The sequence below is a fragment of the Stenotrophomonas sp. AN71 genome (assembly GCF_050435725.1).
Classification (GTDB): domain Bacteria; phylum Pseudomonadota; class Gammaproteobacteria; order Xanthomonadales; family Xanthomonadaceae; genus Stenotrophomonas.
Genome location: NZ_JBNDKU010000002.1, coordinates 168,814 through 225,949, shown reverse-complemented (window position 1 = coordinate 225,949; position 57,136 = coordinate 168,814). Strand labels below are relative to the sequence as shown.

Sequence of the window (57,136 nt, the reverse complement as noted above, 5' to 3'; positions counted from 1 at the left end):
ACCCCGGCACTGGCCATGCGCTGGCAGAACTGCTGCAGCGGCACGGTGTGGATCAGCGCGTCGGGCAGGCGCACGTCAATCACCAGCGCACTGCCGGCAAGGTCACGCTGCTGCAGCGATTCCAGCAGCCAATCGGCGAAGACATCACGCTGCAGCGTGCGCAGCGACTGCGAGACGAACAGGTTCAACGGCTGTGTCGCGTGCCGGTACAGGTCCAGCAGGCCCAACGCGTGGTCCATCACCTGCTGGTCGAGGTCGGCGATGCGCCCGGCCGCTTCTGCCGCCGGAATCACCTGCCCGGCGGCCAGTACTGTGCCGTCGGCCTGGCGCAGACGCAGCAGCAGCTGGTACTGCGCGGTGTTGCCGCCGGCGACGGCGACGATCGGCTGGTAGGCCAGTTCCAGTTGGCCTTCCAGCAGCGCCAGGTGTTCCTGTTCGGTGATCGCCTGGCGGTGCACGTGGCCGGCCACCCCGGCGCTGAGCAGGCGGGCCTGCAGGGTGGTGCGCTCGACTGCCTCCAGCGCGCTGTTGGCATCGTCGAAACCCGGGGACAGCGGCGCATAACCGACCACGCCACGCAGGTGCACGGATTCATCGTCGCGGATCACAAAGGCACGTGCCGACAGCTGCTCGCGCAGGGTCGCGGCGATGCCTTCCAGGGTGTCCTCGTCGGCGTTGCGGGCCAGCAGCAGGAAACTGTTGTCGTTCAGGCGCGCCAGCAGGTGCGGATGACCGGCCTCGGCCAGGCGCTGCCCGGCCTGCACCATCAGACGTTCGAACGCGGCATAGCCATAGCGCTCGCGCAGGCCCAGCGCGCTGGCCACTTCGATGAAGAACACGCCGCCGCAGTCGCGATGGGCGAGTGCGGTGTTGAGCTGCTGCAATACGTGGTGGCGCGTCGGCAGGCCGGTTTCCGGATTGCTGGTGGCCGGTGCGCCGGCTGCACCGGGCAGGGTGGCGGCCTGGGCACGCGCACGCCGGATGCGGTTGGCTACTGCGGCGATCAGGTGGCGCGGGCGGATGGGTTTGCTCAGGTAATCGTCGGCGCCGCTGTCGAGCACCTCGAACTGGCGCTCCGGATCCGGATCACCGCTGAGGAACACGATCGGCAGCAGCTGCAGGCCGGGCTGCTGGCGGATCAGTGCGGTCAGGCGCATGCCGTCCAGGCCTGGCAGAGGCAGGTGCAGATCCATCAGGATCAGGTCAGGACGATGTTCCTTGATCGCCTGCAGCGCGGCATCGGCATCGCTGTGGACGATCGCCTGCATGCCGGCGCCGTGCAGCACGCTCTGCGCGAACAGGGCCTGGGCACGATCGTCTTCGACGATCAGCACGCGGTAGGGCGAGTCGGACGCGGGTGGCGCAAGGTCGCTGTTGCCGGCTTCGGCCAGCATGGTGGGGGCGGGCAATGGCGGTGGTGCACTGTTGACCGCCGCCGGCGCGTCAGCGGCGATCGGCGGTGGAACGGCGCCGGCCGTGGCCGATGCCATTGCAGCGGGGCCTGCCACGCCAGCGGTCCATCGTTGCCAATGATCGGCCGGAGGGGTTTCAGCGCGTCCCGGGCGGGCGCCCGCGGGGGATTCGTTTGCGGCCATCGGTGCTCCTGGTAATCGCGTCCATTATGCGACAAGCCCGGCGATCAACCGGTGCCAGCCTGTCCCGGAGGAGGGGCCGATACGCCGCGCGCCAGCCAGCGCACGCCCTTCCACAATGCACGCCAGACCAGCCACACCAGCAGTGCGCCGGCCAGGCTGCAGGCCAGCACCACCACCAGTGCAACCCATGGGTGCGCCAGTGCCAGTGCCAGTCCACCGATCACCACCGTATCTTCGGCGGCGGAGGCGACCCAGTTGCTGGCCGGTTCCGGTGATGTGTTGAGCAGGGCACGTGTGCCGGCCTTCAGGCCATGGCTGGCCAACGCAACACCGGCCCCCGCGGCCAGTGCGCCGGTACCGAGCTGGCCATCCGGTGACAGCGTGGCGGCGGCAAGGAAGGCGCCGGCGGGCACGCGGGCGAGCGTCTGCACCAGGTCCCAGGCCGAGTCCACGCCGGGAATCTTGTCGGTGAAGAACTCGGCTACGGCCAATGCTGCCGAGGTTCCCAGCACCCACCACGATTCGGTGGCCTGCAGGGCAGGGGGCAGGTCGACCCAGCCGAGCAGGCCGGCCAGGCCGACGCCGAACACGGTGAGATAGACGCGGATGCCGGCCAGCCAGGCCAGCAGGATGCCGATCACGAACAGGTGGGCTTCGGTCATGGCGGGGCTCCGGCGACGGAACTGTGCAGGGGGCCACACTATCGGCGATGGCGTGCCTGAACGCCACAGACCACGGTGGGTCACTGCGCAGGAAACCCACCCGTCCTGTCATACACTAGCCCGTCGTTTGCCACAGGGGCCGTACCGGTGTCGCCCTCGCGATGCCCCGGAAACCACCCATGAACAACCGCCCTCCCATGCGCGTGCAGGTACGCCTGCCCGGTGCACCGCAACCGCCGGTGGACCGTCGTCGCCTGCTGGTGATCGGTGGCATCTGGCTGCTCAGCCTGGTGCTGGCCGTGCTCGGCGGCTGCTGGATGGCCACGCCGCGTGATGCACAGGGACAACGCCTGCAGGCGGCCGAGGCGCGTGCAGGGACGTTGCAGGCGCAGCTGACCGAACTGCGCCAGAAGCAGGCCACGCTGGAAGCGTCCGATCGCATCAGCCGCGCCGCCAACACCGAGGTGCAGTCCTCGCTGGCCGAGCGTGATGAGGAGATCGCCGGCCTGCGCGCCGACGTCGCCTTCTACGAGCGCCTGGTGGGGTCGACGAGCCAGCGCAAAGGCCTGAACACCCACTCGATAGAGTTCAGCCCGGAAGCGGCCGGCACCTGGCAGTACACCGCCGTGCTGACCCAGAACCTCAACCGTGGTGCCATCAGCCAGGGGCAGATGCGTTTCACCGTGGAAGGCGTGAAGAACGGCAAGCTGGCCACGATCAGCTGGGATGATCTGCACCAGCGCAGCAAGGTGCCGGGGCAGGATTACTCGTTCCGGTACTTCCAGCAGATCACCGGCAGCGTGATGTTGCCGGCTGACTTCACCCCGCAACGCGTGCGGGTGACATTGGGGAGTGGTACGGGGGGTACCACCCAGGTATTCGACTGGAAACAGGCCGGTGCGCCGGCCAGCAAAGGGGAGTAGGCAGATGTTCGGAAGCAGCAAATCCAACCGTGATGGCCAGCTGGTGGTGGATGCCCTGATCGGCAACCAGGTGGTGATCCGCGGTGATGTGGAATTCAGTGGTGGGCTGTATGTGGAAGGCCGCATCCACGGCAAGGTGATCGCGGCCGAAGGTGCCAGTGGCGCGACCCTGACGGTTGCCGAGCACGGCGTGATCGAAGGTGAGATCCGGGCCCAGGTGGTGGTCATCAGCGGCCGTCTGGACGGCGATGTACACGCCACCGAGAAGGTCGAGCTGACCCCCAGCGCGCGGGTCAATGGCAACGTCCATTACCAGGTGGTGGAGATGAATGCGGGCGCCCAGCTGAACGGCCGCCTGATCCATGCCAGCGCCCCGATGGCGGCCCTGCCGGCGCCGGAAGGCGACGACGCCAATGATGGCAAGGGCGACACCGCCGCGCGCCGCAAGCTGGCGGAGGCGATGGCTTGAAAGCCATCGTCGGCGCCCCCATGCTGACACCATGAGCACGCTAGTCTCCCTGCCCGGCGCCACCCCGGTTGCCGCGCCCGATTACCAATCGCTGGAGCGCCCGCTGAACTTCACCGAGTCGGCGGCCGCCAAGGTCAAATCCCTGATCCAGGAAGAGGGCAACCCCGACCTGTCCCTGCGTGTGTACATCGAGGGAGGCGGCTGTTCGGGCTTCCAGTACGGGTTCGAGTTCGACGAGAACCGTGCCGATGATGACCTGGCAGTACAGACCAGCGGGGTGACCCTGCTGGTCGACCCGCTGAGCCTGCAGTACCTGATGGGTGCCGAGGTGGACTACACCGAGAGCCTGACCGGTGCGCAGTTCGTGATCCGCAACCCGAACGCTAAGACCACCTGCGGCTGCGGCAGCAGCTTCAGCATGTAAGAGGCCTGTGGCCGGCATGTGCCAACCAGGGTTGGCACCCACCAGAGCGGATCAGTAGATCCACGCCATGCGTGGATGCTCTGTGCCTCCACGCCCACAACGGCAGATTGCGCACAGCGCCGACCTTGCCACCCGCATCGATTGGCGGCACGCTTGTCGGATGCCCAATACTCCTTCGCCGCTTTCCGGTTTCGCCTTCGTGGGCGAACCGCTGGAGCGCGCCGATGCCCTGCGCGACGATGCCGATGCACTGGCGCGCCTGTGGCCGGATGCGCGCATTCTCGTGCTCGACCACGATGGCAGCGCGTTCACCGATGATGACGATCAGCCACTGGTGCTGACCGGCGCGGACGTCGGCGGTGGCCCCGGTGCCGCGATCTTCCTCGGCCAGCGTGGCGAACAGGCGTGGTTCTCGGTGGAAGCCAGCCGCGTCACCACCAGCGCGCCGCGTCGTCTCGATCTGCGCCAGGCTGCATTGCTGTGGTCGGTGGCCGATGCGACCGTTTTCAGCTATGCCCGGGGCATGTCCTATTGGCACTCGCGCACGCGCTTCTGCGGCGTCTGCGGTGGCGCCGTGGCGTTTGCCCGGGGCGGCTTCGTCGGCCGCTGCCCACAGTGTTCCACCGAGCACTACCCGCGGGTCGACCCGGCGGTGATCGTGGCAGTGGAGAACCAGGGTCGGCTGCTGCTTGGTCGCCAGTCGAACTGGGCGCCGCGTCGTTACTCGGTGCTGGCCGGCTTCGTTGAACCGGGCGAGACCTTCGAGCAGACCGTAGTGCGCGAAGTGCATGAGGAGAGCAAGGTGCGGGTGACCGCTTGCCAGTACCTCGGCTCGCAGCCGTGGCCTTTCCCGGGTGCGCTGATGGTCGGCTTCCGTGCCCAGGCGCAGGACGACCTGCCGACCGTGGATGGCGAGCTGGAAGATGCACGCTGGTTCAGTGCCGACGAGGTGGGGGCTGCGCTGGCGCGTGACCTGGAGGATGACGGACAGGGCATCCGCCTGTCCCCGCCGATCTCGATTTCGCGTGGCCTGATCGAACACTGGTATCGCCAACAGCAGGGCTGAGGGCCGGTGGCTGTGAAGCCGGTGCAGCGGCGTGTATTGCCGCCACCTGAACACGGCCCGGGTTACAGTCGGGGTCACCCGTGAGGGCGTCGCTGTGACAGGTAAGGTAGCGACGCCGAGCGTTCTGTTTCGTAGGGAGACCTGCCATGTTCACCACTCTGGCCGCCGTGCTGGTCGCACTGGCCCTGGGCCACGTCGCCCCGGCCGCTGCGGCCTCGCTGCGCCGTTTCGACGGTTTCCGGCGCTGGCTGGGTTGGCTGGATGTGCACGGTGGCAAGGCCTGGCAGGGACCGGCCGGTGTCGCGCTGGCCCTGTTGCCGCCGCTGCTGCTGATGGGCGGACTGGCATGGCTGTTGCGCGGCGTGCTGTTCGGGTTGCCTTCGCTGCTGCTGGGCGTGGCGGTGCTGGCCTGGTGTTGGGGGCCGCGTGATCTCGATCGCGATATCGAAGCGATCATCGATGCCGATGATGCGGCCACGCGGCAGGCGGCCGTGCGCAACCTGCAGGCCGCCGGTGGCAGCCTGCGCGAGGATCTTCCGTCGCTGGTCGAGGCCACCGTGCTCAATGCACTGCGGCGCTGGTTCGCGGTGCTGTTCTGGTTCCTGTTGCTGGGTCCGGTCGGCGCGCTGGGCTACCGGCTGCTGGCGTTGATGGCGGAAAGCCCGATGCGCGCGCGCGTGCCGGTGGAGCCACTGGCGCTGGCGCAGCGGCTGCTGGGCTGGATCGAATGGCCGGTGGCGCAGTTGATGGCGTTTTCGATGGCGCTGGTCGGCAACTTCGACACGGCGTGGAAGGCCTGGCGCCAGGCCCATGGCGAGCGTCTGGCTGGTGGCATCGGCTTCCTCGGTGCGGTGGCACGGGCCAGTGTCAATGCCGAGCTGCGCGAGGATGCGCACGATTACACCGAGGCGGGCCTGTTGCCGGTGTGGCAGCGGTTGCCGGACCTGCGCGATGCGATGAGCCTGGTGTGGCGGATGCTGCTGCTGTGGCTGGCCGTACTGGCCCTGCTGGTGATCGCAGGCTGGGTGACGTAGGTGCCTTGCAGGGCTTGCAGCCCTGCACCTGCAGAGGCAAAGGCCGGAGCAACGGCAACAGCAGCTCTGGGTTGCCGAGGGTCTGGCGGGGCGGTGTGGGGCTGCAGGACACGCCGTAAACCCATCCCTGGGGGCTCGATGGCGCCATCCATGGCGCCAACGGTCCTGCAGCCACACACCGCCCCACCCCCAACAGTTTCCTGCCGACGGCCGGTAGATCCACGCCATGCGTGGATGCAGAGCGAAGCGATCCGCTTTCGCTCTTGATCTTCTCTTTCTTTTCCGTGGTGGACGCGCACGGAAACTGTCCGTGGCCGGGCGGGATGGGTTTGCGGGGGTGTCCGCGGCATGGATGCCGCGGCCAAGCCTCCAGGGACGGATTCACGGCGTCCCCCGCAAACCCATCCCACCCGGCCAACCCAGGGCTTCGGCCTTCAAACGCCGCCCATCACGAGGGGCTGCGCCGTTGGCGGGAAACCTAGACCGGTGCCAGCGCGGTGAACGGTGGCCACGGCAGGTTGCGCAGCAGCGCATAGCCGGGCAGCACCCAGAGCCAGAACGTGGGATTGGCCAGCACCCGCATCAACGGGTCGAGCACGCGCGGCCGGACGCCGACGGTGTTCAGCAGCATCAGCAACAGGAAGGGCAGGCTGATGACCAGCAGCGGATTCATCGCCATCGCGCCGGGCAGGTCGAAATGGACCAGCGAATACAGGCAGCGGGTACTGCCGCAGCCCGGGCAGTACAGGCCGGTCAGCGCGTACAGCGGGCAGCTCGGCAGCGGGTTGCCGGTGACATACGGATTGACGTTGCGCAGCACCACGGCGGCACCCGCGGCCAGGCCGGTGGCAGCCAGCAGCGGTGCCCAGCGGGCGAGTCGGAAGCGTGCGGGACGTGCAGACATTGCAGCAACGGATCCGGCGCGGTCGCCGGATCCGTCCAGGCCGATCAGTAGCCGCTGTTGCTCATCGCACCCATGCCGCCGACGGCGACGATGAGGATGCCGTACAGCACGCCGACCACGACGGCGGCGATGGCCGACCAGATGGCCCACTTCTTGGCCTTGGCCGAGGATTCCTGTGCACCGGCGATATCGCCAGCCGCCAGTTTGCCGTTGACCTGTGCGGCGTAGACGATCGACACGATGCCGGCCGGCAGGCAGCAGAACAGGGTGCTCAGGATGGCCCAGACCAGATTGTTCGGGACCTGCGGAGTGGCGGTGTTCATGGGTTCAAGCTCCTTGATGGGTGGTGGTGGTGAATCATTGGTCGGAAAGAGCGCCCAGTACGGCCAAGCCGCCGAACAGCCCGAACCACAACAGCAACAGGACCGGCAGGGACACGGCCGAAGCCACCGCCCACCAGCCCGCCTTGCGCGACGCGCTGTAGGCCCCCGGCAGATCGCCGGCCGCGCGGCGGCCATCGACCTGGGAGGCATAGACGATCGACACCACGCCCAACGGCAGGCAGCAGAACAGCGTCGTCAGGATCGCCCAGACCAGGTGGTTGGGGATGTAGACCGGACGGCTGAGCGGTGGTGGTTGATTCAAAGCGAGACTCCATTCCTTGGTGGCCGGCCTTGATGAATCAGCCGGACCTCCCCCCTGTGGGTGCGTAATCTACCGCAACCGGCGTTGCATGTATGCGTTTACAGCCAAGGTTTGACGGGTCTGCCACTGGACGGTGGCGTATGCGGAGAGGTCGTCCGGCCTGCCTGGCAGGCCGATTACGTCAGGCGTGGTCGCCGCGCAGAGCTCGCACCCGGGCCTCCAGTGCCGGGGCATCGGTGGCATGGCCGTCCACGGCCGGCGCCGCCACCACCTCGATCGTGGCGCGGAAGCGGCGCGGCACCCGCATGCGGCCCAGGCGGCTGTCGCGCCGGCTCCACATGCTCGACCACATGCCGCGCAGGGCCATCGGCACTACCGGCACCGGCCGCCGCTCGAGGATCTTCTCGACGCCGGACTTGAACGGCGCCATCGCGCCATCCTTGGTCAATGCGCCTTCCGGGAAGATGCAGACCAGCTCCCCTTCGGCCAGCGCCGCATCGATCTCGTCGAACGCGCGCTGCATCAGCGCCGGATCTTCACGCGCGCCGGCGATCGGGATCGCCTTGGCGGTGCGGAAGATCCAGCGCATCACCGGGATGTTGAAGATCCTGTAGTACATGACGAAACGCACCGGGCGCGGGATCGTGGCCGACAGGATCAGTGCGTCCATGTAGCTGACGTGGTTGCAGACCAGCAGCGCGGCACCTTCGTCAGGGACGTTGGCCTCGATGCCGTGCGGGCGCAGCCGGTACAGGGTGCGCACCATCAGCCAGCTGAGGAAGCGCATCAGGAATTCGGGAACGATGGTGAAGATGTAGATCGCCACCAGCGCATTGGCGATGGCCAGCGCCAGGAACTGCTGCGGAATGGTCCAGTGCAGCAGCTTGTGCGCGGCCAGCGACAGCAGTGCCGCACCGACGATGAAGCCGGAGTTCTGGATGTTCAGCGCAGCGAATACGCGCGACATCTGCGCCTTCGGCGTGCGGCTCTGGATCAGCGCGAACAGCGGCACCACGAAGATGCCGGTGAACAGGCCGATGCCGATCAGGTCGATGACGATGCGCAGGCTGCCCGGCTGCTGCAGGAACGGGCCGATGGTGAGACCGTGTACCGTTGCCTCGCCGCTGCGGGCGAAGTACAGGTCGAGCAGGAACGCGGTCATGCCGAACGCGCCCAGTGGCACCAGGCCGATCTCCACCGTGCGTGCCGACAGCTTTTCGCACAGCAGCGAGCCGATGCCGGTGCCGACCGAGAACAGCGCCAGGGCGAAGATGTACAGGGTCGGCTCACCACCGAGGTTGGTGACTGCGTAGGCCGGCAGCTGCGAGGTGAGCACCGTGCCGACGAACCAGAACCAGGATACGCCCAGGATCGAATTGCGCACCGCTTTCTGCTGCCGCGCCATGCGCAGCACCGCTAGCGATTCCGGTAACGGGTTCCAGTTGATCTTCAGGTTCGGGTCGCCGGCGTCGACCTTGGGAATCAGGCGGGCGGCGATGTTTCCGCAGATGGCCAGCGCGATGATCGCGCACGCGGCCACGACCGTGCCGTGGCTGCCGGCCACGGTGAATACCAGGCCACCGACGATCATGCCGGTCAGGATCGACATCGAGGTGCCCATCTCGACCAGGCCGTTGCCGCCGGTCAGTTCCTCGGGCTTGAGCACCGAGGGCAGCACCGAGTACTTCACCGGACCGAACAATGTCGATTGCATGCCGGTGCAGAACAGCGCGACCAGCAGCACCGGCAGGCTCTGTGTGAGGAAGCCGGTGGCGGCCAGCGACATGATCACGATCTCCATGGTGGTGGTGATCACGATCAGTCGCGATTTTTCCAGTTTGTCGGCGATCTGCCCGGCCAATGCCGAGAACAGGAAGTACGGCAGGATGAAGATGGCCGGCGCCAGCGTGGCGTACAGCCCCAGTTCTTCTTCCGGTACGGCCATGAACAGCAGCATGCTGATGATCGCCTGCCGGTACACGTTGTCGTTGAACGCGCCGAGCGCCTGCACGACGAAGAACGGCAGGAAACGGCGTTGGCGCAGCAGGGCGAACTGGTTGTGACCGGACATGGAACCTCCTTGACCGGCGCAGCCTAGCATTCCTGCCCATGTGTCGGGACTGCGGTGGGATGCATCCACGCATGGCGTGGATCTACTCAGACCCCATAGCGGTGGGTGCGGGCCGTTGGCCGCACACCTGCGGAAGCCTCAGACGATATCGTCGACCACGCCTCCATCCACGCGCAGTGCAGCGCCGGAGGTGGCCGAGGCCTGCATCGAGGCAAGGTACACCACCATGTTGGCCACTTCTTCGACCGTGGCGGCGCGCTGGATCACCGAAGACGGCCGGTGTTCCATCACGAACTCACGGCCGATCTGCTCCAGCGGTTTGCCGCTGCGCTGGCGTTCATCCTCGAACATCGCGGCGAAGCCATCGGACAGCGTCGGGCCCGGTAGCACCGTGTTGACGGTGACGCCACTGCCGGCCACGCGCTTGGCCAGCCCGCGCGACAGTGCCAGCTGCGCGGTCTTGCTGACGCCGTAGTGGATCATGTCGGCGGGAATGTTGCGCGCCGATTCTGAGGAAATGAACAGCACGCGGCCCCAGCCGGCATCGACCATCGCCGGCAGCAGCGCACGCGACAGGCGTACGCCGGACATCACGTTGGTCTGCCAGTAGCGTTCCCAGGTGGCGTCGTCGGTCTCGAAGAAGTCCTCTGGACCGAAGATGCCGGCATTGTTGACGAGGATGTCGACCCTGGGCAGGGCGGCCAGCAGCGCATCGACGCCGGCCGCATCGGAGAGGTCGGCGGCGATTCCCGACACGTTCGCGCCCGGAGCGGTGGCGAGCAGGCGCTGGCGGGCGCGTTCGATGCTTTGGGTGCTGCGGCCATTGAGGATGACCTGCGCGCCCGCGCCGGCCAGTCCCTGCGCGATGGCCAGGCCGATGCCAGCGGTGGAGGCGGTGACCAGCGCGGAGCGGCCGCTGAGTTCGATCTTCATGGGAGGAATCCGGAGCGGGGGAATGCCCAGTATCCGCGTGGCCGCGTGATCGGGCTGCTTCACCCGGATGCAACAGGCTGCTGCACACGGCACAGTAGATCCACGCCATGCGTGGATGCGATGCGGGTATCACCGCGCCATGCCGGGCGGCGCGCTGTCAGGTGAGCGTGCGCACCGCCTCATTGGCCGCCGCCCGCACCTTCGGCAGCAGGCGCAGCACCAGCGCCATCTGCGTGCGGATCAACTGCAGCTTCGGTGGCATCGCATCCTCGATCTGCTCCAGTTCGGCGGCGACCGCGCGGTCGGCGTCGTTGTCGTCTTCGCTGACCGCCTGTCGTGCGGTCAGTGCGGCAGCCAGCTGCTGCAGCGCCTTGCGTACGCGATCACCGGCGGCGAGCGCCAGCGGATCGCCGGCGTAGCTGTCCACCTGGTCGCGGTGTGCCCCCAATGCAGACAGATGGCCGAGCAGGGTGTTGGACAGCGCCAGGAAATGGAAGCCGGCATCGAGGTTGCGGCGGACGTGGCCAGGCTCGCGCAGCATGTTCGACAATGCCGTGGACAGCGCGGCGTCGGCGTTGTGCATGTCGCGCCGGGCAATACGATAGGCCAGGTCGTCGCGCATGCCGCTGCGGTACTGGCCCAGCACCGAATCCAGGTAGCGCGCGGCGGTATCCAGCACGCGGGCCAGCACAAGGTGCAGCTGGCGGCCCTGCCAGTCCGGCAGGATCAGGAAGGCGGCCGCAGCGGCGATCGCACAGCCCAGCAGCGTATCGACCATGCGCGGCACGATCAGCACGAAGCCGTCGCCGATCAGGTTGAAGCAGGTCAGTGCCATCACCGTGATCGCCGCCGAGGCCACCAGGTAGCGGTCGGTGCGGGTGAAGAAGAACAGCAGCGCAGACAACAGCGCGATCAGCAGCTGCACATGCAGCTGCGGGAACAGCTGCAGCAGAGCCCAGGTGAATACCAGACCGGCCACGGTACCGACGATGCGCTGGGCCAGACGCTGGCGGGTGGCGCCGAAGTTCGGCCGGCATACGAACACGATGGTCAGCAGTACCCACGAGCCGTTCTGCGCATTGAACAGGCGAATCGCCGCGAAGCCGGCGATCAGGGCCAGCGCCATGCGCAGGCCGTGGCGGAACAGCACCGAGCCGGGGGTGAACTGCTGGACCACGCGCACGCCCATTTCGCGCAGCGTGTGTGGATTGCTGTCGCGCAGACGGGTGTCGACGTTGTCCAGGCTGGCCTCGGAACGCTCGGCATCCAGCAGGCGGCGTTCGATGCTGCGCAGATTGTGCACCAGCAGGTCCAGCGAACCGAGCAGGCGCTGCCACTGCGGGCGCTGCTGGTCGCGCAGGTAGGCCAGCGCATCGGCCAGGTCGCGCCCAGCCTGCTGGTTGCTCTCGCCATACACGAATGGACGGCGCAACCGGATCGCCTCACCCAGCCGCGCGCACGCCTGGCCCTGCAGGTCGAGCAGGCGCTGGCAGCGGTACAGCACGTCGCTGTGGAAGAACGCATCGACCAGCGCGCCGTACGGATAGTGCGAAGAGCTGGCGCGTTCGTGGAAGTCCTGCGCCATGTAGTACAGCCGCAGGTACAGGCCGGAATTTACGCCGGGCCGGCCCGAGCGGCCGAAGCGAGCCAGGATCGCGGTCTTGGCCTCGTTCAACGCGCCGACCACGCGCCGATTCTGCTCGGCCAGGTCCAGCTGGCGGCGCTGCAGGTCGGCTTCGCGCACCGGTTCGAACAGGGCGGCCTTCAACTGCAGGTAGCGGCCCAGTTCCTGGTACAGCCGCGCCACCCGTTCGCGCACCGGGCGGTTGGCGAACAGCGCGGTCCACAGGATCGACAGCAGGCCGTACCAGATCGCACCGGCCAGCAGATGGCTGACCGCGTCCAGCGCGCTGTGCAGGTCGCTGGCACCGTGCTGTTCCAGGCCGATCATGGTGTAGATCGCCAGCGTCACCGTGGCCTGGGCGATGGATGCATAGCGCTCGCCGAGCGCACCGAGCAGGGTCAGGCCGAAGGTGGACAGCGCCAATGCGCCGATGAAGATCCAGGGCCACGGGAACAGCCAGATCACCGACGCCGCCGCGATGCAGAAGCACAGCAGCGACAGCGCGACGGCCTTGGTCCGGCCCCACCAGTTGTCATCGGTCTCGGCGATGGCGCTGGCGATGATGCCCAGGAACACACCGGGCAGTGCGGTCAGCGCCTCCAGCTGCCAGCACACGGCCATCGCCATGCTCAGTGCGATGAACACGCGCAGGCCATAGCTGGCCTTTTCGTGGGCCCACAGGCGGCTGAGGCGGGATTGGCGGGCGGACATGCAGGCTCGGTGGAAGGATCGAGCTCCATTATTGCGGGGTGCGCGTGAAATGGGGTGTTCGGAGTGCTGCGGTGTGCGGACCAACGGTCCGCACCCACAGATCGCGGCCACCGGGCATGGCCCGGCGCTACCGATTCAGTAGATCCACGCCATGCGTGGATGGGTGGTCCTACGCCCGCTGCGCCCGCTGCGCCCGCTTGAGCAGCTTGGCTTCGCGCCTGCGTGCTCGGCGTGCCCGCCAGCGTTCGGCCAGGCAGGAGAAGATCACGTATAGCGCCGGCGTGCTGAGCAGGGTCAGGCTCTGCGAGAACAGCAGGCCGCCGATCATGGCTATGCCCAGCGGACGGCGCAGTTCGGAGCCTTCGCCGAGGCCGATCGCCAGCGGCACCGCGGCCAGGATCGCCACCATGGTGGTCATCATGATCGGGCGGAAGCGCACGATGCTGGCCTCACGCGCGGCCTCACGTGGCGCCAGCCCGTGCTCGCGCTGCGCCACCAGTGCGAAGTCGATCATCATGATCGCGTTCTTCTTGACGATGCCGATCAGCAGCACCAGCGCGATCATCGAGATCACCGACAGCTCGGTATTGGTGCCGAACAGTGCCAGCAACGCACCCACGCCCGCTGCTGGCAGCGTGGACAGGATGGTGACGGGATGGATCAGGCTCTCGTAGAGCATGCCCAGTACGAGGTACACGGTCAGGATCGCCGCCAGCACCAGGATCAGCATGTCGCTGGGGTCGGAGTTGAACCCGAAGCCTGCGTCGTCGGCCAAGCGGATGTCACCCGGCATACGCATGCCGGCGACGGTCGCATCGATGATCGCCTTGGCTTCGCCCATGCTCACGTCCGGCGCCAGGTTGTAGCTCAGGTCCATCGTCGTGTACTGGTTCTCGTGGGTGATCTGCGACGGTGCCAGGCCCGGAACCTGCGTCGCCACCGCAGTGATCGGCACCATGTCGCCGTTGCGTGCCCGCACGTACACCTCGTCCAGCGCCGCCGGGGTCGCGGTCTGCGAGGGCAGGGCGTTGACCACCACGCTGTACTGGTTGATGTCCGAGTAGATCGTCGAGATCTGGCGCTGGCCGAACGCCCCGTACAGCGCGCCATCGATGGCGCCGACCGTGATGCCCAGGCGCGCGGCCTTGGCACGGTCGATCTGGATGTTCTGGCGCAGGCCGGCGTTGTCCACGTCGGTACCGACGTCGCGCAGTTTCGGATTCTTCTTCAGTTCCGCCTGCAGCTTCGGCAGCCATTCCTGCAGCGCGGCAAGGTCGTTGCCCTGCAACGAAATGCGGTACTGCGCACCCTGGCTGGAACCGCCACCATCGTTGCTGGGAAGGTCCTGGATCGCGCGCAGGCGCAGCTGCAGGTCGGGGTAGCGGTCGGCTTTGGCGCTCAACCGCGCCAGTGCATGGGCGGTGGTTTCGCGGCGGCCGTCGCTGCGTGACTTCAGCTCGATGTTGAACTGCGCGCTGGACCCCTGGCGGCCGCTGCCCAGGCGCACACCCACGGTCTTCACCGCCGGGTCGGCCATCAGCATGTCGGTGATGCGGCGCTGGCGGGCCACCATGTCCTCGAAGGAGACCGTCGCGCTGGAGTTGGCGCGGCCCCAGATCAGGCCGGTATCCTGCGGCGGGAACGCGCCCTTCTTCACTGCTCCGAACAGGAAGACGGTGGCGCCGATCAGGATCAGCGGGGTCAACGACATCAGCAGCGCATGGCGCAGCGAGAAGTCCAGGCACACGGTGTAGATGCGCAGCATGCGCTCGTGGCCGGCATCGAGCCAGCGGCCGAAGCGTGACGGCGGCGCGGCATGGTCGTGTGCACTGAGGAAGCGGCTGCACAGCGCTGGCGTCAGCGTCAGCGAGACGATCATCGACACCACGATGGCAGCCACCAGGGTGACCGTGAACTCGCGGAAGAATGCGCCCATCATGCCGCTGGCGAACAGCAGTGGAATGAACACCGCCACCAGCGAGGCGGTGATCGAGACGATGGTGAAGCCGATCTCGCGTGCGCCGGTCAGTGCCGCCTGCATGCGTGGCATGCCTTCGTCGAGGTGGCGCATGATGTTCTCGATCACCACGATCGCATCGTCGACCACAAAACCAATCGCGATCACCAGCGCCAGCAGGCTCAGGTTGTTCAGGGTGAAGCCCATCACGTACATCACCAGCGCAGCGCCGGCCAGCGACAGCGGCACGGTTACTGCGGCGATCAGCGTGGGCGCCAGCCGGCGCAGGAACAGCGCCATGGTCAGCACCACCATCGCCAGGCTGATCAGCAGGGTGATCTGCACTTCATGCAGCGAGGAACGGATGGTCGGTGTACGGTCGAAGTACGGGGTCAGCGTGGTGCCCGGCTGCAGGTAGTCGCGCAGGGTCGGAATCTGTGCCTTGACCCGGTCCACGGTTTCCACGATGTTGGCGCCGGCACGGGTGAACACGTACATCACCACCGCCGGTTTGTGGTCGAACCACGCCGCCTGGTAAGCGTCCTGCTGGCCGTCGTAGACGTTGGCGATGTCCTTCAGGCGGATCACCCGGCCATCGCCCTGGGTCTTGACCACCAGGTCGGCGAAGTCGGCCGCGCGCGCCACTGAATCGTTGGCGATGATCGCGGTGGTGGTGTTGCCATCGCTGAGGAAGCCGGTCGGCGAGGTCACGTTGGCCGCGCGCACGGCGTTGCGCAGATCGTCGGCGGTCAGCCCGAGCGCGTTCATCAGGCGCAGGTTGACGTCCACGCGCACCGCCGGCGTCGAGGCGCCGGCGATGTCGACCGACGCAACGCCGCTGATCTGGCGGATACGCTGGGCCAGCAGCGAATCGGCGACGTTGTACAGCTCGTCGGCCGACTGCGTCTGCGAGGTCAGTGCGATGGCGATGACCGGGTCATCGTTCGGGTTCGCCTTCTGGTACATCGGCGAGCCCATGCCCGAAGGCAGGTCGGCCTGTGCCGAATTGATCGCAGTCTGAACATCCAGCGCCGCCGAATCGATGTTGTGGCCGCTCTGGAAGATCATGAACACCAGCGAGCTGCCCTCCGAGCTCGACGAGCGCATGCGGTCGATGCCCGGCAGCTGGCCGAGGTGGCGCTCCAGTGGCGCGGTGACCGTGGAGGCCATGGTCGCCGCGTCGGCGCCGGACTGGCTGGCGTGCACGAAGATCACCGGGATCTCGATGTTCGGCAACGCCGACACGCCCAGGCGCAGATAGCAGATCAGGCCGACCATGAACAGGCCGATGGCCAGCAGGGCGGTGCCGATCGGGCGGCGGATGAAGGGGCCGGACAGGTTCATCGTGCGGCCCCCCGCAGCAGCGGGGCGTGGATCATGCCTGCGGCTCCTGCAGCGAACCGTTGCGCAGCGCACGCTGTTCGCGGCGGCGCGCCAGCCACTCGGAGAAGCGTTCCATGTACAGGTAGATCACCGGCGTGGTGTACAGCGTGACCAGCTGCGACAGCAGCAGGCCGCCGACGATGGCGATGCCCAGCGGGCGACGCAGTTCCGAGCCGATGCCGGTACCCAGCGCCAGCGGCAGCGCGCCGAGCATGGCGGCGGCGGTGGTCATCATGATCGGGCGGAAGCGCAGCAGGCAGGCGCGGCGGATCGCTTCGTGCGCGTTGGCGCCGGCACGGCGCGCTTCGATCGCGAAGTCCACCATCATGATGCCGTTCTTCTTGACGATGCCGATCAGCAGCACGATGCCGACGATGCCGTCCACCGACAGGCTCAGCCCGCATAGCATCAGCGCCAGCAGCGCACCGACGCCGGCCGGCGGCAGCGTGGAAATGATCGTGATCGGGTGGATGTAGCTCTCATACAGCACGCCCAGCACGATGTAGATCACCACCAGCGAGGCCAGCAGCAGCCACACCACGTCGGTCTGGCTGCCGGTGAACTCGGCGGCCTTGCCGATGAATTCGGCATGCAGGTGGGTCGGCATGTCCAGGCTGTCCTTGGTCTCCTGGATAGCGCGTACCGCTTCGGACAGCGAATAGCCCGGTGCCACGTTGAACGAGACGGTCACCGCCGGCAGCTGCTGCTGATGGCTGACCACCAACGGCGCGCTGCTGACCTTGCCTTCGGCCAGTGCCGACAACGGGATGATGCTGCCGGCACCGACGGTGATGCCGGTGTTCTGCGCACCGATGCCGGTGGCGGTGGAGGAATTGGACGAGGTCACCTGGCCGAAGCTGGTGGCATTGGTGCCGGTCAGCGCGCCGGCACCGTTGGAGGCCACGGCCAACTGCTCCATCAGGGCCTTGCTGGTGCGGAATTCCGGCGCTACTTCCAGCACAACCCGGTACTGGTTGAGCTCGGTGAAGATGGTGGAGATCTGACGTTGGCCGAACGCATCGTAGAGCGTGTCATCGATGGTCTGCATCGGCACACCCAGCACGCTGGCCTTGTCGCGGTCGATGTTCAGTTCAAGCGCACGACCCTGGTTGGACAGGTTGTTGTCGACGTCGGCCAGTTCCGGTCGCTGGCGCAGCGCTTCGGTCAGGCGCGTGGCCTGCTTGGCCACTTCAGCGCTGTCCACGTCCGACAGCGAGTACTGGTACTCGGTGGCGGCCACGCGGGTATCCAGGGTCACGTCCTGCACCGGCTTCAGGTACAGCGCCACGCCCGGAATGCCGGCCACCGCCTTCTGCAGGCGCGGCAGGATCTCGTCCAGGCCGTCGCGCTGGCTGCGTTCCTTCAGCACGATCGACAGCTGGCCCTGGTTGAGCGTGGGGTTCATGCTTCCGGCACCGATGAAGGCCGACACGCCGGTCACATCCGGATCGTGGCGCAGTGCTTCGGCCACCTGCTTGGTGCGCTGCTCCATCTGCGGGAAGGCGATGTTCTGGTCGGCCTGCACCACGCCGGTGATCAGGCCGGTGTCCTGCTCGGGCAGCAGGCCCTTGGGAATCAGCACGTACAGCAGCACGGTCAGCACCAGTGCACCGCCGGCCACCGCCAGGGTCAGGCGCTGATGGTCCAGCACCCAGTCCAGGCTCTGCTCGTACAGGCCCACGGTGCGCGTCCACAGATTCTGCTTGCCGGCCGCTGCTGCCCGCTCATGCGCGTCCTCGCCCTCGGGCAGGGCGTCGGGCTTGAGCAGGTAGGCGCACATCATTGGCGTAAGCGTCAACGAAATCAGCATCGACAGCACCACGGCGATGCTCAGTACCCAGGCGAACTCGTGGAACAGTCGGCCGGTGACGCCGGGCATCAGCAGCAGCGGCAGGAACACCGCCACCAGCGAAACGGTCAGCGACAACACGGTGAAGCCGATCTGGCGCGCGCCGATCTCGGCCGCCTCCTTGCCGCTCTTGCCCTGCTCGATGTAGCGGACGATGTTCTCGATCATCACGATCGCATCGTCGACCACGAAGCCGGTGGCCACCACCAGCGCCATCAGCGAAAGGTTGTCCAGCGACATGCCGGCAAAGGCCATCACTGCGAAGGTGCCGGCCAGTGACAGTGGCACCGCCACCGAAGGAATGATCGTGGCCCACAGGCGGCGCAGGAACACGAAGATCACCGCGACCACCAGGCCGATGGTCAGGATCAGGGTGAACTGCACTTCATGCACCGAGGCGCGGATGGTCTCGGTACGGTCGTTGAAGATCTCCAGGTGCACGTCGGCCGGCAGCACGCCCTGCAGCTGCGGCAGGATCGCGCGGATGCGCTCGACGGTCTGCACGATGTTGGCGCCAGGCTGGCGTCGCACTTCCAGCAGTACCGCCGGCTTGCCATCGGCCCATGCGGCCAGCTGGTCGTTCTCCACGCCATCGAGCACTTCGGCTACGTCCGACAGCCTCACCGGGCGGCCGTTCTTGTAGCTGATGATGGTGTCGCGGTACTCGGCGGCGCTGGCCAGCTGGTCGTTGGTACCGATGCTGTAGGACTGCGTCTTGCCGTTCAACGAACCCTTGGGTGCGTTGACGTTGGCCTGGGTCAGCGCGCTGCGCAGCTGTTCCAGGGTCAGGCCCATGTTCGACAGCTGCGCCGGGTTGACCTGGATGCGCACCGCAGGGCGCACGTTGCCGGCAATCGACACCAGACCCACACCCTGCACCTGCGACAGGCGCTGGGCCAGGATCGAGTCGGCGTAGTTGTTGACGTCGCGCAGCGGGCGCGTGTCAGAGGTCAGCTTCAGGGTGACGATGGCCGCGTCGGCCGGGTTCACCCGGTTGTAGACCGGCTGGTAGGGCAGCGAAGAGGGCAGGGTGGCCTGGCGTATCGCCGCCTGCACATCCTGCGCGGCGATGTCGATGTCGCGATCCATCGAGAACTGCAGGATGATCGTCGACAAGCCGGCCGACGAGTCGGAGGTCATCAGCGCCAGCCCGGAGATCTGCCCGAACTGGCGCTCCAGCGGCGTGGTGACCAGCGAGGCCATGGTGGTGGCATTGGCGCCGGGGTACTGGGTGGTGACCACCAGGCTGGGGGCATCGATTTCCGGCAGCGCCGACACCGGCAGCTTGCGGTAACCGAGAATGCCCAGCAGCAACAGGCCCGCCATCAACAGCGAGGTGGCGATCGGGCGGCGGATGAAGATCGTCGAAAAGCCCACGGACTGATCCTTGCTGGCACTTCAATGTCGGCGCCGGCGGGTCCGCCGGCGCGAAGGAGATCAGTGGCCTGCGCTCAGCGCGGGCCACCACCGCGACGGCCACCGCCGCCCGCGTTCTTCTGCTCGGCCGCTTTCAGCTCGGCCTCGGTCGGTGCGGCCGGGGTCTCGCCCGGCTTGAGCCCGGTGACCTTGCTGCCCGGCTTCAGGCGGAACTGGCCTTCACTGACCACCCGCTCGCCGCCCTTCAGGCCTTCGGCGATCTGCACCTGGCTGTCGCCCACTTCCACGCCGCTGCGCACGGTCTGCATCTTCACCGTGTTGTCGCCCTGCACGACATAGACGTACTCGCCGTCTGGGCCACGCAGCACCGCCTGGGTGGGGATGACCACGCCGCCGGCAATGGTGCGCAGCTGCATGCGCACGTTGACGAACTGGCCTGGCCACAGGCCGTTGTCGGCGTTGTCGAACAGGGCGCGCGCCTTGAACGTGCCGCTGTCGGCACTGATCAGGTTGTCGACCACGTCCAGCTTGCCGTCGCCGGACAGCACGTGCGAATCGGCGCGGTCCAGTGCCGCCACCGGTACCGTGCCGGCCGCCTGCGCCTGGCGCACGTCGCCGAGCTGGCGCTCGGGCAGGTTGAACAGCACGTGGATCGGGTGGATCTGGGTCAGCGTGACCAGTGCGGTACCTGCGTTGACCACGTTGCCGGCGTCGACTGCGCGGATGCCGGCGATGCCGGAGATCGGCGCGGTGACCTTGGTGTACTGCAGCTGCACCTGCGCCGAGCGCATGCTGGCGTCGTTGGCGGCTACCGCGCTTTCGTACTGTGCCACTTGATTTCGCTGTGTATCCAGATCGGTCTTGGCGACGTACTGGCGATACTCCGGTGCGTTCGAGCGCTGGAAATTGGAGCGTGCGGTCGCCAGCAGCGCTTCGTTCTGGCGCTTGGCGGCAGCGGCCTGGTCATAGCTGGCCTGGGCGGTGCGCGGGTCGATCACCGCCAGCACGTCGCCCTGCTTCACTTCCTGGCCTTCGCGGAAATTGAGGCTCATCAGTTGGCCGCCGACCTGCGGGCTGACCGTGACGGTGTTCATCGCGGTCACCGTGCCCAGTGCGCTGGCGTAGACCGGCACGTCCTGGCGGGTGGCGTCGACCACGGTCACCGGCACCGGGCCGGCATCCGGATCTTCGCCGCCCTGGCGGGCGCCCGCCGCTGGTTTCCCAGCCTTGTCCTTGCTCCCGCCCACGACGCGCAGGCCGACCACGGCCAGCACCAGCACTGCCACGACCAGCAGCACGATCTTCCAAACACGTGACATTACGAGGACTCCGAGAGGACTGGACCGGGCGGGGCGCCGGCGGCAATGCGCAAAGCATACCTGTGCCACATCACGTTTCCTGCATGACGGATGGGACGGGCGCTAAGACCGGATCCGGCGCCGGAGGTTCCCGTAGCGCCGGTGTTGCCCTACATTCAGCTGGAACCCCCTTGCCGTGGAGATTGCGATGCGCCGTTCGTTGCTGCTGTCCGCCCTGCTGCTGGCCCTGCCGGCCCTTGCCCACGCCCAGGAAGGGGAACGCCCGGAAGTGACCGCCGCTGCACAGCGGCTGCAGTCCAAGGTGGTCGAATGGCGGCGCGATTTCCACCAGCACCCGGAGCTGTCCAACCGCGAAGTGCGCACCTCGGCCGAGGTGGCCAAGCGGCTGCGGGCGATGGGGCTGAAGCCGAAGACCGGCATCGCCCACCATGGCGTGGTGGCGATCATCGAAGGTGGCAAGCCAGGCCCGAAGATCGCCCTGCGCGCCGACATGGATGCGCTGCCGGTGACCGAGCAGACCGGGCTGGCATTCGCTTCCAAGGCCACCGACCAGTACCGCGGCCAGACCGTGGGCGTGATGCATGCCTGCGGCCATGACGCGCACACGGCCACCCTGCTGGGCGTGGCCGAGGCTCTGGTGTCGATGAAGAAGGACCTGCCGGGCCAGGTGATGCTGATTTTCCAGCCGGCCGAGGAAGGCGCGCCGCCGCCGGAAGAGGGCGGTGCCGCACTGATGCTGAAGGAAGGGCTGTTCGCCGACTTCAAGCCGGAGGCGGTGTTCGGCCTGCATGTGTTCTCCAGTGTGCAGGCCGGGCAGATCGCCGTGCGCGGTGGGCCGTTGATGGCGGCGTCGGATCGTTTCGGGATCAAGGTGATCGGTCGCCAGACGCACGGCTCGGCACCGTGGAACGGTGTTGATCCGATCGTCGCCACCGCCGATCTGGTGGGCACCGCGCAGACCATCGTCAGCCGTCGCGTCAATCTCTCCAGGCAACCGGCGGTGCTGACCTTCGGCGCGATCAATGGCGGTATCCGCTACAACATCATTCCCGATGAAGTGGAAATGGTCGGCACCATCCGCACCTTTGACGAAGGCATGCGCCAACAGATCTTCGCCGACCTGCGCAACGTGGCCGAGCACACCGCGGCCGCCCATGGTGCCAAGGCGGTGACCGACATCTACGAATCGGAAGGCAACCCGGCCACGGTGAACGACCCGGCACTGACCGCGAAGATGCTGCCGAGCCTGCAGGCGGTGGTCGGCAAGGACAATGTGTACGAGCCGCCGCTGCAGATGGGGGCGGAGGATTTCTCGCTCTACGCGAAGGAAGTACCGGGCATGTTCTTCTTCGTCGGCTCCACCAGTGTGGGTATCGACCCGGCGACGGCGCCGGCCAACCATTCGCCGAAGTTCCTGCTGGATGAGAAGGCGCTGGATGTGGGGTTGCGCGCGCTGCTGCAGGTGAGCCTGGATTACCTGCACGGTGTCGGCACTCCGGCTGGGTGAGGGTTGCCGGCAGGGCTTGCAGCCCTGCACCCGCTGCAATCAAAGGCAACGTCAACGTCAACGTCAAAAGCGGCGCTGGTTTTCTGTGGGTTGGGCGGGGCGGTGTGGGCTTGCAGGACACGCCGTAAACCCGTCCATGGGGGCTCGTAGGCGCCATCCATGGCGCCTGCGGTCCTGCAAGCCCACACCACCCCGCCCCCGACAGATTCCCGCAACTGTCGGAACGGCACGGGGTCGGATCCCGTTGCTTCGCAACGGGCTCTGACCCCATTTTTGCTCTGGTGGGTGTCGACCTTGGTCGACACGGCGGACGTCATGAACGTCTGAAGCATGGGCTTTTGATTCTGATTCTCCTGATCTTTCCCGTGGTGGCGCGGGAAACTGTCCGTGGCCGGGAGCGTGGGTTGGCTGGGGGCGTGAGCCGCATGGATGCGGCGACCGAGCCTCCATGGACGGATTCACGGCGTCCCCCAGCCAACCCACCCTCCCGGCCAACCCCCGGCATCCGACATCCACCCACCACGGAGGGGCTCCGCCGTTGGCCGACCCGGCCGAAGGCCTGCCCTCCGCGCGATACAATGACCACCATGAACACCCCACAGGATTCCAGCCTCGGTCGCGAGGTCAGTTACCCGTCGCAGTACGATCCCGGCCTGCTGTTTCCCATCCCGCGCAGCGGCGCCCGCGCAGAAATTGGACTCGATGACGCCGCGCTGCCGTTCGTCGGCCACGATCGCTGGCATGCCTTCGAACTCAGCTGGCTCGACCCGCGTGGCAAGCCACAGGTCGCCGTCGCCACTGTGCAGGTGCCGTGCACCTCGCCGCGGCTGATCGAATCGAAGTCGTTCAAGCTGTACCTGAACTCCCTCAACAGCACCCGCGTCGACAGCGCCGAAGCCCTGCGCGAGCGCCTCATCGCCGACCTGTCGACCTGCGCTGGTGCGCCGGTCCAGGTCGCGTTCGGCCTGCCGGGCCTGCGCGAGACGCCACTGGGTGAATCCATCGACGGGCTGGAGCTGGAGATCGACTGCTATGGGCCGCCGCAGGCCGACTTCCTTGCCGCCAATGCCGGCGAGGTGGTGGAGGAAACGCTGGTCTCGGCATTGCTGAAGTCGAACTGCCCGGTTACCGGCCAGCCGGATTGGGCCACGGTCAGCCTGCGCTACCGGGGGCCGAAGATCGACCGCGCTGGCCTGCTGCGTTATCTGGTGAGTTACCGTGAGCACGCCGAGTTCCACGAACAATGCGTTGAGCGGATCTTCAGCGAGGTGTCTGCGCGCTGCCAGCCGCAGTGGCTGGAGGTGGAAGCCCGCTATACCCGCCGCGGCGGCCTGGACATCAATCCCTGGCGGGCAAGCCCCGGCATTGCTGCCCCGGCCGCGACCTACCGCGAACTGCGCCAGTAGCCGTCGCAGGCGGTTACGGGTAGCGCCGGGCCACGCCCGGCGAGCGCAGCGGACACTTCCCGCCCCGATTGTTCAGCCGCCCCCCGGGGCGGCTTCACATCTGCACCATCCCCATTTAACAACCGCCATGGCACCGTGCGAGCCACGTAGTCATGCAGACGGGAGTTGTGGATGAGTACCGAGAAGAAGGCCGATTTCTCCGGCGTCAGTGGCAGCGTCGACAGTACCGCCGAGCAGGTGCCCAAGGCGGACTTCTCCGGCGTCAGCGCTTCGGTGGACAGCACCGCCGACGTTGTGAGCGGCGGCACCTACACCGTGCAGAAGGGTGATTCGCTGTCGAAGATCGCCAAGCAGCATCTGGGCGATGCCAATGCCTGGAAGAAGATCTTCGAAGCCAACCGCGATGTGCTCGACGACCCGGACAAGATCTTCCCGGGCCAGACCCTGAAGCTGCCGCCGAAGTAAGCCGGCGATCGAACGCCGTCCGACAATCCCTGGGAGGAACCCCGAATGATCAAGACCACCCCGCTCCAGACCGCCCTCATCGCCGCCCTGCTGGGCAGCGTTGCCCTGGTCGGTTGCAAGAAGAAGGAAGAGTCCACCGACAGCACCGCAGCACCGGCGGCGACCGCCCCGGCCGAACCGGCAGCGCCGGCGCCGATGACGGGTGCACCGCCGCCGATGGCAGCGGCCGCTGCGGTCAGCGTCTCGACCGTTACCGTGGGCAAGACGGCGGCCGCCGACAAGTCGGTTGCACCGTCGGCGCTGTTCGCCCCGAAGGATGACGTCATCGTCTCGGTGAAGACCGACGGTGCGGCCAACAACGTCAGTGTCGGCGCCAAGCTGACCTTCCAGGATGGTCAGGTAGCCGGCGAGCAGAACGCGACCCTGAACACCAGCGGCGCGGAAACCACCAACGTCACGTTCAAGAATGCAAAGGGCTGGCCGGCGGGCAAGTATCGCGCCGAGGTCATGGTCGATGGCAAGGCGGCCGGAACGCCGCAGGAGTTCGAGGTCAAGTAAGTCCTGCCGACTCTCTCCCGGCAGGGCTCACGATGGACGCAGCCGCGAGGCTGCGTCCTTTTTTGTTGGTGACTGTTGGGGGATGGCTTCATCCACGCGTGGCGTGGATCTACTGGCGGATACCTGCACGATCCACGCACGGCCGCATTTTTGTAGATCCACGCCATGCGTGGATGGATCACAGCGTTGCCAGGGTGCAGTACCGGCGCGTATGGCGCGGCTTTGCCCCGCGCGGCTGAAAACGCGACAATACAGGGGTTTCCCCGCCGCGCGCCCACCCTGACGGCGACGGGGGAAAGCGACACGGTTGCACGTGGCCCGGCGCTGGCGCCGGCCTTCCCCTGAGCACTGCTACAGAGTCCAAGTCCCCCATGTCCAAGATCCTCTACACGCTGACCGACGAAGCACCGTTCCTGGCCACCCAGTCACTGCTGCCGATCGTCGACGCCTACACCTCCACCGCCGGTATCGCGGTGGAAACCCGTGACATTTCCCTGTCCGGCCGCATCCTGTCGCTGTTCCCGGAACTGCTGAGCGATGCGCAGAAGGTCAGCGATGACCTGGCCGAGCTGGGCCAGCTGGCGACCACGCCCGACGCCAACATCATCAAGCTGCCAAACATCTCCGCCTCGGTGCCGCAGCTGAAGGCGGCCATCAAGGAACTGCAGGACCAGGGTTATCCGCTGCCGGATTACCCGGAAGCCCCGGCTGACGACCAGCAGCGCGACTACAAGGCGCGCTATGACAAGGTCAAGGGCAGTGCGGTGAACCCGGTGCTGCGCGAAGGCAATTCCGACCGCCGTGCACCGTTGTCGGTGAAGAACTATGCACGCAAGCACCCGCATCGCATGGGTGCCTGGGCGTCGGATTCGAAGTCGCACGTTTCGCACATGGACGCCGGTGATTTCTATGGCAGCGAAAAGTCGGCCACCCTGGCCAACGCCGGTTCGCTGAAGATCACCCTGCACGGCAAGGACGGCAGCGCTGTCGTGCTGAAGGAAAAGACCGCGGTCAAGGCCGGTGAGATCGTCGACGCTGCGGTGATGAGCCGCAAGGCGCTGGCCACCTTCATCGATGCGCAGATCGCTGACGCCAAGAGCCAGGGCGTGCTGTTCTCGCTGCACCTGAAGGCGACCATGATGAAGGTCTCCGACCCGATCATGTTCGGCGTGGTCGTCAACGAGTTCTACAAGGACGTGCTGGCCAAGCACGCCGATGCGCTCAAGCAGGCCGGTTTCGATGCCAACAACGGTATCGGTGATCTGGTCGCGCGACTGCCGGCGCTGCCGGAAGCCACCCGTGCTGCCATCGAGGCCGACCTGAAGGCCGAGTACGCGCAGCGTCCGGGCCTGGCCATGGTCAACTCCGACAAGGGCATCACCAACCTGCACGTGCCCAGTGACGTGATCGTCGACGCTTCGATGCCGGCGATGATCCGCGACTCCGGCAAGATGTGGAATGCCGAAGGCAAGCTGCAGGACACCAAGGCGGTCATTCCGGACCGCTGCTACGCCGGCGTGTACCAGGCCGTCATCGACGACTGCAAGACGCACGGTGCGTTCAATCCGGCCACCATGGGCTCGGTGCCCAACGTCGGCCTGATGGCACAGAAGGCTGAAGAGTACGGCTCGCACGACAAGACCTTCCAGATCGCTGCCGATGGCGTGGTCAAGGTCACCGACGATGCCGGCAACGTGGTGTTCGAGCATGCCGTGGAAGCGGGCGACATCTGGCGCATGTGCCAGACCAAGGACGCGCCGATCCAGGACTGGGTCAAGCTGGCCGTCGAACGCGCCCGCCTGAGCAGCACCCCGGCCGTGTTCTGGCTGGACGCCGCCCGTGCCCACGACGCGCAGGTCATCGCCAAGGTCGAAACCTACCTGAAGAACCACGACACCACGGGCCTGGACATCCGTATCCTGCCGCCGGTGGAAGCGACCGCGTTCTCGCTGGCCCGCATCCGCAAGGGTGAGGACACCATTTCGGTGACCGGCAACGTGCTGCGTGACTACCTCACCGACCTGTTCCCGATCATGGAGCTGGGCACCAGCGCCAAGATGCTGTCGATCGTGCCGCTGATGGCCGGTGGTGGCCTGTTCGAGACCGGCGCCGGCGGTTCTGCCCCGAAGCACGTGCAGCAGTTCGTCGAAGAAGACTACCTGCGCTGGGATTCGCTGGGCGAATTCCTGGCCCTGGCCGCGTCGCTGGAACACCTCGGCAACCGCTACGACAACGCCGCTGCCCGCGTGCTGGCCAAGGCGCTGGATGAAGCCAACGGCCAGTTCCTGGACAACGACAAGTCGCCGTCGCGCAAGCTCGGTGGCATCGACAACCGTGGCAGCCACTTCTACATCGCGCTGTACTGGGCGCAGGCGCTTGCCGCGCAAAGCGAAGACGCCGCACTGCAGGCACGCTTCGCTCCGCTGGCCAAGACGCTGTCGGACAACGAGCAGAAGATCGTCGACGAGCTGATTGCGGTGCAGGGCAAGGCCGTGGACATCGGCGGCTACTACCGTCCGGACGTGGCCAAGGCCAGCAAGGCGATGCGCCCGAGCGCGACCTTCAATGCCGCGCTGGAGCAGCTGCGCGGCTGATCCATTGCCGTTCGGTTGTGACTTCGGAACCCGCGCTTCGGCGCGGGTTTCTTTTTTGGCTCCAGGGTTGGATCCCCTTCGCACGGCGAAAGGGATCTGACCCCATCCGACCTGGGGCTGGAACCGTGAAATCCATCGACTGTCGTAACGCCGTCAAGAGGGCATGAAACTTGCCCACGATGGCTGTCGCAGAACGGAAAAGGGTGCGTTCGCGGTCACTCCAGATCTGAGCAATCGATCACGACGGCCGTCGCAAACGATGCCCTAGCCTTGGCGACGCGAGACCACCGGGGAGGTGGTCGCACGGGGAACACGGATGGCACGCGTGCTGGTAGTGGGAACCGACATCCAGGGTGAACAGGCCCTGCTGCAACGGCTGCGCCTGGCATCGGCCCTGCCGGACGGCCAGATCCGCCGCAGCCAGGATCTGGACGACTGCGATCTGCTGGTGATCCGAGATACCCCGGCCCTGCGCAATGCGGCCCAACGCATGCGCCAGCAACGTCCGCGCCTGCACTGCTGGATCGAAGACCCGGGTGGCCAGCTGCGCGACGGCGATGGTCACCAGGACGTGCTTGACGATGGCGCCATCGGTCGCGCGCTGCGTGGCATGCAGTTGGCACCGGAGCCCCTGGCCATGCACCTGCCTGCACCGATCCGCCTCGCCGATGGCGCTCACGCCATCACCCGCCTGCTGCGCGAGCGGTTGCCGTTGCGGCAGGGCCAGGTGCTGCTCAGTGATGCGGGCGAGCCCTTGTTGCTGATGGATCTGGAACATGACCATGCGGTGCTGTTGCAGGAGCCGGCGGCGGCGCTGGTGGAGCGCTTGGCCGATGCCTTCGAACGCCTGCAGCTGGATGCGCTGACACCGGCACGACTGCAGGCTCTGGCGGGCGAGCGGCCGCGCCAGCCGCTGCGGCCGCTGCTGTGGCAGTGGGCACAGCGCAGCCGTCATTGGCAGGCGCTGGACGAACGCTTGCGCAGCACCTCGGTGAAGCTGCTGCGCTGGCCGGATTTCCGTGTGCTGGGGCATGACCACGATGGCTTCCGCCTGTGCTCGCTGCTGCTCAAGCGGGCCTGCACGGTGGACGAATGCGCGATGTTGCTCGATCTGCCGGCCGCGGCCGTGCGTGATTTCATCCATGCGGCCTACCTGTGTGGCTATGCGCAGTTGCAGACCGCTCCCGCAGTGCCGGTGATGGCCGTGCGTGGCACCGGCAACGACAACGGCCTGCTCGCCCGCCTGTGGCGGCACCTGCGCGGGAGTGAACGCAATGCGTGAGCACAAGGTGGTGGTGCTGGGGGGGATGGGCAGCGGCAAGTCGACCCTGGTGCGCAGCATCGCTGCCGGCGCCGTGGTCGATACGGATGTGGCCAACAGTGATCGCATCGGCGCCGACAAGGCGTCCACCACGGTCGCGCTGGACTACGCCGATATCGACCTGCCCAACGGTGAACGCCTGCGCCTCTACGGCACGCCGGGTCAGCAGCGCTTCGACTTCCTGTGGCCGATCCTGCTGCAGGGCGCACGGGGCGCGGTGCTGCTGCTGGACGCGCGCCGTGCCGCGCTGGCCACCGAGCTGGAGGATTATCTGCAGGTGCTGCGGCCCTTTGCCCCGGCATTGGCGCTGGTGGTGGCGGTTACCCATCTCGACCAGGCGCCGCATGACGCGATGGATGACTGGGCCGCGCGTGCCTGCCTCGACGAGCAACCGCTGCCGCTGTTGGCGGTGGACGCCCGCGACCGTGAACAGGGACTGCTGCTGATGGATGTGCTGATGGGCGAGATGGAAGCGCATGCACTGGTGGCCGCGCATGGCTGACGGGCAGGAGGCGGTACTGCCCGACGCCGGCCAGCGCGAGCGCCTGCAGCCCTTGCTGCAGGATCTGCGGCAGCGGGTGGAAGGTGTGCGCACGGTCGTGCTGGCCAGCGTTGATGGCTTCGCCCTGGTCAGCGCGGGCGCCGACGGGCGTGGCGAACGATTGGCCGCGATGACCAGTGCGATGCTGGCACTGGCTGCCGCGGTGGGGCGCGAACTGCTGCTGGGTGATCTGCAGACACTGATGCTGGAGGCCGCCGGCGGCAAGGTGTTGATGCTGGCCGTCCAGGCCGAAGGGCGTGCGCCGCTGCTGCTGATGGCGGCCTGCGACCAGCGCAGCGTGATCGGCCAGGTGCTGTGGCAAAGCAGGGAATGTGGCCAGGCGATCCTGGCCGAACTCGGCGGATCGTGAGCCCGGCCGCAGGGGAACCAGGGGCTCGAACCAACTTTGAGAGGGGAGCGACGTGGCTGGATTGACTGATTCGTTGAACGCACTGATGGGCATCGATGGCGCGCAGGCGGTGGCGCTGGTCGATTACGAAAGCGGCATGCTGCTGGGCGAAGCCGGGACCGGCATGGACATGGAGGTGGCGGCGGCCGGCAATACCGAAGTGATCCGCGCCAAGATGAAGACCGCCGCGTCGCTGAATCTGAACGACACCATCGAGGACATCCTGATTTCGCTGGGCAAGGCGTACCACATCATGCGCCCGGTGGCGAAGAAGAAGGGCCTGTTCTTCTACATCGTGCTGGACCGGACCAAGTCCAACCTGGCGCTGGCGCGGCGCAAGGTGCAGGACGTGGAGGCGGAGCTGGCGATCTGAGCCGGCGGCTTCCGTAGGGTCGAGCCATGCTCGACTGCTTTTCGCCAAAGCAGTCGAGCAAGCTCGACGCCGCGCTCACGCCGCCGGAAGCAGCAGCGCGGAGACGAACGACAGCGCCTTGCTGTCGCGCGCGGCGAAGTAGGCAGCCGCCTTTTCGGGCAGCCATACTTCGTTGAAGTGGCGCCGGAAGTCCTCGTAGAACTCGTTGGGGTACAGCTTGGCCGGCACCGTGCGCCCATCCGGGTAGGTGTGGTCATACGTGGGCAGTGCATCGGTGTCGACACCCCGTTGGTCCCTCAGCCACTTGCAGAACAGGCGCCCTTCGGAAATGTCCGGCACCAGCGCCTGTGGCAGCGTGTAGCCCGCCTGTTCAAGCGGTGCGATCAGGTTCAACGTCAGCTCGTTGAGCATCGAGAAATGGGTGTACGGCACCTTGGCGCGGTTCTGCATGTAGCGGTCGATATGCGCGGGCATCACCGCGTTGGCGCGGCCCTGCTGCCATTCCACCACCCACTGCGAGACCTTCACCGCGAACTTGCGCGACAGCCACTGGCCCAGGTTGATGGCCAGGTAGGGGTGGATCCAGGTGCCCTGCATCGTGGAATTTCCGCCGGATGCCACATGGATCAGTTCATTTTCGGCCAGCCCTGTCTGGGCGGTGAGCTCCTGCAGGAACTCCTCCGTCGATTTCAGCGCCCGGTAGTCGGACCAGCGCTTGTTGACCGACTGGCACAGCGCAGTGGCGCTGATATAGCCGTCGCGGGCGCGCTGCGGGATCACGTTGCCGTCCTCCATGCGCGGGATCAGGGTCATTTGCTGCATGCGTCACCTCGTGCCGTTGTGAGCCTGGAAGGGTAGGCAACGCGGTGGCTCGGGGTCTGTAGGAATCGTTGCGATCTTCGTGGCGCGCCCCGGCCCGGGGATGTGAGAGCGAAAAGCCGTCGAGCACGCTCGACGCTACACAAGCCACCCCACGGCGGCGTATGGTGGATGCCCGTCCTCCTGCCGAGCCGTGCATGTCCCAGCCCGACTTTGCCGCAGATCTGGCACCGCACATCGCCGCCGCCATCCGCGATGGTTTCGAGCAGTACCACGCTCGCTTTGCGGCGATCACCGCGCGTGCGCGGCAACGTTTCGAGCAGCGCGACTGGGCGGCGGCCCGCCGCGATGCGGTCGAGCGCATCGCCCTGTACGACCTGTGCGTGGCCGAGCAGATGGACGCGCTGCGCCGTGTCGCCGGCGATGCGATTGGCGCGCGCCCGTTGTGGCTGCAGGTGCACGCACACTACAGCGCGCTGCTGCAGGGGCTGATCGACGCCGAGCTGTACAAGACCTTCTACAACACCCTGTCGCGGCGCCTGTTCGGCACACGCGGCGTGGACCCGGCGCTGGAGTTCATTGCCTTCGATGTCGAGCCGTCCGATGCGATCACCCATCCGGTCGCACGCCACACCTATGCGGTGTCGCCGACGCGGCCGGTGGAAGCATTGCAGCGGGTGCTGGCCGACTATCGCTTCGACATTCCCTATGCGCACCAGCTGCGTTGTGCGGCGGCGATCGTCGTGCGCCTGCAGGATGACCTTGCGCACTGGGGCGACACGCCGGTGCGCAGCATCGAGCTGCTCGATACCGTGTTCTACCGCGAACGCCGCGCCTATCTGGTCGGCCGCGTGTTCGGCGAGCATCGCTTCTCGCCGTGCGTGATCGCCCTGGTCAATGACGAGCGTGGTCTGCGTGCGGACGCGGTGCTGACCCGGCGCCGCGATGTCGCCCATCTGTTCGGTGTCTCACGCAGCTACTTCCAGGCCGACCTGGCCACGGTGGGCGATGCGGTGGTGTTCCTTCGCAGTCTGCTGCCGGGCAAGCCGATCGACGAGATCTACACCGTGCTGGGCCGTGCCAAGCAGGGCAAGACCGAGCGCTACCGCACCTTCTTCCGTCACTTCAATGAGCATCGGCAGGAGCACCTGGTGCCCGCTGAAGGCACGCCGGGCATGGTGATGGCGGTGTTCACGCTGCCCAGCTATCCACTGGTGTTCAAGCTGATCCGCGACCGCTTCGCCTGGCCCAAGGCGATGTCGCGACAACAGGTGGAAGAGAAGTACGCGCTGGTATTCAACCTCGACCGTGTCGGCCGCCTGCTCGATGCACAGCCCTATCGCCACCTGCGCTTCCCGCGCGACCGGTTCGCGCCGGCATTGCTGCAGGAACTGCTGCAGCAATGTGCGCAGAGCGTGCGCATCGATGGTGACCAGGTGGAAGTCGCGCTGTGCTACGTGCAGCGTCGCTTCCGCCCGTTGAACCTGTACCTGCGCGAGCAGGGTGGCGACGCGGTGCGCGCAGCGGTGCTCGACTATGCACAGGCGATCACCGACATGGCGCGCAACAACATCTTCCCCGGCGACATGCTGCCGAAGAACTTCGGTGTGTCCCGCCACGGCCGGGCCGTGTTCTATGACTACGACGAGCTGTGTCTGGTCAGTGACTGCGTGTTCCGCGCCTGGCCCCAGCCGCGAACGCCGGAGGACGCCATGGCCGACGAGCCTTGGTTCCATGTCGGCCCACGTGACGTGTTTCCCGAGCGCTTCGGGCCATTCATGGGGTTGCCGATGGGCGAACTGGCCGCAGTGCGCGAGCACTACCGGCATCTGTTCGATCCAACCTGGTGGCAGGGCCTGCAGGCACGCTTCGCCCAGGGCGAGTATCCGGATACGCCGCCCTACGCGGCAGCCCATCGCCTGGCGTGAACCGCCTGCCGGTGCGGTCCGGACTGGGGTACGCTCGCGGATCACCTCATCACCACGGATCCGGCAATGATGCGCTCCCCCCTGTTCCTCGCCCTGGCATTGGCGTTCGCCGCCGGTGCTCCGCTGCTGCCGGCTGAAGCCACGGCCCAGAACGCGCGCGCCGTACGCGCCACCGCCGAGATGAGCATGGTCCTATCCGGCAACATCGACGTGGCGGCCGACGGTTCGGTCAGTGCATTGACCCTTGACCAGCAGGCGATGCTCGCACCGGGCATCGCTTCGTTCGTGGAAGGCGCCATCCGTGGCTGGCGGTTCGAGCCGACCCTGCGCGACGGCAAGCCGGTGGCCGTCCATGCGCCTTTGCGGGTGCGCCTGCGTGGCAGGGAGCAGGACGACGGCAACTACCAGGTCAGCATGACCAGTGTCGACTTCAGCGACTATGACCCGAGCTCCACCACGAGCGTCACCCGCAAGCGCATGCCGCCACCGCGTTACCCCGAGGATGCCTTCCGGAGTGGCGGACAGGGTGACGTGCTGCTGCTGGTCAAAGTGGCGCGCGACGGCAACGTGGCCGATGTCATTGCCGAACAGGTGAACATGACGGTGGTCGCACCGGAACGGACCATGGCCAAGATGCGTGACCTGCTTGCCAAGGCCAGCATCAACGCAGCCCGCAAGTGGACCTTCGTCCCGCCGACCACCGGCGAGGACAGCACCCGGGACTTCTGGACCGTGCGCGTGCCGGTGACCTTCGCCCTGAATAACAATGGCAACGGCCAGCCGGAACGCTATGGGCGCTGGCGCGCCTTCATTCCCGGCCCGCGCCAGGCCGCACCGTGGCGTACGCCGGATGCCGCTGGGCAGGCGGGCAGTGATCTGCTGCCCGCCGGGGGCGTGTACATGGTCGATGGCACCCAGCGCGGCCTGCGCCTGCTGACGCCGCTGGCGCAGCGCTGAGCCTGGCGGAGCCGGAGCGGCCGGCCATGCCGGCCGCTTCTCAATCCGCGTAGGGGTAGACCACCACCCGGTTGCGGCCCTGTTCCTTGGCCATGTACAGGGCCTTGTCGGCCAGGCGCAGCGCCTGCTCGGCATCGACATGGAAGCTGGGGAAGTGGGCGACACCCAGCGATACGGTGATGGTGCCGACCGGCGCGAACGGATGATCTGCGATGTGCTGGCGCAGGCGCTCGCCAGCCTGGCGCGCCGAATCGGTACTGATGCCCGGCAGCAGCAGCAGGAATTCCTCGCCGCCGGCGCGGCAGAGGATGTCGCTGTCGCGCGAGTAGCGGCGCATCTGGTCGGCGATATGGACGATGGCGGCGTCGCCGATGTCATGGCCATGGGCATCGTTGATCGACTTGAAGCGGTCGATGTCCAGCGCCAGGATCGCGAAGGGGATGCCCTGCACCTGCAACGCATCCAGGGCCTGCTGCAGGCCACGGCGGTTGAGCAGACCGGTCAGCGGATCGGTGCGGCTGGCGCGGTTGAGCGTGCCGATGCGGTCCTGCAGGGCGTTGAAGCTGTGCAGCACCGCCTGCTTGAGCTGGGCCACCTCGAAGTACCAGGCGCGGATGCCGCTGACGTGGTTGATCGCGTTTCCGGTGTCCTCGCCTCCCTGCACGTTGCGCGCCAGCTGCCACAGCGGCATCGAGATGCGTCGCGCGAACCACCAGGTGATCAGCAGCGACAGCAGGCCCAGCGGGATCGCGTTCCAGATCACCGCCGTCATCAAGCGCGACAATGGCTGCAGCGTGGATTCGGTCGGCCGCTGGGCGATGATGCCCCAGCCGGTCGCCGGCACTGGTGCATAACCGGCCAGCATCGACACGCCCAGGTTGTTGCGTACCTGCTGCGCACCGCGCTCGCCGCGCACCACGGCCTTCACCGCCGGGTTGCCGACCACGTAGTCGCCCACCCGCTTGCCGTCGGCGTGGTAAAGCAGGCGGCCATGGCGGTCGACCACGTACAGATAGGAGCCATCGCGGTAGTAGTGCTTGCCCAGCAGCGTGTGCAGCGCACTGCGCTGACGCAGGTACAGGGTGCCGCTGATGTAGCCGCGATAGTGGCCTGCGCGGTCGAAGATCGGGTGTGACAGCGAGACCAGCAGCTTGCCGGTCGCCGACTGGTACGGGTCGCTGATCATCGGTTGGCGTGCGGCCAGTGCCGCATTGTTGCCGACGCTGTGCAGGATCTCGCCCTGCAGCTGCAGGGTCTGCGGCGAGGTGGCGATCACCAGGCCATCGGCATCCACCACCAGCGAGGAATTGAAGCTGTTGGTCTGCAGCTGCAGGCGGCTGGCCTCGTCCTGGGCCCGTCCGGGATCCATGTCGGTCTCGCCGAGACGGGTGGCGGCGTAGGCCAGCTCCTGTTGCGCGCCCAGCAGGAAGTTCTGGGTGGTCTCGGCCAGCTTGGTGGCGTAGACGCGGTTGGCTTCCAGGGTATTGCCGACCAGCTGGTCGCGCTGCACGCGGTAGCTGGCCAGCAGGGTGTTGGCCAGGGCGATGATGGCACTGAGCAGGGCCAGGGCGAGGATCAGCTTGCCCAGGTTGAGGCGGGGGGACAGCGTTCGCATGCGTCGACGGATCCGGCAGGAGGCTGGACCCGACCGGTTCTCCGGAAGGGGCGACAGCGGGAATCGGTGGCCAGGCCCGCAGAGCCGGGCAGGGTGTCGGGCGAATTATCGCCAAAACCGGGCGCTGGCAAAGTGAAGTCGGTCGCCCTGCAGGCAAAAAAAAACCTGCCGCAGGCAGCGGCAGGTTTCTTCCGATGCAGTGCCTGGGCTCAGCGCTTCATCGAACCGAAGAACTCGTCGTTGGACTTGGTGTTCTTCATCTTGTCCAGCAGGAATTCCATCGCCGCCATTTCATCCATCGGATGCAGCAGCTTGCGCAGGATCCAGATCTTCTGCAGCAGTTCCGGCTCGATCAGCAGATCTTCGCGGCGGGTGCCCGAACGGTTGATGTCGATGGCCGGGAACACACGCTTTTCAGCGATGCGGCGGCTCAGGTGCACTTCGCTGTTGCCGGTGCCCTTGAACTCTTCGTAGATCACCTCGTCCATCTTCGAGCCGGTGTCGACCAGCGCGGTGGCGATGATGGTCAGGCTGCCGCCTTCTTCCACGTTGCGTGCGGCGCCGAAGAAGCGCTTCGGGCGGTGCAGGGCGTTGGCGTCCACACCACCGGTCAGCACCTTGCCCGAGCTCGGCACCACGTTGTTGTAGGCACGGGCCAGACGGGTGATCGAGTCGAGCAGGATCACCACATCCTTCTTGTGCTCGACCAGGCGCTTGGCGCGCTCGATGACCATTTCGGCCACCTGCACGTGACGCGCGGCCGGCTCATCGAAGGTCGAGCTGATGACCTCGCCGCGCACGGTGCGCTGCATTTCGGTCACTTCTTCCGGGCGCTCATCGATCAGCAGCACGATCAGGTGCACGTCCGGGTGGTTGGTGGTGATCGCCGTGGCGACCTGCTGCATCATCATCGTCTTGCCCGCCTTCGGCTGGGAAACGATGAGCGAACGCTGGCCCTTGCCCTGCGGCGCCATCAGGTCGAGGATGCGGCCGGTGATGTCTTCCGACGAACCGTTGCCACGCTCCAGGGTGAAGCGGCGGCGCGGGAACAGCGCGGTCAGGTTCTCGAACAGCACCTTGTTCTTCGACGCTTCCAGCGGCTCACCGTTGATGGTGTCCACGATCGACAGCGCGAAGTAGCGCTCACCATCCTTCGGGAAGCGGATGCGGCCGGACAGGTGGTCGCCGGTACGCAGGTTGAAGCGGCGGATCTGGCTGGGCGAAATGTAGGTATCGTCCGGGCCGGCCAGGTAGCTGGCTTCGGCCGCGCGCAGGAAGCCGAAGCCGTCCGGCAGGATTTCCAGCACGCCGTCGGCAGCGACGCCGTCACCGTGGCGGGTCAGCACCTTCAACAGGGCGAAGATCACGTCCTGCTTGCGCGCGCGCGCCACGCCTTCGGAAATCTGCAGCTGATCGGCGATTTCCAGCAGCTTCTGCGCCGGCATCCGCTTGAGATCGCTCAGCGAGTAGACCGGGAAGCCTTCCGGCACATTGGCGTGCGGGCGCGGCACGAAGGGCTGCTGCTCGCCGTTGTCGTTGGGCATGCCGTCGTCGCGGAAGCGGCCGCCGTTGCCGCCACCACCGCCGCCGCCATTGCGGTCACGGTCACGGCGGTTGCGGAAGCGGTCGCGGCGGTTGCCCTGACCTTGGCCCTGGCCCTGCTGGCCGCCCTGGTTGTAGGGGTTCTGGTTCTGGCCGCCGCCCTGGTTGTTCTGCTGCGATTGCCGCGGCTGGCCGGATTCGCGGCCCTCACCACCGTCGCCGCCGCCACTGCTGGCAGGGGCCTCGGCGGCGGGCGCGCTCGGCGCGGGAGCAGAGGCCGCCGGCGCCGGCGCTTCGGGCGCGGCGGCCAGCGGCAGGGCCGGTTGCGCCGGTGCAGCGCTGGTTTCGGCGGCCGCCGGAGCAGCAGCCTTGGTTACGCGGGGCTTGCGCACGCGCTTTTCGGCGGGCGCTTCAGCGCTACCGGTTTCGGGAGTGTTATCGGACAAGAGCGTTATTCCTCGCTTGAAGGTGCGAGCGCCCGGCTGGGGCGGCGAACGTTGGGAATGGGTCTGGAAGAAACTGCGTCCAGAAGATGCGGCACGCGAACGCGGCCGGATATGCCGACACTATCATCGGCTCGCGGCGCCGTGCAAGGGTCGCCGGGAACAGCATTCATGCAGGCACGGTGCCCGCCGGTCGACAGCCGCCGGTGGCGGCTGCCGACATCGTCACAGGATCAGGCCAGGGCCTTGTCCAGCAGGCCGGCCAGCTGGGCCTTGCCCACCGCACCGATCTGCTCACCGACCTTCTCGCCGTCCTTGAACACGACCAGGTAGGGAATCGAGCGCACGTGGTACTTGGCGGCCAGCGCGCGGTTGTGGTCGACGTTGACCTTGGCGATCTTGGCGCGGCCCTGGTAGGCATCGGCCAGTTCGTCCAGCGCCGGGGCGATCATCTTGCACGGGCCACACCACTCGGCCCAGAAATCGACCAGCACCGGTTCCTTGGAATTCAGCACTGCGCTATCAAAGTCGGCGTCGCCGACATGTACAACCTTGTCGCTCATCTTGGTTTCTCGTCTTGGATTGCACCCGGCCATGCCGGAGGTGGGTGAACTGGGCCATGCCCGGTGGCGCGACCCTCGTCGTTGCCTCGCGGCGCACTGCCGCGGTGCGTTCGGCGGGATGCCTGGACGCTCACGGCCGGCAGTGTACCCCTATCGCACGGCAGGGACAGGCGGCGGCTGGAACCCAGCGTATCGTGATCGCTTCGAAGCCTGGTATGTGTCGGATTTCACTGTCTTCCTCAAGATGGGGCTGGCAGCGGGTGACACCAGTGCCCTGCGCCGGGCCATTCAAGTCTGGTGTGGCTGGGTGAAGAAGGGGCGTCTCCCGGGATTGTGAGACGGGGCATTCCGGTTTGCCGGCCCGAGTGCGTTAAACTGGGGCATTGTGCGGCGTGCGGACCGGGTGGTCCCTCCCTGCCAACCCGCCGCAGGGGCCGCAGTTTGCGACGGTGCCCCCAGACGATGAAGTGCCAGCCGCCCCATGGGCCGGCGGCCATACCAAGACGGACACATGAGCGACAAACCGCTGACCGATTTGACCTTCTCCTCCTTCGAGCTGCATCCGGCCCTGCAGGCTGGTCTTGAAGGAGCCGGATTCACCCGCTGCACGCCCATCCAGGCGCTGACCCTGCCGGTCGCACTGCCCGGTGGTGATGTCGCCGGCCAGGCCCAGACCGGCACCGGCAAGACCCTGGCCTTCCTGGTCGCTGTCGTGAACCGCCTGCTGACCCGCCCGGCCCTGGCCGACCGCAAGCCGGAAGACCCGCGCGCGCTGATCCTGGCACCGACCCGCGAGCTGGCCATCCAGATCCACAAGGATGCGGTGAAGTTCGGTTCCGACCTGGGCCTGCGTTTTGCCCTGGTCTACGGCGGCGTGGATTACGACAAGCAGCGCGAACTGCTGCAGCAGGGCGTCGACGTGATCATCGCCACCCCGGGCCGCCTGATCGACTACGTCAAGCAGCACAAGGTGGTGTCGCTGCACGCCTGCGAGATCTGCGTGCTGGACGAAGCTGACCGCATGTTCGACCTGGGCTTCATCAAGGACATCCGCTTCCTGCTGCGCCGCATGCCCGAGCGCGCCATCCGGCAGACCCTGCTGTTCAGCGCCACCCTCAGCCACCGCGTGCTGGAGCTGGCCTACGAGCACATGAACGAGCCGCAGAAGCTGGTGGTTGAAGCCGAGACCATCACCGCCGCGCGCGTGCGCCAGCGCATCTACTTCCCGGCCGACGACGAGAAGATCCCGCTGCTGCTGGGCCTGCTGTCGCGCAGTGAAGGCGCCCGGACCATGGTGTTCGTCAACACCAAGGTGTTCGTCGAGCGCGTGGCCCGTTCGCTGGAAAAGGCCGGCTACCGTGTCGGCGTGCTGTCCGGTGACGTGCCGCAGAAGAAGCGCGAGAGCCTGCTCAACCGCTTCCAGAAGGGCCAGCTGGAAATCCTGGTGGCCACCGATGTGGCCGCCCGCGGCCTGCACATCGACGGCATCAAGTATGTCTACAACTACGACCTGCCGTTCGACGCCGAAGACTACGTCCACCGTATCGGCCGTACCGCGCGCCTGGGTGAAGAGGGCGATGCGATCAGTTTCGCCTGCGAGCGCTACGCGATGGGCCTGCCGGACATCGAGGCCTACATCGAGCAGAAGATTCCGTCCGAGCCGGTCACCAAGGAACTGATGACCCCGCTGCCGCGCCCGGAGCGTCCGGCCCCGGCCGCTGGCGAGGAAGGCGAGGAGAACGAGAGCGTCGGCCAGATCTTCCGTGAAGCGCGCGAAGCCCGCGCTGCCGAAGAGGAACGCCGTGGCGGTGGTCGCAGTGGCAGCCGCTCCGGCGGTGGTCGTGGCGAGCGTCGCGACGGTGAGCGCAGCGGTGAACGCCGTCCGCGTGGCCCGCGCAAGCCGCGCGTGGAAGGCGAGCAGGCCGCCGCTGCTCCGGCCGAGGGTGCCGAGGCCGTCGTGGTCCAGGCCCCGCGTCCGCCGCGTGCCGAAGGTGCACCGGAAGGTGCCGCCGAGGGCGAGCGCAAGCCGCGCAAGCGCCGTCGTCGCCGCCACGGCCGTCCGGTCGAGGGCGCCGAGGGCATGCAGGCCAATGCTGCCGGCCCGGTCACCCCGGTCCAGGTGGTGGCCAAGCCGGTGCGTACCGCCGCTGATTCCGGCGACTCGTTCCTGACCCGTATCGGCCGCAAGATCCGCCGGATGCTGTCGGGCAACTGATCCAGTAGCACCCGGCCGTTGGTCGGGTGGCTTTGGGGCGTGCCGACCAACGGTCGGCACCCACCAGCGGCCCGGCGCTACCGATCTGTCGCGCCGGTCCTGCATAATCGGGGCATGAGTGTCCTGCGCTTCGACAATGTCAGCAAACAGTACGCCGGTGGCCACGAGGCGCTGATCGATGTCAGCTTCGAGGTCGCGCCGGGCGAGATGCTGTTCGTCACCGGCCATTCCGGGGCGGGCAAAAGCACCCTGCTCAAGTTGATCCACCTCGACGAGCGGCCCAGCCGCGGCGCGGTGATGTTCGATGAGCGCAACCTGCTGAAAGTGCGCGGGGGCGACGTGCCTCGCCATCGCCGGGCGGTTGGCGCGGTCTACCAGGACCATCGCCTGCTGATGGACCGCTCGATCGCCGAAAACGTGGCGTTGCCGCTGATCCTGCGCGGTACCCGCCGTGGCGATATCGGCAAGCGCGTGCGTTCGGTGCTGGAGCGGATGGGCCTGGGCCACCGCGAGAAGGCGTTGCCCTCGCAGCTGTCGGCCGGCGAACAGCAGCGCGTCGGCATTGCCCGCGCGATTGTCGGTGAGCCCAAGCTGCTGGTGGCCGACGAGCCGACCGGCAACCTCGATCCGACCCTGGCGGCGGAGATCATGGCGCTGTTCGCCGAGTTGCCCGCGCGCGGCACCAGCGTGCTGGTGGTCAGCCACGATCTGCCGCTGCTGCGCCGCATGCGCAAGCGTGTGCTGATCCTCGACCACGGCCGGCTGGTGGATGACATCTCGCCGCAGGACCTGGCGGAGTAACGCATGGCGAAGAACGAAAACAGCGAAGCCGCCGCCCCCTCGCGCGTGGGTGTCTGGTTCCAGCACCACGCACACAGCGTGGTGTTCAGCCTGGGCCGTGCTTTCCGCAAGCCGTGGGCGACCCTGCTGACGGTGATGGTCATGGCGCTGGCCCTGGCGCTGCCGCTGGGGCTGTCGATCGCGCTGGACAACCTCAAGCAGTTCGCCGGCAGCGTGCAGCAGTCGCGCGACATCAATGTGTTCCTGAAAGGCAATGTCGATGCCCCTGGCGCGCTGCGCCTGGCCGGCCAGCTACGCGACCGTGATGACGTTGCCGAGGTGAATGTGCGCACGCCGGAGCAGGGCCTGCAGGAGCTGCGCGATGCCGGCCTCGGCGAGGCGATCGACGCACTCAACGACAATCCGCTGCCCTCGCTGCTGGTGATCACCCCGGGCCAGGGCAAGGACGACGCGCGCCTGGCGCGCGCGCTGGAAAGCCTGCCCGAAGCCGACCTGGTGCAGCACGATGCGCTGTGGCGCCAGCGTCTGGATGCCTGGCTGGCGTTCGGTGCGCGGCTGGTGCAGGTGCTGTCGGTGCTGCTTGGCGTCGGCGCTGCGCTGGTGGTTGGTAACACCGTGCGCCTGGATATCCAGGCCCGTCGCGAAGAGATCGGCGTGCTGCAGCTGCTCGGTGCCAGTGATGGCTTCATCCGCCGCCCGTTCCTGTACCTGGGCGCGTGGTATGGCCTGGGTGCCGGTGCGGTGGCGCTGGCCCTGATCGGTGCCGCCGGTGCCGCGCTGCGGCTGCCGCTGGCCGAACTTTCGCGCAGCTATGGCAGTCCGTTCGTGCTGCATGGCCTGGACCTGCTGCATGGCGGCCTGGTCCTGCTCGGCACGTTGCTGCTGGGTTGGCTGGGCGCGTGGCTGGTGACCGGTCATTTCCTCCGCCAGACCCGCCCGACCGACACCTGAGACCGGCATGCAACCGCAAGCGCTGAAGCACCTTGAAGGGCCCGCCACGCGGGTGATGGTGGTCGATGGTTCGAAGCTGGTCCGCAAGTTGATCGCCGACGTCCTGCAGCGTGACCTGCCCGGCGTGGACGTGATCGGCTGTGACAGCATCGAAGACGCGCAGCAGGCGCTGGCGCAAGGCCCGGTGGATCTGGTGACCACCTCGCTGACCCTGCGCGATGGGGACGGCCTGGCGCTGGCGCGGATGGTCCGCGAAGCCGCGGGGCAGGCCTATGTGCCGGTGATCGTGGTTTCGGGCGACGCCCAGCAGCACCTGGAGCAGCGCCGCTTCACCGAGTACGTCACCGACTATTTCGACAAGGCGCTGGGCCATGAGGCGCTGGCGACCTTCATCCGCGGCTACGTGCAGCCGCAGACCATTCCCGGCGCGACCATCCTCTACATCGAGGACAGCCGCGTGGTGGCCGAAGCCACCAAGCGCATGCTGGAACGCCAGCAGCTGAACGTGCTGCACGTGGTCAGCGCCGAAGAGGCGTTCACCCTGCTCACCGCCGAGTCGCTGGGCCGCAGCCGCCATCGCATTGATCTGGTGCTGACCGATGTCACCCTGAAGGGCGAGCTGAGCGGGCGCGACGTGGTGCAGCGCGTGCGCGTGGACTTCGGCTACGGCAAGCGCCGGCTGCCGGTGCTGGTGATGACCGGCGACGGCAATCCGCACAACCAGACCGGGCTGCTGCAGTCCGGTGCCAACGACCTGGTGCTCAAGCCGATCGAAGAGCGGCTGCTGGTCACCAAGGTGCTGTTCCAGCTGCGCCTGGCCCGATTGAATGATGGACCCCTGATTCGATGAAGTGGCGCGATGATTGATGAAGTAGCCGACACCCCGACGATCCAGCTGGAGCCGAGCTGGAAGCAGCATGTCGGCGATTACCTGCTGCAGCCGCAGATGCGCGAGCTGTCCAGCTTCCTGCGCCAGCGCAAGGCCGGTGGCGCGGCGGTGTTCCCGCCCGGCCCACAGATCTTCGCTGCGTTCGACGCCACGCCGTTCGAACAGGTGAAGGTGGTGATCCTCGGCCAGGACCCATACCACGGCCGTGGCCAGGCCCATGGGCTGAGTTTCTCGGTGGCGCCGGGCGTACCGGTGCCGCCGTCGCTGCTGAACATCTACAAGGAGATCGAGAGCGATCTCGGTATCCCGCGCCCGGACCACGGCTGCCTGATTCCATGGGCGCAGCGTGGTGTGCTGCTGCTCAATGCCGTGCTGACGGTGGAAGAGGGCAAGGCCGGCGCGCACCAGGGCCGTGGCTGGGAAGGCTTCACCGACCACGTGGTGGATGTGCTCAACCGCGAACGCGAAGGGCTGGTGTTCGTGCTCTGGGGCGCCTATGCGCAGCAGAAGGGCAAGGTCATCGATACCCGTCGCCATCGCGTGCTGAAGTCGCCGCATCCTTCGCCGCTGTCGGCGCACCGCGGCTTCCTCGGCTGCCGCCATTTTTCGATGGCCAACGAGTACCTGCAGCGCCGCGGCCAAGCGCCGATCGACTGGTCGCTGCCGCCGCGTTCGGCGCTCTGAGGGCCGGCGGGCGGCTGGGCCTGAACACCGGGCAACGTTTCTGGCCCTGAATGGGGCTCGTGGACGGCCCGTTCAGCTCCGCTTGACCGGATTCGGCCGGTTTCCGGCGGGTAATTGCTTGAATTCCAAGGGATTGTGAATCCCGAAAAGCATGCTCGCCACTGTCATCAAATCGCGCTACGGTAGGGCTCTGTTTGGGACCAGTGTTGCAGTAATGGGACGCTGGAACTTTTTCCTCCTTTAGCAGTCCAAATCCCGGACTGCTAAGATGGGTGCCTATGAGCCAGAACACCTCTACTGCCCTTGTGGCAAACAATCTCCCGATTCCCAGTGCGCTCGGTTCGCTGGACGCCTACATCGGTGCCGTGCACCAGATCCCGGTGCTGTCGGTCGATGACGAACAGGACCTGGCCCGTCGCTTCCGCGACGGCAATGATCTGGACGCAGCCCGCGAGCTGGTGCATTCGCACCTGCGCTTCGTGGTGCACGTGGCCCGTGGTTACAACGGCTACGGCCTTGCGCTGGGCGACCTGATCCAGGAAGGCAACATCGGCCTGATGAAGGCGGTCAAGCGCTTCGACCCCGAAATGGGCGTGCGCCTGGTGTCCTTCGCCGTGCACTGGATCCGTGCCGAGATGCACGAGTTCATCCTCAAGAACTGGCGCATCGTGAAGGTCGCCACCACCAAGGCGCAGCGCAAGTTGTTCTTCAACCTGCGCAAGTCGAAGACGCGCCTGGGCTGGATGAACGCGGCCGAAGTCAGTGCGGTGGCCAAGGACCTGAACGTGTCCGAGCGCGAGGTCATGGAAATGGAGTCGCGCCTGTCCGGTCGCGATATCGGTTTCGATGCGCCGACCGACGAGGACAATGACCATGCGCCGCCGTCGCCGGCCGCCTTCCTGGTCGCGAACGATGAAGATCCGTCGATGGCGTACGAGCGCGCGGACAGCGAAGACAACCAGATGCAGCTGCTGCGCGAAGGCCTGGCCGAGCTGGATGCCCGCTCGCGCGACATCATCCGCCGTCGCTGGCTGGATGCGGACAGCAAGGTGACGCTGCAGGAGCTGGCTGACGAGTACGGCGTGTCGGCCGAGCGCATCCGCCAGGTTGAAGCGAACGCGCTGAAGAAGATGAAGGCGCTGTTCACCGCGTAAGGCGGGGTGGCGTTGGAATGAAGAAAGGCCCGGCATTGCCGGGCCTTTTTGTTTTTCGCGGTGTTCTCATCCACGCATGGCGTGGATCTACCCCAGGCCTCGCATGATCGACACCATGCGTGGATGCGGCAATATCCAGTAGATCCACGCCATGCGTGGATGCCCTGGTGCCGCGCCTGCCTCATCCCTCGCGTGCGATCGCGCGCCAGCCGATGTCGTTGCGATGGAACTCGTTCGCCCACGTCACCTTGGCCACGCCGGCATAGGCGTTGGTTTGTGCTTCACGCACGCTGTCGCCCAGTGCAGCCACGCACAGCACGCGGCCGCCGGCGCTGAGCACCTGCCCCTGTGCGTCCAGCGTGGTGCCCGCATGGAACACCTTGGCGTTGGCCGGCACGTCGCCGAGGCCGGAAATCACCTCGCCGGTGATTGGTGCTTCCGGATAGGGCTTCGCGGCCAGCACCACGCCCAACGATGGGCGCGCATCCCACTGCGCCTGCACCTGGTCCAGGCGACCATCGATGGCCGCTTCCACCAGTTCGACCAGGTCCGACTGCAGCCGCAGCATCACCGGTTGGGTTTCCGGATCGCCGAAGCGCACGTTGAACTCGATCACCTTCGGCGCGCCGCTGGCATCGATCATCAGGCCGGCGTAGAGGAAGCCGGTGAACGGGATGCCGTCGGCGATCATGCCCTGCACGGTCGGGTTGACCACCTCGCGCATCACGCGTGCATGCACCTCCGGCGTCACCACCGGAGCCGGCGAATAGGCGCCCATGCCGCCGGTATTCGGGCCGGTGTCGCCGTCGCCGACACGCTTGTGGTCCTGCGAGGTGGCCATCGGCAGCGCATGTACGCCGTCGACCATCGAAATGAAGCTGGCTTCTTCACCGTCGAGGAATTCCTCGATCACCACGCGCGCGCCGGCATCGCCGAAGGCGTTGCCCGAGAGCATGTCGCGCACCGCGTCCTCGGCCTCGGCCAGGCTCATCGCCACGATCACGCCCTTGCCAGCGGCCAGGCCATCGGCCTTGACCACGATCGGGGCGCCCTTCTCGTGGATGTAGGCCAGTGCGGCGTCCACCTCGGTGTGCACGGCGTAGAACGCGGTGGGGATGTTATGGCGCGCCAGGAAGTCCTTGGCGTAGGCCTTGCTGCCTTCCAGCTGGGCGGCAGCGGCGGTTGGCCCGAAGATGCGCAGGCCCGCAGCGCGGAAGCGGTCAACCACGCCGGCCACCAGCGGTACTTCCGGGCCGACCACGGTCAATGCCACGCCTTCGGCCTGGGCCAGGGCGAGCAGGCCGTCGATGTCGGTGACCTTCACCGCAACGTTGCGGCACTTGTCTTCGCTGGCGGTGCCGGCGTTGCCGGGCGCCACGATCACTTCGGTGACAAGGGAGGACTGGGCCAGCTTCCATGCCAGGGCGTGTTCGCGGCCGCCAGAGCCGATGACAAGTACGTTCATCACGAGATTCCAGATTGCGTGGGAAGGGAGGAGGGGCATCCCGGGCGGCGCGCGTGGTTCACTCGCAGCCTTCGCGTTGCAGCGATTCGGGGAAGGAATAGGCCCAGGTCCTGGTGTCCAGGGTGAAGCGATGCTGCTGCCGGACCGGCTTGCCGCCACAGGTGGTGCCGGTTTCCTCGATCAGCAGCGGCCAGATGCGGGCGCTGCGGTCGCTGTCGTCGAAACGCAGCGCGAAATCGATGCTGAAGCGGCGGGTGCGGCAGTCATTGGCGGTGTCGGGGTCGGTGGAGGCATCGACATTGTCGCACTCGTACTGAGCGTCATTGTCGATATGGCTGCGCACGTTGCCGGTGGCCACCAGGCCCTTGGGGCCCGGCAGGATCAGTGATTGCGAGAGCAGCGAGAAACCCTGCCCGAACCAGCCGTCCTCGACGCGGAAACCATAGAAGTCGCTGCCGGCGCGGATGATGCTGGCGGTGCCGGGCTGGCCGCCGCTGCCGAAGCGCCCGCCGGTCAGTTCGCTGGTCACCTCGAAGCCATCGCCCTTGGGGCGCAGCACGAAGAAGTCGATGGTGCCCGGGTCGATGTGCGCGCCATCGGTCAGCGCACCGCACACGGCCAGCAGCTGCTGCCAGCTGTCGCCGCTCACCACCGGTTGTTCGGCGCAGACCTGCCAGTCGGTCGGACGGGTTTCACCGTCCTGGGTCCAGGTACCGCGCCACTCACCGGAGAGTGCGGCGTTGCTGCCGTAGCGCTTGATCAGGAAGGACTGCAGCCGCGCGGTGCGGCTGACATGCTGCGCCGGTGAGACCGGGCCTGGCTCGGACGCAGCCGGCTGCGGGCCTGCGGCCGGCTCGGCTGCGCGCTGGCAGCCGGCCAGAACGGCCGCGCCCGCGAGGGCAAGCACGGCCAGCGATTTCATTGAGACTGCGGACATCCGTGTCGCTCCAGGATCAATGGCGGAAGTGGCGCACGCCGGTGAACACCATGGCCAGGCCATGTTCGTCGGCGGCGGCGATCACTTCGGCGTCGCGCATCGACCCGCCCGGCTGGATCACCGCCTTGATGCCGGCTGCGGCTGCAGCGTCGATGCCGTCGCGGAACGGGAAGAATGCATCGGAGGCCATTACCGAACCTTCGACCACCAGGTTCGCATCGGCGGCCTTGATGCCGGCGATGCGCGCCGAGTACACGCGGCTCATCTGGCCGGCGCCCACACCAATCGTGCGGTTGTCCTTGGCATAGACGATCGCGTTGGACTTCACGAACTTGGCCACCTTCCAGGCGAACAGCAGGTCGGTGAACTGCTTGTCGGTCGGTGCCAGCGTGCTGACCACCTTCAGTTCATCACGGGTCATGCCGCGGTTGTCCGAGGACTGCAGCAGCAGGCCCGAGCCGACGCGCTTGCTGTCGAAGTTGTTCAGGCCGTCGCCGTGAGGGATACGCAGCACGCGCACGTTGGCCTTCTTCTGCGCGTACTCCAGCGCGGCCGGCTCGTAGTCCGGGGCAATCAGCACCTCCACGAACTGGCGGTCCAGGATCACCTTGGCGGTGGCGGCGTCCAGCGGCTTGTTGAAGGCGATGATGCCGCCGAAGGCGCTGGTCGGGTCGGTGGCGTAGGCCAGTTCGTAGGCATCGCCGTTGCCGGCACCGACGGCCACGCCGCACGGGTTGGCGTGCTTGACGATGACGCAGGCCGGTGCATCGAACTGACGCACGCATTCCCACGCCGCATCGGCATCGGCCAGGTTGTTGTAGCTCAGCTCCTTGCCCTGCAGCTGCTGGAACGTGGCCAGCGTGCCGGGCACCGGGTACAGGTCGCGGTAGAACGCGCCGCTCTGGTGCGGGTTTTCGCCGTAGCGCAGGTCCATCACCTTCACGAAGGTGGAGTTCATCTGCGCCGGGTACTCGGCACGGGCGGGCACGGCGGCATCGGTGGCGGTGACCGCCGACAGGTAGTTGCTGATGGCGGCGTCGTACTGGGCAACGCGGTTGAACGCGGCCACCGAGAACGCGAAGCGGGTGGCCGCCGACAGCTGACCGTTGTTGGCCTCAAGCGAGGCCAGCAGTTCGGCGTACTGCGACGGATCGGTGGCCACCGCCACGCGGGCGAAGTTCTTGGCCGCCGAGCGCAGCATCGCCGGACCGCCGATGTCGATGTTCTCGACCGCGTCGGCCAGGGTGCAGTCGGCCTTGGCGGTGACCGATTCGAACGGATACAGGTTCAGCACCAGCAGGTCGATGGCACCGATGCCGTGCTCGGCCATCACCGCGTCATCCAGCCCTGAACGGCCCAGCAGGCCGCCGTGCACCATCGGGTGCAGGGTCTTGACCCGGCCGTCCATCATTTCCGGGAAGCCGGTGACCTCGGCCACGTCCTTCACGGCCAGGCCCGCATCGCGGATCGCCTTGGCGGTGCCGCCGGTGGACAACAGCTCCACGCCGCGTGCCGCCAGCGCAGTGGCCAGCTCGACCAGGCCGGTCTTGTCGGAAACGGAGAGGAGGGCCCGGCGGACGGGCAACAGATCAGCAGTCATGGGACAGAATCGGCAGCGGAGCGGGGCCGATATTGTAGGCGGTGGGGGCCGGTGGCGGGCGCCGGAAGGGGCAATTGGCCACGGCAATCGGCGTATGGCCGCGTCAGGCACATCGATCCGGCCCGATAGGAGGGGCGGGGTGGCGGACCGGGGCCGGGTTGTCGGAATCTGCCGACGATGGGGTAGGCTGTGCCCGCACTGCCAAGGATTAGCGGGTACAGATCGTGTCGATCTATGCATTGAAAGGACGTTTCCAGGACCTGTTGCGTCCGGCCGTACGCGGTCTCTACCGCATGGGGATCACCGCCAATACGGTGACCGTGGCCGCCGCCGTGGTCTCGCTGCTGGTGGCTGCCGTGGTGTGGTGCTACGCACCGGAACAGCCGCTGCTGTACCTGATGCTGCCACTGTGGATGTTGTTGCGCATGGCGCTGAACGCCGTGGACGGCATGCTGGCGCGCGAATTCGGCCAGCAGTCTCGGCTGGGCGCCTATCTGAACGAGCTGTGCGATGTGATTGCCGACGCGGCGCTGTACCTGAGCCTGCTCAGCGTGCCGGGCGTGCGCCCGGAGGCGCTGTGGCTGCTGGCCTGGACGGCGGCACTGAGCGAGTACGCCGGTGTGCTGGGGCTGATGGTCGGCGCCAGCCGCCGCTATGACGGCCCGATGGGCAAGAGCGACCGCGCCTTCGTCATCGGAGTGCTGGGCCTGCTGCTGGCGCTTGGGTGGGGTGGTGCGATGACGGTCAGCGGCGTGGCTGCGGCCATGGCGGCGCTGTGCGTGGTGACGATGGTCAACCGCGTGCGCCAGGGACTGAAGGAATCCGCAGCGGCTCCGCAGCGGTAAACACAACACGACAACACGCCATACCAATACGGAGATTGCATGCGTCAGGCGCAGGAACGGGAATTCCACAGCTTCGACCAGGTACCGCTGTTCTACCGGTACTGGCCGGGCACCACCGCAACCCCGGCCAGCAAAGCCATCGTGCTGCTGCATCGCGGGCACGAGCATTCGGGCCGGGTCACCCATCTGGTCGATGAGCTGGACCTGCCCGAGACGGCCTTCTTCGCCTGGGATGCGCGCGGCAATGGCCGTTCGCCGGGCGTGCGCGGCGACGCACCCGGCTTCCCGGCACTGGTGCGCGACCTCGACAGTTTCATCGCCCACATCGGCGCCGAACACGGCATCGCGGTGGAAGACATCGTGGTGATCGCACAGAGCGTGGGGGCGGTGGTTGCCGCGACCTGGGCGCACGATTACGCACCACGCCTGCGCGCGCTGGTGATGGCTTCACCCGCGTTCAAGGTGAAGTTGTACGTGCCGTTCGCGCGAGCGGGGCTGGCATTGATGCAGAAGCTGCGCGGCAATTTCTTCGTCAACAGCTACGTCAAGCCGCAGTGGCTGACCCATGATCCGGCGCGGGTGGAAAGCTATCGCACCGATCCGCTGATCACTCGCCCGATCTCGGTGCGCGTGCTGCTGGGCCTGTATGAGGCCGCTGACCGCATCGTGGCCGATGCGCAGGCGATCAGCGTGCCGGTGCAGCTGCTCGTATCAGGCTCCGACTTCGTGGTGCATCGTGGCCCACAGGACCGCTTCTACGAACGCCTGTCCAGCCCGATCAAGGAGCGCGTGCACCTGCCGGGTTTCTTCCACGACACACTGGGTGAGCGCGATCGCACGCCGGCATTGGCGCGTATCCGCAGCTTCATCCAGGCACGTTTCGCCGAGCCGTTGCGCGAGCTGTCGCGGCGTGACGCGCATCGGCATGGGCCTACCTTCGAGGAATCGGAGATCCTGGCCTGGCCCCCACAGCGCAACAGCCTGGCCGACCTGCGCTGGCGCTTCGTGCGCGGCGGTCTGCGCTTCGGCGGCACGTTGTCCGAAGGCATCGCGCTGGGCCTGCAGACCGGCTTCGATTCGGGCAGCACGCTGGACTACATCTATCGCGACGAAGCGCGCGGCAAGGGCCCATTGGGGCGGATGGTCGATCGCAACTATCTGGATGCGATCGGCTGGCGCGGCATCCGCATCCGTGGCCAGCATCTGCAGGAACTGCTGCGCGACGCCGCGCAGCGCCTGCGCGGGCAGGGCATGCCGGTGCGCGTGCTGGACGTGGCTGCCGGTCACGGCCGCTACGTGCTGGAAGCGCTGGGCCAGGGCGAACAGCGCGCCGAGCGCATCGTGTTGCGTGATTTCAGCGATCTGAACGTGAACCAGGGCCGGGCATTGATCGAACGGCTGGGGGCGACCGACATCGCCCGCTTCGAACAGGGGGATGCGTTCGATCCGGCGCAGCTGGCGAAGGTGGACCCGGCGCCGACGCTGGCGGTGATATCGGGCCTGTACGAACTGTTCCCCGACAACGATGCCGTGCTGCGCTCGCTGCGGGGCATCGCCGCGACGGTGCCGGTGGGCGGCTACCTGGCCTACACCGGCCAGCCCTGGCATCCGCAGCTGGAATTCATCGCCCGCGCGCTGACCAGCCACCGCGGTGGTGCGGCGTGGGTGATGCGTCGCCGCACCCAGCAGGAGATGGATGAGCTGGTGCGCCTGGCAGGATTCGAGAAGGTGGCCCAGCGCATTGACGACTTCGGCATCTTCACCGTGTCGCTGGCGCGCCGGAGCGCGTGATGGCGACGCTCGCCGCAACACCCTTGGCTGCCGAAGGACGCCCTTGGCGGCGCGCCCTGCTGTGGCTGGCCCTGCTGGGCCCGTTCTTCTTTGCCAGCTATGGCTTTGCCAACTGGATGGCCGGTCGGCATGCCACGCTGCCGGTGATGGCGTTCGCCTGGGAGGCGCACATTCCGTTCGTGCCGTGGACCATCGTGCCGTACTGGTCGATCGACCTGTTCTACGCGATCTCGTTCTTCCTGTGCCGGCAACGGCTGGAACTGGACCGGCACGCGCTGCGGTTGTTCAGTGCCCAGCTGATCGCGGTGGCCTGCTTCCTGCTGTGGCCGCTGCGCTTCAGCTTCGAGCGGCCGGAGATCGGTGGTGTGTTCGGCTGGCTGTTCGATGTGCTGCTGGGCTTTGACAAGCCGTTCAACCAGGCACCGTCGCTGCACATCGTGCTGCTGATCGTGCTGTGGGTGAAGTTCGCGCAGTACCTGCACGGGGCCTGGCGCTGGCTGCTGCATGGCTGGGCACTGCTGATCGGCATCTCGGTACTGACCACGTTCCAACACCACTTCATCGATATCCCGACCGGCCTGCTGGCCGGCTGGCTGTGCGTGTGGCTGTGGCCGGAGCAGGGCACGCCGCCGCTGCGCGCCTGGCACACCGCAAGCGCTGCCAAGCGCTGGCGACTGGCAGCGTTGTACCTGCTGGGGGCGACGGCATTGCTGGTGCCCGTCATCGCGCTGCGCGGTGCAGCGCTGTGGCTGCTGTGGCCGGTGGTGTCGCTGCTGCTGGTGGCGCTGGCGTATGCCGGGCTGGGCACGGCGGTGTTCCAGAAGCGCACTGATGGGCGCCTGAGCATGGCCGCACGCTGGTTGTTGGCCCCGTACCTGGGGGCGGCCTGGATCAATTCGCGGCTGTGGACGCGGCGCGCATCGCAGCCGGTGCCGGTGCTGGATGGCGTGTGGCTGGGTCGCATTCCCGACGGCGCGTTGCCGTCGCCGCTGGTGGGCGTGGTGGATGCCTGCGCCGAGCTGTCCTGTCGGGCTCCGGGTGCGGTGTATGCGGGGGTGCCGATGCTGGACCTGGTGGCGCCTTCACCGCAGCAGTTGCGCGCGGCCGCCGACGCCATCGAGCGCCTGCGCACGCAGGGGCCGGTGCTGGTGTGCTGCGCACTGGGTTACTCGCGCAGTGCGGCCAGTGTGGCGGCCTGGTTGCTGCGCAGCGGTCATGCCGCCGATGTCGACGCGGCGGTCGCGATCGTGCGTGCCGCGCGCCCCGGCATCGTACTGGGCGAGGCACATCTGCGCGCCATCGCTGCGGCGAACGGAGACCCCGCATGAGCGCGACTCCCGATCTGGCGGCCATGCAGCTGCTGCTGCGGCAGGGACGATGGCCCGCGTTGCTGTCGCTGGGGCTGCTGCTGGTGGCGTTGCTGCTGCTCGGCATCGAGCCGGGGCTGGCGATGATGGCGGCCGGCCTGTTGCTGCTCAGTATTGGCGCGGGACTCGCGCAGGCTTACCACGCGTGGCGGGTGGAGCTGGATGCCAGCCTGCTGCAGCTGTTGCGCGAGGAAGGACTGGACGGCGAAGCCGCTGCGCGCCGTACCGACCAGCTGCTGCATGTCAGTGGGCTGCGCCGCGCACCCGTCGAGGAACCGCCGCGTGGCTGGGCGCCGCGCTGGGCCGGCATGCGCCGCCTGCTGCTGCGCCAGTATCTGCTGACCGCAGTGCAGGTCGTACTGCTGATGCTGGCCGTGCTGTGGCCGCAGACGTGAACGGGAGGGACCGATGTTCGCAGAATTGATTGCCCGCGCCTGCAGTGGTGCGATCCATGTGGTGACGGGGGCGCGTGCGCTGTGGATCGGCTGCGCACCCTCCAGCGAGCACCGCGTCTACTACGGCAACCATGCCAGCCATGGTGACTTCGTGCTGATCTGGTCGTCGATGCCACCGGCGCTGCGCCGCCAGGTGCGGCCGGTCGCTGCAGCCGAGTACTGGCAGCGCGATGGCCTGCGCCGCTACCTGATCGATGCGGTATTCAACGGCGTGCTGGTCGAGCGCGAGGCCGGCCATCGCCAGCAGGACCCGCTGCAGGTGCTGCGCGAAGCGGTCGATGAAGGGTGTTCGCTGATCCTGTTCCCGGAAGGCACGCGCAACGTCGGCGACGAGCCGCTGCTGCCGTTCAAAAGTGGCATCTACCACCTGGCGCGGCAGCGGCCGGAACTGGAGTTCGTGCCGGTGTGGATCGATAACCTCAAGCGGGTGATGCCAAAGGGGCGCTTCCTGCCGCTGCCGCTGCTGTGCACGGCCACGTTCGGCACGCCGCTGCGGCTGCAGGCCGATGAGGACAAGGCCGCGTTCCTGACGCGCAGCCGGCAAGCGCTGCTCGACCTGGCGCCGAATGGAGGGCGCGCATGAGCTACCTGATGGAAATGTCCGGGGATCTGGCCGCGCGCAGCGTGGGCCAGCAGACCGGTCTGCTGTTCGGCGGTGTCGGTGCGGTGCTGGTGCTGGCCACGCTGGTGGCCGAGACCCTGCGCTGGCGCCAGCGCGGGCAGCCCAGTGCGGTGATCGCCAATCTGGTCTCGCGCATCCGTGCCTGGTGGGTGATGGCAATCGTGGTCGGGCTGGCGCTGTTCTTCGGCCGCGCCGGGGTGATCGTGTTGTTCGCGATCATCTCGTTGTTCGCACTGCGCGAGTTCATCACCCTGGCACCCACGCGGTCAGGCGACTACTACGCGCTGCTGGCGGCGTTCTACATCGTGCTGCCGTGGCAGTACTACCTGGTGTGGATCGACTGGTATGGCATGTACACGCTGCTGATCCCGGTCTACGCCTTCCTGTTCCTGCCGATCCTGTCCACCATCGGCGGCGACACCACGCACTACCTGGAGCGCACGGCGAAGGTGCAGTGGGGGCTGATGATCTGCGTGTTCTGCATTTCGCATGTGCCGCTGCTGCTGAACCTGCACGTGCCGGGGCATGACCCGGCGCGCAACGTGTTGCTGTTCGCCTTCCTGGTGATCGTGGTGCAGTCCTCGGACGTGCTGCAGTACATCTGGGGCAAGCTGCTGGGCAGGCACCTGATTGCGCCGAAGCTGTCGCCGTCGAAGACGGTGGAAGGCTTTGTGGGGGGCGTGCTGAGTGCCAGCGCGCTGGGCGCGGCGTTGTGGTGGATCACCCCGTTCACGCCGTTGCAGGCATTCGGATTGTCGCTGCTGATCAACCTGATGGGATTCTGGGGCGGTCTGGTGATGTCGGCGATCAAGCGTGACCGCGGCATCAAGGACTGGGGCCACATGATCGAGGGCCATGGGGGCATGCTAGACCGGCTGGATTCGGTGTGCTTCGCTGCGCCGGTGTTCTTCCACGTGGTGCGGTATTACTGGAAGGCGGGCGGGGGCGGGTGATTCTGCCTGGCATGCATCCACGCATGGCGTGGATCTACGGGCGGCGGTTGATCCGGCGGGCTTGCATCCACGCATGGCGTGGATCTACCGGAACCGGGTGGACCCGGCATCGGCAGCGCCGGGCCATGCCCGGCGGGCGGCGCTCAGGCGCTGATGCCGTATTCCTTCAGCTTCTTGCGCAGGGTGGCACGGTGGATGCCCAGCATCGCCGCGGCGCGGCTCTGGTTGCCTTCGCAGTGGTTGAGCACTTCCACGAACAACGGGATTTCCATCTCGCGCAACACGATCTCGTAGACATCGTCCGCGTCACAGCCATCGAGGTCACGCAGGTAACGGCGCACGGACTGGGCGACGTGTTCACGCAGCGGTGGCCGGGGAGCGCCACGACTGTTGTCAGGACGAGAGAGGACAGCGTTCAAGGGGGGTTCCCGATCTGGTTGGCCCGTGCGCGCGGAGCGCGCGGCCGGACGAGGTGGTGACGGCCAGTCTAGCGCGAGCGTGCCCGACCTGCCACGGCTGGTCGCCTCTACCCTGGTCAGAGGAAGTCGAAGGTGAATGCGACGGTGGACGCGGCGGGCTCCTGCACGCGGAAGGCGATGCGCGCGCTTTGGCCCGGTTCCAGCAGGGCCGCACCGGGATTCTCGCCCAGGTATTGCGTGGGTACGAACACGCCACTGCCGATCACCCGGCCATCGGCATCGGACAGCGACAGGCGCAGGTCTGGCCACGCCTGTGCCCAGCGTGCATCGTTGCGGATGCTGGCCTGCACCTGCAACACGCCGGCACGGCCCGGCAGCGGGCGGATCTCGCGGCTGGTCATGGTGAACGCGGTGGGTTCGTGCCAGGCCGGCAGGCTGCAGCGCAGGGCGCCGCACAGCGCGCCCAGCCATGCGCGGTTGCCGGCGTCGGCGGCCAGCCGCGCGCGATCGGCGAGCACGCTCTGCAACACCAGCAACATCGCCAGCCCGGCCACCAGCAGCCAGTGCCAGCGCGGCGCAGGCTGCGCGCGTGGACGTGCGGTGCCCAGGAAGCTGGGGACCTCGCGTGTCGCCGTCTGCGCAAGCGCTGCAGCGACGACAGGTTCGATCAGGGCCGCGTCGCTGTCGATGACCGTGTCATCGGGCTGTCGCATCTCCGCCACCGCCGGCATGGCCTCGTCGATGGATTCGTCGGGTTCTGCTGCCGGGATGCCGTGCGCCGCCGGCTCCGGCGTGAGCGCATCGGTCGCAGGTGCAGCCTCGCCTTCCGACGCGGGGCGCAGGAAGGTGGCCAGGGGACGGCGCGGCGGGTTCGGCTCGGACATGCTCAGGGTGCGGGCTCGTATCCAGCGGTCATTCAACCACGATCAGGCGCGGCGCACGCCGGTGATGCGCATCCAGTCGCCGTCCTGGGTGGCCTGCAGGTCGTCGAACCATGCCGCGTAGCGCTGCAGCAGTTCGCCTTCCTGGCCATGCAGGATGCCCGACAGGGCGATGCGTCCGCCGCCTGCGACGCGCGCAGCCAGCAGTTCGGCCAGTGCATCCAGTGCGGAGGCAAGGATGTTGGCGACCACGATCGGGTAGGTGGCGACTGGTTCGTCCTGCGGCAGGTACACATGCATGTGCGCCTGCTCGCCGTTGCGTTCGGCGTTATCGGCCGTGGCGATCAGCGCCTGCGGATCGTTGTCCACGCCGATGGCTTCGGCGGCACCCAGCTTCAGCGCTGCCAGCGCGAGGATGCCCGAGCCGCAACCGAAGTCGAGCACGCGCTGGCCCTGCAGCAGGCCGTCCACCGCCAACTGGTCCAGCCAACGAAGGCACAGTGCGGTGGTCGGGTGGGTACCCGAACCGAATGCCAGGCCCGGGTCCAGCCGCACCACGGCAGCATCGGCCGCCTGTGTGGCGTCCGGCAGTTCATGGTTCCACGGCACGATCCAGGTCCGGCTGCCGAAATCCATCGGCTGGAACTGGTCCAGCCAGGCGCGCTCCCAGTCTTCGTCCTCGACCGCACGGAAGCTGCCGCTGCTCCAGTCCAGCTCCGGGTCGAAGGCTTCCAGGGCGGCCAGCAGCAACAGCGCGTTGGCGTCGGCGGGGAACAGTGCGCTCAGCACCAGGGTGTCCCACAGCGGCGTCTCACCCACGCCCGGTTCGAGGATGGCCTGTTCGTTGCTGGTATCGGCCTCGGCATCGAGCAGGGTCACGGCCAGTGCGCCAACGTCCTCCAGCGCATTCTCATAGCGGGGCTGGGTGGCTTCGGTGCAACGCAGGGTCAGTTCCAGGAACGGCATGGCGGTGGGGGCAATCGCGGGAAAGGGGGCCATGCTAGACCATCGTGGCGTCTCCGTATTGTCTGAGATGCCGCACTGAGATGAACGAAGCGGGTTCAGACAGGTCTGCCGGGCCTTGCTAAACTCGGCGCTTTCCTGTGTGCCGTGAACACTC

The 57,136-nt window shown here is 67.1% G+C and carries 49 protein-coding genes (1 of these 49 cut by a window edge); 28 read left to right on the top strand and 21 right to left on the bottom strand.

The features are described 5' to 3' along the window. On the bottom strand, positions 1 to 1,595 hold the 5' portion of the coding sequence (locus ABH900_RS04745) for an EAL domain-containing protein (protein ID WP_429621766.1). It extends 307 nt beyond the left edge of the window; 1,595 of the gene's 1,902 nt are visible here — the first part of the coding sequence; its start codon is at positions 1,593 to 1,595; its stop codon lies off the left edge, out of view. Between the two features lie 44 nt (positions 1,596 to 1,639). After that, positions 1,640 to 2,257 (bottom strand): DUF4126 domain-containing protein, encoded by a 618-nt coding sequence (locus ABH900_RS04740; RefSeq protein ID WP_429621765.1) that lies wholly within the window; start codon positions 2,255 to 2,257, stop codon positions 1,640 to 1,642. 179 nt (positions 2,258 to 2,436) lie between these two features. Between ABH900_RS04740 and ABH900_RS04735 the strand changes: the two genes are divergently transcribed. The 5 genes from ABH900_RS04735 (at position 2,437) to ampE (ending at position 6,173) form a co-directional block, all read left to right on the top strand. Then, on the top strand, positions 2,437 to 3,180 hold the full coding sequence (locus tag ABH900_RS04735; RefSeq protein ID WP_429621764.1) for a DUF6776 family protein: 744 nt from the start codon (positions 2,437 to 2,439) through the stop codon (positions 3,178 to 3,180). Positions 3,181 to 3,184: 4 nt separating this feature from the next. Continuing rightward, positions 3,185 to 3,649 carry a bactofilin family protein gene (locus tag ABH900_RS04730; RefSeq protein WP_429621763.1) on the top strand — a complete coding sequence of 155 codons (465 nt, stop codon included), beginning with the start codon at positions 3,185 to 3,187 and terminating at the stop codon, positions 3,647 to 3,649. Between the two features lie 31 nt (positions 3,650 to 3,680). Then, the gene (gene erpA / locus ABH900_RS04725; protein WP_429621762.1) at positions 3,681 to 4,073 is read left to right on the top strand and encodes an iron-sulfur cluster insertion protein ErpA; all 393 of its coding nucleotides are present in this window, start codon (positions 3,681 to 3,683) and stop codon (positions 4,071 to 4,073) included. A 160-nt stretch (positions 4,074 to 4,233) separates the two neighbouring features. Then, a complete protein-coding gene (nudC, locus tag ABH900_RS04720; RefSeq protein ID WP_429621761.1) occupies positions 4,234 to 5,139 on the top strand; it encodes an NAD(+) diphosphatase in 906 nt (301 codons plus the stop codon). A 146-nt stretch (positions 5,140 to 5,285) separates the two neighbouring features. Continuing rightward, a complete protein-coding gene (ampE, locus tag ABH900_RS04715; RefSeq protein WP_429621760.1) occupies positions 5,286 to 6,173 on the top strand; it encodes a regulatory signaling modulator protein AmpE in 888 nt (295 codons plus the stop codon). Between the two features lie 478 nt (positions 6,174 to 6,651). On the opposite strand, the gene ABH900_RS04710 is transcribed toward ampE, so the two are convergent. The 9 genes from ABH900_RS04710 to ABH900_RS04670 form a co-directional block, all read right to left on the bottom strand. Continuing rightward, positions 6,652 to 7,077, bottom strand: a complete 426-nt coding sequence (locus ABH900_RS04710; protein WP_429621759.1) for a DUF2752 domain-containing protein — start codon at positions 7,075 to 7,077, stop codon at positions 6,652 to 6,654. Positions 7,078 to 7,121: 44 nt separating this feature from the next. Continuing rightward, positions 7,122 to 7,400, bottom strand: a complete 279-nt coding sequence (locus ABH900_RS04705; protein ID WP_429621758.1) for a CD225/dispanin family protein — start codon at positions 7,398 to 7,400, stop codon at positions 7,122 to 7,124. 34 nt (positions 7,401 to 7,434) lie between these two features. Continuing rightward, positions 7,435 to 7,722: a CD225/dispanin family protein gene (locus ABH900_RS04700; RefSeq protein WP_012512303.1), complete on the bottom strand. Its 288-nt coding sequence runs from the start codon at positions 7,720 to 7,722 to the stop codon at positions 7,435 to 7,437. Between the two features lie 181 nt (positions 7,723 to 7,903). Then, positions 7,904 to 9,793 carry an MFS transporter gene (locus ABH900_RS04695; RefSeq protein WP_429621757.1) on the bottom strand — a complete coding sequence of 630 codons (1,890 nt, stop codon included), beginning with the start codon at positions 9,791 to 9,793 and terminating at the stop codon, positions 7,904 to 7,906. A gap of 138 nt (positions 9,794 to 9,931) precedes the next feature. After that, complete coding sequence (locus ABH900_RS04690; RefSeq protein WP_429621756.1) at positions 9,932 to 10,726, bottom strand: SDR family NAD(P)-dependent oxidoreductase; 795 nt, start codon at positions 10,724 to 10,726, stop codon at positions 9,932 to 9,934. A gap of 157 nt (positions 10,727 to 10,883) precedes the next feature. Beyond that, positions 10,884 to 13,061, bottom strand: a complete 2,178-nt coding sequence (gene yccS, locus ABH900_RS04685) for a YccS family putative transporter (protein WP_429621755.1) — start codon at positions 13,059 to 13,061, stop codon at positions 10,884 to 10,886. Between the two features lie 169 nt (positions 13,062 to 13,230). Continuing rightward, positions 13,231 to 16,362 (bottom strand): efflux RND transporter permease subunit, encoded by a 3,132-nt coding sequence (locus ABH900_RS04680; RefSeq protein ID WP_429621754.1) that lies wholly within the window; start codon positions 16,360 to 16,362, stop codon positions 13,231 to 13,233. 31 nt (positions 16,363 to 16,393) lie between these two features. Beyond that, on the bottom strand, positions 16,394 to 19,627 hold the full coding sequence (locus ABH900_RS04675; protein ID WP_429621753.1) for an efflux RND transporter permease subunit: 3,234 nt from the start codon (positions 19,625 to 19,627) through the stop codon (positions 16,394 to 16,396). A gap of 74 nt (positions 19,628 to 19,701) precedes the next feature. Then, positions 19,702 to 20,946 (bottom strand): efflux RND transporter periplasmic adaptor subunit, encoded by a 1,245-nt coding sequence (locus ABH900_RS04670; protein WP_429621752.1) that lies wholly within the window; start codon positions 20,944 to 20,946, stop codon positions 19,702 to 19,704. A 187-nt stretch (positions 20,947 to 21,133) separates the two neighbouring features. Between ABH900_RS04670 and ABH900_RS04665 the strand changes: the two genes are divergently transcribed. The 9 genes from ABH900_RS04665 (at position 21,134) to ABH900_RS04625 (ending at position 30,120) form a co-directional block, all read left to right on the top strand. Next, a complete protein-coding gene (locus ABH900_RS04665; protein ID WP_429621751.1) occupies positions 21,134 to 22,453 on the top strand; it encodes a M20 family metallopeptidase in 1,320 nt (439 codons plus the stop codon). Between the two features lie 587 nt (positions 22,454 to 23,040). After that, the gene (gene queF / locus ABH900_RS04660; protein WP_429621750.1) at positions 23,041 to 23,859 is read left to right on the top strand and encodes an NADPH-dependent 7-cyano-7-deazaguanine reductase QueF; all 819 of its coding nucleotides are present in this window, start codon (positions 23,041 to 23,043) and stop codon (positions 23,857 to 23,859) included. 171 nt (positions 23,860 to 24,030) lie between these two features. Then, on the top strand, positions 24,031 to 24,324 hold the full coding sequence (locus ABH900_RS04655) for a LysM peptidoglycan-binding domain-containing protein (RefSeq protein WP_005419771.1): 294 nt from the start codon (positions 24,031 to 24,033) through the stop codon (positions 24,322 to 24,324). A 45-nt stretch (positions 24,325 to 24,369) separates the two neighbouring features. Next, a complete protein-coding gene (locus tag ABH900_RS04650; RefSeq protein WP_429621749.1) occupies positions 24,370 to 24,882 on the top strand; it encodes a hypothetical protein in 513 nt (170 codons plus the stop codon). Positions 24,883 to 25,253: 371 nt separating this feature from the next. Continuing rightward, entirely contained in the window at positions 25,254 to 27,476 is a 2,223-nt protein-coding gene (locus tag ABH900_RS04645; protein WP_429621748.1) for an NADP-dependent isocitrate dehydrogenase, read from the top strand. Positions 27,477 to 27,792: 316 nt separating this feature from the next. Continuing rightward, entirely contained in the window at positions 27,793 to 28,758 is a 966-nt protein-coding gene (locus ABH900_RS04640) for a hypothetical protein (protein ID WP_429621747.1), read from the top strand. After that, positions 28,751 to 29,299 carry a GTP-binding protein gene (locus ABH900_RS04635; protein WP_429621746.1) on the top strand — a complete coding sequence of 183 codons (549 nt, stop codon included), beginning with the start codon at positions 28,751 to 28,753 and terminating at the stop codon, positions 29,297 to 29,299. The genes ABH900_RS04640 and ABH900_RS04635 overlap by 8 nt, the downstream gene beginning before the upstream one ends. After that, positions 29,292 to 29,708, top strand: a complete 417-nt coding sequence (locus ABH900_RS04630; RefSeq protein ID WP_429621745.1) for a roadblock/LC7 domain-containing protein — start codon at positions 29,292 to 29,294, stop codon at positions 29,706 to 29,708. The genes ABH900_RS04635 and ABH900_RS04630 overlap by 8 nt, the downstream gene beginning before the upstream one ends. 52 nt (positions 29,709 to 29,760) lie before the next feature. Next, entirely contained in the window at positions 29,761 to 30,120 is a 360-nt protein-coding gene (locus ABH900_RS04625; protein WP_429621744.1) for a hypothetical protein, read from the top strand. 75 nt (positions 30,121 to 30,195) lie between these two features. Here the strand turns inward: ABH900_RS04625 and ABH900_RS04620 are convergent, their stop codons facing one another. After that, complete coding sequence (locus ABH900_RS04620; RefSeq protein ID WP_429621743.1) at positions 30,196 to 30,942, bottom strand: KilA-N domain-containing protein; 747 nt, start codon at positions 30,940 to 30,942, stop codon at positions 30,196 to 30,198. A gap of 194 nt (positions 30,943 to 31,136) precedes the next feature. On the opposite strand from ABH900_RS04620, the gene aceK reads away from it, so the two are divergent. Together aceK and ABH900_RS04610 are read left to right on the top strand one after the other, a co-directional pair. Beyond that, the gene (gene aceK / locus ABH900_RS04615; protein ID WP_429621742.1) at positions 31,137 to 32,867 is read left to right on the top strand and encodes a bifunctional isocitrate dehydrogenase kinase/phosphatase; all 1,731 of its coding nucleotides are present in this window, start codon (positions 31,137 to 31,139) and stop codon (positions 32,865 to 32,867) included. Between the two features lie 66 nt (positions 32,868 to 32,933). Further along, a complete protein-coding gene (locus ABH900_RS04610) occupies positions 32,934 to 33,824 on the top strand; it encodes an energy transducer TonB (protein ID WP_429621741.1) in 891 nt (296 codons plus the stop codon). 40 nt (positions 33,825 to 33,864) lie between these two features. Here the strand turns inward: ABH900_RS04610 and ABH900_RS04605 are convergent, their stop codons facing one another. The 3 genes from ABH900_RS04605 to trxA all read right to left on the bottom strand — a co-directional run bounded on the left by ABH900_RS04605 (position 33,865) and on the right by trxA (position 37,987). Further along, positions 33,865 to 35,439 carry a sensor domain-containing diguanylate cyclase gene (locus ABH900_RS04605; protein ID WP_429621740.1) on the bottom strand — a complete coding sequence of 525 codons (1,575 nt, stop codon included), beginning with the start codon at positions 35,437 to 35,439 and terminating at the stop codon, positions 33,865 to 33,867. Positions 35,440 to 35,648: 209 nt separating this feature from the next. Continuing rightward, entirely contained in the window at positions 35,649 to 37,427 is a 1,779-nt protein-coding gene (rho, locus tag ABH900_RS04600; protein ID WP_429621739.1) for a transcription termination factor Rho, read from the bottom strand. Between the two features lie 230 nt (positions 37,428 to 37,657). Next, positions 37,658 to 37,987 (bottom strand): thioredoxin, encoded by a 330-nt coding sequence (gene trxA, locus ABH900_RS04595; protein ID WP_005411275.1) that lies wholly within the window; start codon positions 37,985 to 37,987, stop codon positions 37,658 to 37,660. Positions 37,988 to 38,498: 511 nt separating this feature from the next. Between trxA and rhlB the strand changes: the two genes are divergently transcribed. The 6 genes from rhlB (at position 38,499) to rpoH (ending at position 44,681) form a co-directional block, all read left to right on the top strand. Continuing rightward, the gene (gene rhlB / locus ABH900_RS04590; RefSeq protein ID WP_429621738.1) at positions 38,499 to 40,202 is read left to right on the top strand and encodes an ATP-dependent RNA helicase RhlB; all 1,704 of its coding nucleotides are present in this window, start codon (positions 38,499 to 38,501) and stop codon (positions 40,200 to 40,202) included. Positions 40,203 to 40,316: 114 nt separating this feature from the next. Next, positions 40,317 to 41,003 carry a cell division ATP-binding protein FtsE gene (gene ftsE, locus ABH900_RS04585; RefSeq protein WP_429621737.1) on the top strand — a complete coding sequence of 229 codons (687 nt, stop codon included), beginning with the start codon at positions 40,317 to 40,319 and terminating at the stop codon, positions 41,001 to 41,003. A gap of 3 nt (positions 41,004 to 41,006) precedes the next feature. Further along, positions 41,007 to 41,954, top strand: coding sequence for a permease-like cell division protein FtsX (gene ftsX, locus ABH900_RS04580; RefSeq protein WP_429621736.1), 948 nt, complete (start codon positions 41,007 to 41,009; stop codon positions 41,952 to 41,954). 7 nt (positions 41,955 to 41,961) lie between these two features. Further along, positions 41,962 to 42,804 (top strand): response regulator, encoded by an 843-nt coding sequence (locus tag ABH900_RS04575; RefSeq protein ID WP_429621735.1) that lies wholly within the window; start codon positions 41,962 to 41,964, stop codon positions 42,802 to 42,804. 9 nt (positions 42,805 to 42,813) lie between these two features. Continuing rightward, on the top strand, positions 42,814 to 43,527 hold the full coding sequence (gene ung, locus ABH900_RS04570) for a uracil-DNA glycosylase (RefSeq protein ID WP_429621733.1): 714 nt from the start codon (positions 42,814 to 42,816) through the stop codon (positions 43,525 to 43,527). A gap of 278 nt (positions 43,528 to 43,805) precedes the next feature. Beyond that, entirely contained in the window at positions 43,806 to 44,681 is an 876-nt protein-coding gene (rpoH, locus tag ABH900_RS04565; RefSeq protein WP_249842682.1) for an RNA polymerase sigma factor RpoH, read from the top strand. 181 nt (positions 44,682 to 44,862) lie between these two features. Here rpoH and purD read toward each other — a convergent pair whose 3' ends face one another. The 3 genes from purD to purH are packed head-to-tail and all read right to left on the bottom strand — an operon-like array spanning position 44,863 to position 48,683. Next, positions 44,863 to 46,146: a phosphoribosylamine--glycine ligase gene (purD, locus tag ABH900_RS04560; RefSeq protein WP_429621730.1), complete on the bottom strand. Its 1,284-nt coding sequence runs from the start codon at positions 46,144 to 46,146 to the stop codon at positions 44,863 to 44,865. A 58-nt stretch (positions 46,147 to 46,204) separates the two neighbouring features. Next, a complete protein-coding gene (locus ABH900_RS04555) occupies positions 46,205 to 47,083 on the bottom strand; it encodes a hypothetical protein (RefSeq protein WP_429621728.1) in 879 nt (292 codons plus the stop codon). Positions 47,084 to 47,099: 16 nt separating this feature from the next. Then, positions 47,100 to 48,683, bottom strand: a complete 1,584-nt coding sequence (gene purH / locus ABH900_RS04550; protein ID WP_429621726.1) for a bifunctional phosphoribosylaminoimidazolecarboxamide formyltransferase/IMP cyclohydrolase — start codon at positions 48,681 to 48,683, stop codon at positions 47,100 to 47,102. A gap of 224 nt (positions 48,684 to 48,907) precedes the next feature. On the opposite strand from purH, the gene ABH900_RS04545 reads away from it, so the two are divergent. From ABH900_RS04545 to ABH900_RS04520, 6 genes are read left to right on the top strand one after another with little or no spacing between them, the layout of a single operon-like run. Continuing rightward, on the top strand, positions 48,908 to 49,528 hold the full coding sequence (locus tag ABH900_RS04545) for a CDP-alcohol phosphatidyltransferase family protein (RefSeq protein WP_429621724.1): 621 nt from the start codon (positions 48,908 to 48,910) through the stop codon (positions 49,526 to 49,528). Positions 49,529 to 49,567: 39 nt separating this feature from the next. Beyond that, entirely contained in the window at positions 49,568 to 51,319 is a 1,752-nt protein-coding gene (locus tag ABH900_RS04540; RefSeq protein WP_429621722.1) for a bifunctional alpha/beta hydrolase/class I SAM-dependent methyltransferase, read from the top strand. Beyond that, positions 51,319 to 52,647, top strand: a complete 1,329-nt coding sequence (locus ABH900_RS04535; RefSeq protein ID WP_429621720.1) for a phosphatase PAP2/dual specificity phosphatase family protein — start codon at positions 51,319 to 51,321, stop codon at positions 52,645 to 52,647. The genes ABH900_RS04540 and ABH900_RS04535 overlap by 1 nt, the downstream gene beginning before the upstream one ends. Beyond that, on the top strand, positions 52,644 to 53,081 hold the full coding sequence (locus ABH900_RS04530) for a hypothetical protein (protein ID WP_429621718.1): 438 nt from the start codon (positions 52,644 to 52,646) through the stop codon (positions 53,079 to 53,081). Before ABH900_RS04535 ends, ABH900_RS04530 begins: the two co-directional genes overlap by 4 nt. Before the next feature lie 13 nt (positions 53,082 to 53,094). Further along, a complete protein-coding gene (locus ABH900_RS04525; RefSeq protein ID WP_429621716.1) occupies positions 53,095 to 53,724 on the top strand; it encodes a lysophospholipid acyltransferase family protein in 630 nt (209 codons plus the stop codon). Next, complete coding sequence (locus ABH900_RS04520) at positions 53,721 to 54,716, top strand: phosphatidate cytidylyltransferase (RefSeq protein ID WP_429621714.1); 996 nt, start codon at positions 53,721 to 53,723, stop codon at positions 54,714 to 54,716. Before ABH900_RS04525 ends, ABH900_RS04520 begins: the two co-directional genes overlap by 4 nt. 143 nt (positions 54,717 to 54,859) lie before the next feature. Here ABH900_RS04520 and fis read toward each other — a convergent pair whose 3' ends face one another. The 3 genes from fis to prmA form a co-directional block, all read right to left on the bottom strand. Further along, positions 54,860 to 55,135, bottom strand: coding sequence for a DNA-binding transcriptional regulator Fis (gene fis, locus ABH900_RS04515; protein ID WP_005419706.1), 276 nt, complete (start codon positions 55,133 to 55,135; stop codon positions 54,860 to 54,862). Between the two features lie 116 nt (positions 55,136 to 55,251). After that, positions 55,252 to 56,019 (bottom strand): DUF3426 domain-containing protein, encoded by a 768-nt coding sequence (locus ABH900_RS04510; RefSeq protein WP_429621712.1) that lies wholly within the window; start codon positions 56,017 to 56,019, stop codon positions 55,252 to 55,254. Between the two features lie 42 nt (positions 56,020 to 56,061). Then, positions 56,062 to 56,982 (bottom strand): 50S ribosomal protein L11 methyltransferase, encoded by a 921-nt coding sequence (prmA, locus tag ABH900_RS04505; protein WP_429621985.1) that lies wholly within the window; start codon positions 56,980 to 56,982, stop codon positions 56,062 to 56,064. Between the last annotated feature and the right edge of the window lie 154 nt (positions 56,983 to 57,136).

Bases quoted from the DNA above. Each gene is read 5' to 3' on its own strand.
- purH (WP_429621726.1), bottom strand. From the start codon at position 48,683: ATGACTGCTGATCTGTTGCCCGTCCGCCGGGCCCTCCTCTCCGTTTCC.
- ampE (WP_429621760.1), top strand. From the start codon at position 5,286: ATGTTCACCACTCTGGCCGCCGTGCTGGTCGCACTGGCCCTGGGCCAC.
- ABH900_RS04525 (WP_429621716.1), top strand. From the start codon at position 53,095: ATGTTCGCAGAATTGATTGCCCGCGCCTGCAGTGGTGCGATCCATGTG.
- ABH900_RS04640 (WP_429621747.1), top strand. From the start codon at position 27,793: ATGGCACGCGTGCTGGTAGTGGGAACCGACATCCAGGGTGAACAGGCC.
- prmA (WP_429621985.1), bottom strand. From the start codon at position 56,982: ATGCCGTTCCTGGAACTGACCCTGCGTTGCACCGAAGCCACCCAGCCC.
- ABH900_RS04555 (WP_429621728.1), bottom strand. From the start codon at position 47,083: ATGTCCGCAGTCTCAATGAAATCGCTGGCCGTGCTTGCCCTCGCGGGC.
- ABH900_RS04630 (WP_429621745.1), top strand. From the start codon at position 29,292: ATGGCTGACGGGCAGGAGGCGGTACTGCCCGACGCCGGCCAGCGCGAG.
- ABH900_RS04510 (WP_429621712.1), bottom strand. From the start codon at position 56,019: ATGTCCGAGCCGAACCCGCCGCGCCGTCCCCTGGCCACCTTCCTGCGC.
- ABH900_RS04610 (WP_429621741.1), top strand. From the start codon at position 32,934: ATGATGCGCTCCCCCCTGTTCCTCGCCCTGGCATTGGCGTTCGCCGCC.
- ABH900_RS04690 (WP_429621756.1), bottom strand. From the start codon at position 10,726: ATGAAGATCGAACTCAGCGGCCGCTCCGCGCTGGTCACCGCCTCCACC.
- ABH900_RS04665 (WP_429621751.1), top strand. From the start codon at position 21,134: ATGCGCCGTTCGTTGCTGCTGTCCGCCCTGCTGCTGGCCCTGCCGGCC.
- ABH900_RS04645 (WP_429621748.1), top strand. From the start codon at position 25,254: ATGTCCAAGATCCTCTACACGCTGACCGACGAAGCACCGTTCCTGGCC.
- ABH900_RS04710 (WP_429621759.1), bottom strand. From the start codon at position 7,077: ATGTCTGCACGTCCCGCACGCTTCCGACTCGCCCGCTGGGCACCGCTG.
- ABH900_RS04530 (WP_429621718.1), top strand. From the start codon at position 52,644: ATGAGCGCGACTCCCGATCTGGCGGCCATGCAGCTGCTGCTGCGGCAG.
- ftsX (WP_429621736.1), top strand. From the start codon at position 41,007: ATGGCGAAGAACGAAAACAGCGAAGCCGCCGCCCCCTCGCGCGTGGGT.
- ABH900_RS04740 (WP_429621765.1), bottom strand. From the start codon at position 2,257: ATGACCGAAGCCCACCTGTTCGTGATCGGCATCCTGCTGGCCTGGCTG.
- purD (WP_429621730.1), bottom strand. From the start codon at position 46,146: ATGAACGTACTTGTCATCGGCTCTGGCGGCCGCGAACACGCCCTGGCA.
- ABH900_RS04520 (WP_429621714.1), top strand. From the start codon at position 53,721: ATGAGCTACCTGATGGAAATGTCCGGGGATCTGGCCGCGCGCAGCGTG.
- ABH900_RS04655 (WP_005419771.1), top strand. From the start codon at position 24,031: ATGAGTACCGAGAAGAAGGCCGATTTCTCCGGCGTCAGTGGCAGCGTC.
- nudC (WP_429621761.1), top strand. From the start codon at position 4,234: ATGCCCAATACTCCTTCGCCGCTTTCCGGTTTCGCCTTCGTGGGCGAA.
- rpoH (WP_249842682.1), top strand. From the start codon at position 43,806: ATGAGCCAGAACACCTCTACTGCCCTTGTGGCAAACAATCTCCCGATT.
- ABH900_RS04705 (WP_429621758.1), bottom strand. From the start codon at position 7,400: ATGAACACCGCCACTCCGCAGGTCCCGAACAATCTGGTCTGGGCCATC.
- ABH900_RS04635 (WP_429621746.1), top strand. From the start codon at position 28,751: ATGCGTGAGCACAAGGTGGTGGTGCTGGGGGGGATGGGCAGCGGCAAG.
- ABH900_RS04540 (WP_429621722.1), top strand. From the start codon at position 49,568: ATGCGTCAGGCGCAGGAACGGGAATTCCACAGCTTCGACCAGGTACCG.
- ABH900_RS04735 (WP_429621764.1), top strand. From the start codon at position 2,437: ATGAACAACCGCCCTCCCATGCGCGTGCAGGTACGCCTGCCCGGTGCA.
- ABH900_RS04605 (WP_429621740.1), bottom strand. From the start codon at position 35,439: ATGCGAACGCTGTCCCCCCGCCTCAACCTGGGCAAGCTGATCCTCGCC.
- ftsE (WP_429621737.1), top strand. From the start codon at position 40,317: ATGAGTGTCCTGCGCTTCGACAATGTCAGCAAACAGTACGCCGGTGGC.
- erpA (WP_429621762.1), top strand. From the start codon at position 3,681: ATGAGCACGCTAGTCTCCCTGCCCGGCGCCACCCCGGTTGCCGCGCCC.
- ABH900_RS04680 (WP_429621754.1), bottom strand. From the start codon at position 16,362: ATGAACCTGTCCGGCCCCTTCATCCGCCGCCCGATCGGCACCGCCCTG.
- ABH900_RS04730 (WP_429621763.1), top strand. From the start codon at position 3,185: ATGTTCGGAAGCAGCAAATCCAACCGTGATGGCCAGCTGGTGGTGGAT.
- ABH900_RS04695 (WP_429621757.1), bottom strand. From the start codon at position 9,793: ATGTCCGGTCACAACCAGTTCGCCCTGCTGCGCCAACGCCGTTTCCTG.
- aceK (WP_429621742.1), top strand. From the start codon at position 31,137: ATGTCCCAGCCCGACTTTGCCGCAGATCTGGCACCGCACATCGCCGCC.
- trxA (WP_005411275.1), bottom strand. From the start codon at position 37,987: ATGAGCGACAAGGTTGTACATGTCGGCGACGCCGACTTTGATAGCGCA.
- queF (WP_429621750.1), top strand. From the start codon at position 23,041: ATGAACACCCCACAGGATTCCAGCCTCGGTCGCGAGGTCAGTTACCCG.
- ABH900_RS04670 (WP_429621752.1), bottom strand. From the start codon at position 20,946: ATGTCACGTGTTTGGAAGATCGTGCTGCTGGTCGTGGCAGTGCTGGTG.
- ABH900_RS04650 (WP_429621749.1), top strand. From the start codon at position 24,370: ATGATCAAGACCACCCCGCTCCAGACCGCCCTCATCGCCGCCCTGCTG.
- rhlB (WP_429621738.1), top strand. From the start codon at position 38,499: ATGAGCGACAAACCGCTGACCGATTTGACCTTCTCCTCCTTCGAGCTG.
- ABH900_RS04575 (WP_429621735.1), top strand. From the start codon at position 41,962: ATGCAACCGCAAGCGCTGAAGCACCTTGAAGGGCCCGCCACGCGGGTG.
- ABH900_RS04620 (WP_429621743.1), bottom strand. From the start codon at position 30,942: ATGCAGCAAATGACCCTGATCCCGCGCATGGAGGACGGCAACGTGATC.
- ung (WP_429621733.1), top strand. From the start codon at position 42,814: ATGATTGATGAAGTAGCCGACACCCCGACGATCCAGCTGGAGCCGAGC.
- yccS (WP_429621755.1), bottom strand. From the start codon at position 13,061: ATGTCCGCCCGCCAATCCCGCCTCAGCCGCCTGTGGGCCCACGAAAAG.
- ABH900_RS04535 (WP_429621720.1), top strand. From the start codon at position 51,319: ATGGCGACGCTCGCCGCAACACCCTTGGCTGCCGAAGGACGCCCTTGG.